Here is a 57,671-nt window from a genome sequence, read left to right as displayed (position 1 = left end):
ATCAGGGGCAAATAGCTGACTGACTTGGCGCAGTCTGCCATCAGGCACGATAACGCCATCAGGGCGATAAGGGCAGGGCAGTGAGCCTGCCAGCACATAGACACCGTAAGTACTGGCATAGTCTGCTATCGTCGCTGATAGCGCATCAAAGCGCTCTGCGGTGGCAAATTGCTCGCCCATGCTACAGCAGTTTTCAGGTAAGACAACAAGGTGAGCACCTTGATGACTGGCATCGCAGATGGCAGCTTTTATAGCCGTTACGTTTTTTTCGATGTTTTGCTGGCTATTCATTTGAATCGCAGCAGTGATAAGGTGCGGTTTGTTTGCTTGATTATTCATCGTATTATTCTCGGTTAATGTTAAGAGTGATTCAATTGGCTCGAAGGTTTTGTGTCATGTACCTTGTATTTTTTATACAGCCTTATTATTATCAACAAGATTTGGTTGTTTATTCTTTAGCAGTTCATGCTAAAACGGTCAAATTTATAGAGTTTTATAAGTAGAGAGCAATAAGCGTATTGGGCCGTCTATAAATTATCATAGCAAAATTGCCACGAAAAATGCTATCGTCATGTCCTGATAACGTTAAATCGCTACTTTAAGTGGCAACATATATAGACTATCACCAGTATCGGAGTGTAATAAGCCACCCATGAGTATGTCTTTCGGATTGGCGACCACGCTGAGCACCTCACAAAAACTGACCCCGCAAATGCAGCAAGCCATTAAATTGCTGCAACTCTCTAGTCTTGAGCTTGCGCAAGAAGTTCAGGCCAAGCTGGATAGTAATCCATTGCTTGAACGTATTGAGGATGATGAAGATGAATACGATTATGGCAGCGGCGATAGAGTAGATGAGTCATTGACACTTGATAGCTGGAACCAGAGCACTGATATTGACTCATTTAGTGCAACCTCTGAGAGTAATACCCACAACTCTGAACCAGATGAAGACTTTAGTGATAGCTTGGACAAATTACAGCAAGCCAGTATCGATGATGGTGCCATAGACAATAATACGATGGATAGTGACGACTATAGTAGCTTTGAAAGTAGTGTTGATAGCAGTAATTATGCATCTACGGCAAGCAGTTCGGGGAGCAAAAGTGACGAGGATTTTGACAGTTATCAAGGCGGCACTTCTGCCACCATACAAGATCACGTGCGCTGGCAGCTGAACTTTAAGCATCTCTCAGAAGCGGACATGTTGATTGCAACCTATCTGATAGACTCTATGGATGACATGGGTTTTGTGCGGCTTGATATCGATGAGCTGTTGCAAAGCTTCGATACTATGGCAAGTTTTTATCAATGGGATGAATCTGTTGAGCACGATGAAGTCATGGCTGTTTTACGTGTTATTCAGTCTTGCGATCCGCTGGGTGTCGGGGCGCGAAATCTCAGTGAGTGCCTAGCGATTCAATTGTCCAAGCTCGATGCAAATACTGACCATCTAAAAGAAGCGCAAGCATTATTGTCAGCCAGTGAGCATTTGGTGAGCAATAACATCAAAGCATTGACTGAGCGGACTGGACTCGCGCCTACACAGATTACCCCCGCGCTTAACTTGCTGCGTACCTTGAATCCGTCACCTGGCCTGCTATTTCAAAGTAGCCAACCAGACTATACTCAGTCGCCAGCCAGCTATGATATTCCTGATGTTTTGGTCACGCCTATACGTCACCATCAGAGTCAGACGAGTTCAGATAAATCGACGCAAGAGGACGGCTGGAATGTGCGCCTCAATCCTGACACCATGCCAAAGCTAAGAGTCAATCAAGAATATGCCAATTTGGTGAAGCGCGGTGATGACAGCCCCGACAATCAATATCTGCGTGAAAACCTCACCGATGCGCGCTTGTTTATTCGTAGTATTGAAGAGCGTAATCAAAACTTATTAAAAGTGGCAACCAGTATCGTGCGTTATCAGCAAGAGTTCTTGCAGCATGGCGCGACTGCCATGCAACCCCTTATTCTAAAAGCCATTGCCGAAGAAGTGGATTTGCACGAATCGACCGTTTCACGTCTAACCACCAGTAAAACAATTTTGACGCCGCAGGGATTGTTTTCACTCAAGCATTTCTTTTCATCTCATGTCAGCAGTACCGACGGCGATATTTCATCGACTGCCATTAGCGCCATGATTAAGCAATTGATAGCCAATGAAGATGCCAAAAAGCCATTATCTGACAGTCGCATAAAAGATTGTTTATTATCCGAAGGTATCGATATCGCCAGAAGAACCGTGGCCAAATATCGTGAAGCAATGAATATTGGCTCGTCTACTCAGCGTAAACAGAAATATTAAATGTCACAATTCAATGAGTTAAGAGAAAAATCGTGCTATCGCTAATATATTTCTTGATAAATATAAAAAATAAAATTTTATGATTATATAGAAACATTGAGGAAACAACCTTTTTTATTACATTTAATTACACTTTACTGTCTTGCTACTATTCGATATTCATGACAAATTAGAGTCATACCAGCAACGAAATCTAAGTGTCGATTTAGCGTATTTACTTATCTCATTAATCAAAATGACAACGAAAGGATACGTTCGATTTTTGCTAAAAGTATCGATTACTAAAGGCGCTGATAAATAAAGACACCCCATTCATTGTTGGTAAGGCAGGGTGAAAAAGCAGGAATGCTGGCTCATCTGTTGATTGTAAGTAACAACGCAAGCAACAACGTAGGCAACAATGTAAGTCATAATAAAAGGACAATAATATGAATGTTTCTATCAGTGGTCACCATATCAGTGTCACCGACGCTATGAACGCAGCTGTTCAAGAAAAACTTGATAAAATTGGTCGTCATTTTGATCAAATTCAAAGTATTCAAGTCATTTTATCATTAGATAACAGCGGTGCTATAAAGAGCCATAAGGCTGAAGCGATTATGCGAGTATCGGGTAAAGAGATGTTTGTCCAAGCGCTTGACGATGATATGTATAAAGCCATTAACGAGATGGCAGACAAACTTGATAGACAAGTACGCAAGTACAAAACTAAGTTGGAGAGTAAAAAGACTCAGGGTGCTGGGCGTGATGGACGCTATGAAGAGCTGATGACAGACGATGCTGCTCCAGCAGTTTAATGTTATAGAGTTTAGGGTATTTGAAGGTTACTGATTACTGGCTGATGAAATAATAAATAGTATAAATAGCCGCATTTTTAGATATCTCTAAATGACATTGCCTAAAACGGAAAAAGACCTCAAACGTTTGCTACGTTGAGGTCTTTTTTATGAGCAATTATTTTTTAAAAACTCACCTTTAAATATATTTCTTTAAGCACATTTATTTTCAAATCAATAGAGCATTATTTTGGCTAATTAGCCGCCACCAACCGCTTGTACCACTTCGATATTCATACCTTCAGCGATACTTAATTGAGCAAGCTCACTCTTTGGAATCAGTTCGCCATCGACTTCTACTGCATAACGACCTTGGCTAAGACCAAGCTCATTGATGACCAATTGCACGGTCTGATGGGTAGTCTGTAGTTTCTTACCATTAACGATAATGGTACTCATAAAATATACTCCTTAATGATTTTTTATCCTTTTGTGTGTACTAAGGCGTGTCCTCATTTTTATCTCTATTTTCAAAATGAAGACATGCTCTAAAATGCAATTTAATTATTCTTGTTTGACTGGCTATTTTGCAACCAATTTGTTCATCTTGAATGATGACACTGCTAACCATAGCCAACCTGCAATCATTAGTACGCCGCCGATAGGCGTAATCGCGCCAAACCAAAGTGGTGCGCCAAGTGTCATTGCATATAAGCTACCAGCAAATATTATAATGCCAATTTGTAGTAGCCATGCAGTGATTTGAGTGGCATATCTCAGGCGAATGAACAGACCAACCAGTAATAAACCCAGCGCATGTATAAACAAATACAGTGTTGCAGTATGCCACCATTCGAGTTGTTGCAAACTGGCGATATTTTTTAAGCCATGCGCTCCAAACGCTCCTAAAGCGACAGCAATGGCCATATTGATCGCCGCAATACCTATCCAATTTAACATGACAAACTCGTATTATCTAAAAACTACCGCTAGTGAAAGACAGGCACTACTGATAGGTAATAACTACTGAATATCGTCTGGCAAAATAACGCTATCAATGGTCATTGCCTCGCGGATTTTGTCCATGGCATTTTTTTCGATTTGGCGCACGCGTTCGGCTGAGATAGAGTAGACGGCTGCCAATTCGTGTAAGGTTGATTTTTGCTCAGAGAGCCAGCGTTGCTCCACGATATCGCGTGAGCGCTCATCAAGGGTATCCATTGCCGCAATCAATGCAGATGAGTTGCTTTCTTCCCAATCTGCTTCTTCTAACTGCTCGGCAGGATCGATACCATCTTCTAAAAATAGCTGCGGTGCATAACGTCCATCGTCGTCATCGCTAGATTGCGCTTCAAACGAGGCGTCATAAGAGGTAAGCCGCGATTCCATTTCTAACACCTGCTTGCGTGTGACATTTAAGTCCTTGGCAATGGCATCAGCCTCTTCTAGCGTTAGCTGGTTGTTGGTTTTTTTGAGACTACGTAAGTTAAAGAACAATTTACGGTGCGCTTTGGTGGTCGCAACTTTGACAATGCGCCAGTTACGAATCACAAATTCATGAATTTCTGCTTTAATCCAATGCACTGCAAATGACACCAAACGCACGCCCTTATTCGGGTCAAAGCGTTTTACAGCCTTCATTAGTCCCAGATTGCCCTCTTGGATTAAGTCTGCTTGCGGCAAACCATAACCCGAGTAGCTACGGGCAATATGAATCACAAAACGCAGGTGCGACATCACGAGCAGACGCGCTGCTTCTACATCGCCTTCGTCATAATAACGATGTGCCAGCTCTTGCTCTTGGATTGGTGTCAAAATTGGGATTTGGTGCACAGTGTTGATATAAGCGCCCAAATTGACCCCAGGCGCTGACAAATGAGTCGGCATCGCTGGCACTAAGTCACGGGTGCTAGTATCGCCTAAGGCGCTAGCATCATAAGGTGGACGTTGGGCGGCAGCTTTTAATGCGGCATCACGTGCTTCGTTTTTTATAGGAGCTGCCTCATCTTTTTTATTCGTTTTTGCAGTATCAGTAGAATTATTAGCCATATTCTTGACCTTGATTAAATAGTGACGCAAATAGTCAGATAAAAATCTTTATAGTTGTAATTGTAAAGGATAGCGACACTTAGTTGCTATCAGTTTTAGTAATGATGAAGTGATATATTGTATCGAAACGCTGTGCTGATAAGCTATCCGCTGATGGTTGATCCGTCATGCTATTAACGATTAATCGCAGTTGACTTGCGGCATTTGCTTGCTGGCTTTGTTGACAAAAAGCGGTGATATCAGCCTGTGAGTTGGCATCAGTTGCGACCACGTATAATGAACCGCCAGCTGTGACGTTACGTAGTGCCACTTTGGTTTTTAACAGCGGCATTGGACAAGCAAGTCCGCGACCATCGACGAAACGTTGGACATGAATGGACTGCGTTTCATTCGCCTCATGATCTGTAGTGACGGTAGGCGCTGGTAACAAGTCTAACAGGTTATTGATGTCTTGCTGCTCAGTATCAGACAAATCTGCTGATAAGTTTATAGAATAAGGCGAATATACGGTGGTTGACTGACGATCAGCAGACATAAAATAAACCTTATAAATATTTTGATTTGTACTAGGGCGTGTCCTCAATTCAATCGATTACTTTCTAAATGGGCTAAAAATAGCTAAATTTTGCTAAACATCGTCAAATAGCTTCTTAATATCTCGATATTATGTGCGCTATTTTCCTTGTTTGACGGCAATTTATCTCATTTTTAAAATGAGGACACGCCCTAGATTGTATTGAACATTCGCAAACACGCAATGACAGTGCTTGTTATTCTTAAATGACACTCGGCAGTGACCAGATCCTATAGTCGTGAAATGCCATTATATCAAATAGCCGATATGTAGTTGAAGTTGAATATAATCAACGTCACATTCAGTTCATTAGAATCACATATAGTCTGTCAAGATAATTTAGATAGAAGGAAGGCGAGCAAAAGTACTAAAAATAGTAGATTGAGCGCGCCTGACACCATATCCATTTTATATGGGATTGACTAAAGACATGTTGCACAATAGTGACGGACAGCTGAGTTATTGGTAGTCGAATGCAGACTAGAATTGACCTTATATCAGCAAGCTCGTATAGTCGAAAAACGTTTAGTCAAAAAATCAGTCGAAAACATCTTACTTCAAAAATATATTACTTCAAAAACAGTATCATTACTCACTTGCATAGGATACGCACTTGAACCATTTTAATAGACAATCGATACTTGGTAATGCGCCCATGACTCAGGGAAAAAAATGTAGAAGTGCTGCGCGTTCGATGGCATTATCGAGCGCTATTAAATTGGCGTTGTCGGCGGTACTAATGACGATGACCACTGCTGCCATGAGTGAGGATAGTCTTAATAATGCTAATACGAGCAGCAAAGCGATGGCATCCAGTTATAATTCATGGCAAACCACTGGCTCAGAAGAGATAAATCTGCCCAATTTGCGTGGACAAGGCTTGAGCTTCGCTGAGCAATATCAAAACAAATTGCTCGGCGAATGGTCGTTACGGAATGTCAATGGTCGTATCAAAATGGAGCATGATCCTTGGATTCAAGAAACGGTCAAAGACATGACTTGGCGTCTCAATGCGCAAGCAAGGCAGCAAGCGCCGATGGGTTTGGTTATCATTGATAACCCAAGTATCAATGCCTTTGCAGCACCAGGCGGTGTCATTGGACTCAATACAGGGACGATTCTGGCCGCTAGCAGTATGGATGAGCTTGCCAGTGTGGTGGCGCATGAAGTTGCTCACATCAGCCAGCGCCATTATGAAAGTGGTGCTGATGAGCGCAAAAAGGCTTTGCTGATGCAGATAGGCGGTATGCTGGCAGCGATTGCAGCATCGGCGGTCGATGGTGATGCAGCGGCGGCAGTGATGATGGGCAGCCAAACGGCGACGATGAACAGCACGATGGCATTTAGTCGAAATAATGAACGCGAGGCCGATCGGGTGGGGATGCAAATCATGACCCAAGCAGGCTACGACCCAAGGGCGATGCCGCGATTCTTTGCCACGATGAACCAACGCAGCCAGCTCAACCAAATTGAAAATCGATTTTTACCAAGCTTCGTACGCTCGCATCCACTGAGTAACGAGCGCTTAAGTGAAGCGCAAAGTCGTGCCCAGCATTATCCTTCACTGTCACTAAATCAGCAGCAGCGCCATCAGGCTTTATTTGATCTGCTCTACTGGCGTGTCCAAAGTACGGGTAAACACGCCTCAGAGACAGTGCTAATGACGGCTGCTAAAAATAGCGTAGGTGCCAAATTGGCTTTGATGAACTGGTATGGCGAACAGCAACGCTTTACAGAGGCAAGCGATGTACTGGCTGAAATCAATCGACTGCCGCCTACGCAGCGCCAAAATTTAGAGCCTTTACTATCAATTACTCATAGCCAAATTCTAACGGAGCAGAATAAATGGTCACAAGCGGCGGACGTATTAGCCAGCCAGCAGCGTGTTTATCCTGAGCGTCGTGATCTGCGTCTTTATTTGGCAGAAGCGCTCACCAATAGCAATCAGTCAATCAAAGCCCAAGCGTTGCTTAAACCACTGACCGAGCAGCAGCCAAGCGACCGTTATGCTTGGCAAAGCCTACAACTGGCCAATGAAAAACTGGCAAAAACGACCGACTCTGCGTCCCTGAAAAATATTGCCACCATTAACGCGCTACGCTATCGCAGTCATGACCAACTATGGAGTAGTCGTTACGAGAGTGCATTGACGTCACTCACCCAAGCCAAACAACTGGCGGAAAAACTACAAACCACGGCTCAAGCCAGTAGCGCTCGTCCATTACTTGCCAATATCAATGCAGAAATCAAAGCAGTAAAAACCGCCAAAGACTTTGAGCCTTAGGCGGTTATTTTTACGCTGTCGTCATTAGCTTTCGATGACACGAATTACTAGCCTTGCAGCGCATCTTTCACCAGCTTAGAGATAAGCGCAGGGTCTGCGCGTCCTGCGGTTTTGTTCTTTAATACACCCATCACACTGCCCATGTCACGCATAGATGTCGCGCCTTGTGCAGCGATTTCCGCATTGACCAAGGCCGCAAGTTCAGCATCATCCATTTGTTTTGGCATAAACTCATTGATGATATCAATCTCAAACTGCTCTTTGGTTGCCAAATCATCACGGTTGTTTTCGGTAAAAATAGTCAATGACTCATGGCGTTGTTTTAGCTGCTTTTGCAGTATATCTAAGACTTGCGCATCATCAAGCTCTATTTGACGGTCAATCTCAATTTGCTTGATAACCGCTTGCACGTTGCGTAAGACTTTAACGCGTTCAAGCTCACGTGCTTTCATAGACACTTTGACATTGTCTGATAAAGTTTGTTTAAGTTGGCTCATTGTTATTATCCTTATTTGTTAAGAGGTATTTATTCAAATTTTTAAGCAATAATAATAAAAATTGTAGCATAAAAAACGCCACTGATATCAATGGATAACAGTGGCGTTAATGTAGCACTTGTACTTAATTAATCGAATTATCGATTAGTACATACGAGTGGTACGAATAGTTTCGCGTTGTAATTTTTTCTTATAACGCTTTACGGCAGCAGCTTTTTTACGCTTACGTACTTGCGTTGGTTTTTCATAAAACTCACGCTTACGTACGTCTGATAATACGCCAGCTTTTTCGCAAGCACGCTTGAAACGACGGATAGCGATGTCAACTGGTTCGTTTTCTTTAACCTTAACTGCAGGCATGAAGACTCCTCGATTAGGATGAGATATAAGGGCATTAGTTTGGCTGTGTATTAGTATTTAGCCGTAATATCTCAAGATTACAGGCATCAGCTCAAACTAGGATAATCTTGCGCATGAGCACAAGGGCAAGCATTTTAATAAAAAATGTCAGTTAAGTCAATGATTTTAGCACATTAATCCATATTTATCATTAAGTTGCAAGGCGCAATGCGCAGAGACAATTAGAAAAGTAGTTAGAACGCAGGTTTTTGCTCCAGCTTTAATGAAACTATAAATGCAAAGTATAAAATTACTATGAATAAAAACCCTACTGTCTATAACGGTTTGGTTGGAGTTTATGCTATGATAATTTGCATATAATAGTCAGCATATTAACCATTTTATGTGTATTTTATTGAGGATGTTGGAATGAAAAAAACAGGACTAAATACAGCGCTAAGCACCGCATTTATCATTGCTCTTGGCTTTGGCATTAGCGCTTGTAGTGGTGAAAAAGAAGGCGAATCACACGAAGTATTGGCAAAAGATCGCGTTGATGAAGCCGCTGAGCTGGCTCGCAAAAACGCACCTGAAGCTGAAAAAATGGAGTTCCCAGAAACGGCTCCAGCGCCAGTAACTGAAGCTGATGGCACAGTAGATGGTGCTGCAACTGCTGAAGCAGGGACGACTGCTACTGATATGACAGATGCAACGGATAGCGATGTTGCTGTCGCTGACAGTGCAGATATGCCAGCTAGTAGTGCAGATATGCCAGCTACTGATACGGCGGCAACGCCTACTGCTGACGCTGAACCAGCTACGAACTAATCACGGTTTGTGTGTTGATAGGTTTTGAATTTATGCGCTGTCATAAACAGTCGCTAACATGAAATATCGAATAGAGGTGTGATCATGATAAGTAAACAGCAGCGTATGAATAAACTGGTCTTATCTGCTATCAGTTTAAGTGCGCTATTAGCAATCACTGCTTGTAGTGGTGACAATGCAGCGGTTGAAGAGCCTGCTGTTGTCAATGAACCTGCCGATACAACGGTAGTGGTAGAAGACGCGCCTATAGTCGAACCTGAAGTCGTTACACCTGAACCTGTGGCAGATACCGAGACGACGGTCATTGAAGATAAGCCAGTGCAGGAAGTCTCTGCGGAGCCAGAAGTGTTGGCTGCGGATGCTGGCGCCAAGCTTTATGAGACCAACTGCAAGGTTTGTCATGAAGGAGGGCTGCTGAACGCGCCGAAGTATGGTGATAAAGCCGCGTGGGAGCCGCGTCTGGCTAAAGGCACAGAGATGCTGCACATGCATTCGGCAAAAGGCTTTAATAAGATGCCAGCCCAAGCCACCGATAAGGTCAGTGAAGCCCAAGTTTACGCAGCTGTAGATTACATGATTGAAGCAGTTAGCTGATCCGGTATATTAAGAGATATTGACCATTGAAATTTGTTAAACTGACCGTCATTGTGACTGACAATGGCGGTTTTTTTATGCACGTTTTTTGGCAGATACTAGGGCGTGTCCTCAATTCAATCGATTAACCTCTAAATGGGTTAAAAATGGCTAAACTTTGTCAAACATCGCCAAACATTGTCAAATAGCTTATTAATATCTCGATAGTATTTACGCTGCTTTCCTTGTTTGACGGCAATTTATCTCATTTTTATCACCATTTTTAAAAAGACGACACGACCTAAAAGATAGCAGCGTTGTAAAAAATAATACGCAGACCAAAGTATGATAAAGGCAAAAATATGAAAGTATTGGGTTTAGAGACTTCTTGTGATGAGACAGGTCTGGCGATTTTTGACAGTGAGCAGATGAATAGTGACAATCAAGGGCTGGTTGGACAAGTCCTGTATTCACAAATAGAGCTGCACGCACTATATGGCGGCGTTGTGCCTGAGCTTGCCAGCCGCGATCATATTCGTAAGTTGGTGCCTTTGCTTAATGAGTTGTTAGAGCAGTGCAATGTAAAGAAAAGCGAGATTGATGCCATTGCTTATACTAAGGGACCTGGACTCATTGGCGCTCTGATGACGGGCGCATTATTTGGGCGCAGTTTGGCGTATGGTTTGGATATTCCTGCCATTGGTATCCATCATATGGAAGGGCATTTGCTCGCACCGCTGATGGGTGCTAGTCCACCCGCCTTTCCGTTTGTTTCATTACTAGTTTCGGGTGGACATACTTTGCTTATTGCTGCACGTGGGGTTGGGCAATATGAGATATTGGGTGAGTCGATCGATGATGCAGCAGGTGAATGCTTTGATAAAGCCGCCAAAATGCTAGGTTTGCCCTATCCGGGTGGTCCCAATATTGCCAGATTGGCTGAAACAGGCGACCCAACTGCTTACAATTTGCCAAGACCCATGCTACATCGCGGATTAGATTTTTCTTTTAGCGGTATGAAAACCGCCGTGCATAACCTGATTAAAGACACCGATGGTTCAGGTGGCTCAGGGAATAATGCGGATAGCGATCCGCAAGTTCGCGCCGATATCGCCGCCAGCTTTCAGCATGCAGTCGTCGATACGCTGGTGAGGAAGTGCGTGAAAGCACTGAAGCAAGTAGAGATGAGTCGATTGGTGATTGCGGGCGGTGTCAGTGCCAACACTCATTTGCGTGAAACTTTGGAGAGCGAGCTTGCTAAGATAAATGCCACTGTGCATTATGCGCCGCCTGCATTATGTACTGATAATGGGGCGATGATTGCTTATGCTGGTTATGAGCGCCTGCAGGCAGGGCAGTCTGATGATTTAGCGGTGAGCTGTGTGCCGCGTTGGCCGATGACTGAGCTACCAGCAGTGTAAAGACGGTTTTGCTCAATACTATCTCCGTTAACCTTGATTAAATCTAAGGACGAACTATGCAGTGGCTTGCTATTGGACTAGGGGCTGCCATTGGGGCTTGCCTGCGGGCATGGTTGGCTCGCTTTAATCTGCTACACCACTGGATACCCCTTGGGACGCTTGGTGCCAATGTATTGGGTGGACTATTAATAGGGTTGGCACTGGTGTGGTTTGAGCGCGTGGGCAGCAGTTTATCGCCCAATGTCCGACTATTTGTGATTACCGGTTTTTTGGGCGGATTGACCACCTTTAGTACTTTTAGTGCAGAAGTTTTTACCTTTATCAACGCTGGTAAATTATTAGCAGGTTTGGGATTGGTCGGACTACATCTGGGACTGACGTTGCTAGCAACGGCTATCGGATTTTACTTCTTTAAGCTGGTTTTATAAGCTTTGATAGATGTCATTCGCATAATGGTCTAATATAAGTGGTTCCATTATACCAGTCTGTTTTAAGTGGTCTATTAATAGGTTTTCGAGACTTTTTAGCTGGTTCCCTTGGGGTATACTTTTAGTTACCTTCGATCTTGTCCATATTATTAGTCCCAATCAATTCGATATTTGGTTTGGTCGCTATGCGGCAAAAATGGTACAAGTGAATTCCGTGTCGGTTATCGCCGTATTATTAGTATTATGTATGGTATATAAGTGCCATATTATGAAGCCGCATCCCTCTTTTATCATTACAAAACCAAACCCTCATTCACCTATTACCTATATTTAACGAGACATTATCAAACAGGTAATAAGTACGCGCTATTCAGCCACAGTCGTTACTCTTCTTTAACTTTCATAAATCTACGCAACACCATAATCCGTTATCATTTTCTTTGTCGACAGAACGAAGTTTGATCATAATGTTTGAGCGTCTTTCTCTCAAAAAAAGATGGATAACAAAAACTAAGATTTATAGCCAGTGTCAATTAAAAAGGAAATAACGATGAAAATTATTATGTTTAAAAAAATCGCCGTAGGCTCAGTATTAGCAATCTCTACCTGCCTAGCCATGGTTGGTCAGGCAAACGCGGCACCGTCTAACCCTACTCACTATGGAATGGATGTAAATAATGGTTCATTGTCTAAACTGAACCTAACCAAAAAACAAAAAAGCCAAATTCAAGCGATTCAAAAATCAAATCATAACAATGGTAAAAATGGTTATAAAAATAACCATGCGGCAATCTCAAAAGTACTGACCGTATCACAGCGTAATCAGTTAGAAAAAATGAGAGCTGGAAATAGAGCAAAACGTGGTAAATAAAATGGTCACAACCAAGGTAAATATAATCAAAATCAGAACCACAACCGTCATCGTTAATTAAAAAAGACAGGTTTGGCTTAAAATATTGTTTTATCAGCATTATGATGAGCAATGGTATATATAAAGGATCGCGCTCATGAAGAATAATTTGGTTCGTATAAAATCCCAAGTATTATTTAGCTTAACATTATTTATTTTAGCCATGGTGCCTGTCACCTCTACTTTTGCCATCCTGCCCATGGCATCGGAAATTTTTCAATCTGAGTCATCTTTCACTGCGTTTAATGATGAAAAAACCCTAACGGCTGATGATATTTTTTCTACCGAAAATAGTATAACAATTGAAAATCATAGGATTATTGCTTCCAGTGAGAGAGCAACATCCTCAAATTCCATTAATGAGTATAAGCATAAATCTGATCTTAAAAAGCAGTCAAATTTTATGAAGTATGATTGAGCTTGTAGAATAGTCGCAAGCGGTAATCACCCACGATAAATAAGAACACTTATAAAAGGTGTCTCTATCGCTGACTTGTGTTAATGCTTAAATGAAATTCCGAACACTCTTTATAATAAGTACTTTATTGTAGATACAGCCTTAAACTGTTCAGAAAGTACACTGCAACTATTTAGATAACTAAATTCGTTACCATCATTAGCCTACAGCCAAAGGTTCAAGTCATCACTAGGGTACCGTTATTTACCATAACGATCGTCATAGCGTAAGAGAGCGGATGATATTTCTCAACTGGAATAATTTAGTAGATAGTGAAATACTACACTGGCTTCACAATACCTTCTAATAAACTCGCAAAACCTTGCATATAAGCGGTATCTTGGCTTGATGTGCGCGTCGCTGCATATAGCTGACAATGCACACCCGTACCCAATGGACGCGAGACGACCCAGCCTTTTTTCTCATATTCAGCAACCACCCAATCAGGTAACGCCGCCACACCGCGTTCACTAGCAACCAACTGAATCAGCATCGCCGTCAATTCTGTGGTACGAATGCTATCAAAGCTTACCTGCGCTGGTGTCATAAAGTTGGCAATAATATCGAGGCGCTTGGCTTCCACTGGATACGCAATCAGGGTTTCATTGGTTAAATCATCTGGCTCAATAAATTTCTGCGCCGCCAAATCATGCGTTGGTGATAGCACCAAGCGACTTTCATACTCAAATAACGGCTGATAGCTGATACCGTCTATCGGTAAATCGCTGGTGGTAATGAGTAAATCAATATCACCTTCCATCAATAAGTGGTGCGGCTCTGGCTCAAAACCTGTCGCAAAATCTAGCTCTACATCTGACCATTCGCGGCGGTAATGATTGAGTATCGGCATCAGCCAATCAAAGCAGCTGTGACATTCAGAGGCTAGCCGTAATCTACCCGCTTGACCGTGAGCTAAGCGCTTAAGATTGGATTTGGTACGAGTGACCTGCGGCATGATGCTATCTGCCAATGCCAGTACCGTTTTACCTGCTGGCGTAAAAGTCAGCGGGCGTGTTCGGCGATTGACCAAGCTGATATCGTAATAATTCTCTAGCTCTTTTAACTGATGCGAGACCGCGGAAGCCGTGACGTGCAATTCATCGGCAGCCGCCGCCAATGAGCCATGTGCTCGTAGCGCGGTTAAGGTATTGAGATGACGAAGCTCTAACATAAGACAACCTAACCGCTAAAGTGAGAAAAATTCATTATAATCGATGTAGCGCTGATTTTCATTCAAAGTCCGATTTTTAATCAGCAATATTAAATGAGCAATGGCAAACTAGCGTCGACGTAATAATAGCTGCGAAATAATGACCAATATCAGCGAGGCAACCAATAAAATCGTCCCAATGGCATTGACCTCTGGTTTGAGTCCTACCCGTACCATCGAATAAATCCGCAGCGGTAAAATCTCATAACTGGGCCCCGTGACAAAGGTAGAAACCACTACATCATCGAGCGATAAGGTAAATGCCAGTAGCCAACCTGCCATCACTGCGGGCAGAATGACAGGAATGAGCACGGTACGCACCATCGTTGATTCACTAGCACCCAAGTCGCGTGCGGCTTCCATCAAGCGTTCATCCAGACTGCTCAATCGTGCAAACACCGTGATGACTACAAACGGTAAGCAAAAAGTAATATGCGCGAGTAACAGCGAGACGAACCCTAATTGCAACCCTATTAATAAGAATAATGCCAATAATGAAATAGCGAGTACAATTTCAGGCGACATCATTAATACAAATAACAGCCCATTTAATAAGCCTTTACCGCGAAAGTTATATCGATGTAGCGCGAGGGCGGTCAATGTTCCTATCAAAGTTGAGACGGTGGCTGCGACCAATCCTAATACAATAGAATGCCAAAAAGCATCGAGCATCGCTTGGTTATTCAACAGCGACTCATACCACTTTAAGCTAAAGCCGCCCCAGTTATAGCCGACTTTTGACTTATTAAAGGACATGACGACTAAGACGATAATTGGCAAATACAGCATGGTATAAATGAGGCTAAGATAGCCTTTAGCCGCGATACTGCCAATCTTAATAGACGATCTTTTTTTAGTTGCCGAGCTATTCAGTTGATGATTCAGTGAACTATCAGACATTAGGCCACCTCATTAAAGTCGGTCTTGCCAATGCGGCGACTACTGGCACGGTAGGCGAGTAATAGTACCGCCATTGCTAGTGTTAATAACACGCTGGCAGCTGCGCCAAATGGCCAGTCACGCGCATCCAAGAACTGGTTTTTGATGATATTGCCGACCAATAAATTGCGTGAACCACCCAAAATATCTGCCACATAAAACATACCCATTGCAGGCAGCAGCACCAATAATACCCCTGAGATAATGCCAGGCGTCGTCAATGGCAGTATGATATGCCAAAAAGTCTGCGTCTTTGATGCGCCCAAATCCTGTGAAGCGAGTAGCATGTCATTGCGCAAATCGGTAAATACTGCGTATAACGGCAACACCATAAATGGGAACAATAAGTACGTCAAACCAGCAATCACCGCCACTTGCGTGTATAAAATATCAATCGGGGCATCGATGATACCGATTGCCAGCAGCGATTTATTAATCAAACCATTATTGGCAAACAGTAATTTGAGTGCATAAGTACGCACAAGCGAGTTGGTCCAAAATGGTAGGATTAACAGCATCATGAGTAGCGGCTGCCAACGGGTTTTAGCTTTGGCTATCAGCCAAGCAAAAGGGTAGCCAAGTAACAAGCAGATGATGGTTGTGATGCTTGCCATCCATAACGAATGAATAAATACGCCAAAATATAGCGGATCAATCATGCGTATATAGCTGTCGATGCTGACAGGCAAGCTAATAAAAGCACTGCTATCGCGGGTCAAAAAACTGACAGCGATGACTAAGATATTTGGCAATAGCGCAAATATCAATAACCAACCCCAAATCAGCCAAAGCGTTACGGTACGAAAAGGACTTTTGCTGCCTAAGCTATGACCTGCCATCAGCTAATATCCTTTTGAGCAGCTAAACGGGTAGCTTGATGATTGGCTTCATCATCAAGCGTACCGTCTTCTGGTAGTACCCACTCCCAGCCATCGACCCATGATACTTTGACGCCTTCATTTAACTTGTAATCAAAGCTTGGATCATCCTCATCAAAGAATTCAGAAGCCTTAATAATGTGACCGTTTGCTAACTCAATAATCGAATCTAAGGTGCTACCTTTATAGTTGCTTTCAATCACTCGCCCGAGTAAGCCACCATGTTTTTTATCATTGGGGTCATAAATTCGCAAATCTTCAGGGCGTAGCAATAAATTAACGATATCGCCCACTTGTACATCGTTAGCAAAATCAGGGCGGCGTAAATTGCGTAAGGTGGTCGGGCCATCTTGTGCTTGTGCTTCACAAACTTCGACTTCGATACGGCCATTGGTCACACGACCGTCGCGATCTGGTTGGTTAGGATAAACGCCTCTGACTTCCGCTTTAAACAAGTTGGTCTCACCGATGAACTTGGCGGTAAATAAATTCGCGGGTGTTTCATAAATCTCAATAGGCGTGCCGATTTGCTGAAAAGTGCCATCTTTCATCACGGCGATACGATCCGACATCGATAGCGCTTCTTCTTGATCGTGGGTGACAAATACAAAAGTGATGCCAAGCTCTCGTTGCAGCCGTTTAAGCTCAGATTGCATTTGCAAACGCAGTTTATGATCGAGCGCAGATAGGGGCTCATCAAGTAGCAACAGTTTAGGACGATTGATGACGGCTCGTGCAATGGCGACACGCTGCTGCTGACCACCAGACAAGTCTTGTGGTCTGCGATTGGCTAAATGCTCCAGCTGTACCATGGCGAGCATCTCGCGCACGCGGGTTTGAATCTCATCTTTTGGTACTTTTTTGAGCTTAAGCCCGTAAGCAACGTTTTGCGCGACACTCATATGTGGAAACAAGGCGTACTGCTGAAACACTGTGTTCACGGGACGTTTATCCGCTGGCAAGCCTGCCATCTGTACGCCGTCTAGATAAATTGCCCCAGCATTTGGCTGCTCAAAACCAGCGATTAGGCGCAGTAAGGTTGTTTTACCGCAGCCTGATGGACCAAGCAGCGTCAAAAATTCACCGTGCTTGATATCAAGATTGATGTCTTTTAATACTTCAGTTTGATCATAGGTTTTTTTTAGACCAGTCAGTTGCAGTAGTACTTTGTCATCTTGAGCTGATGCAGAGGCTCTGTGCATATTTGGCGGTGAATTGGTCATAATATTTATTCCTACGTGTCCGACATCGCAGTACAGCTATTTATTTAGGACACTGTGGTCAAGGTGATTTGATATGGATATAAGCGATGGGTGTAAACCCGATTTGGTCGCCGCGTATTATAACAAACCCTTGATATAAATCAGTGCAAGTTCGTTATAAGTTCTGCGAGCAACACGGTTATGCTGTCAATGGCTGTTGATGCTTGATAGTTCGGTGTTGTCTGTTTGATGCTCGGTTTTGGCTAATGCATTTCTGTTTTTCAGTTTCACTTCCAACTTTATAATTCTGTATGATTGGCAATAACTGCCATTCTATGATGATATTTAAACAAAAATTTTTATCATTTTTTGGTTTTTATTCCTATACAATCACGGTATGGCAGACAAACACAATGCGCCTGATAGGTTAGTAGCCATTCGCAAATCTATGTTTGAATACATGTGTGGAAAGCTGTTTATAACGCTAATATTATTAATGATAAAGGATGTCTTATGCCTAACGATACACGCCCGAAAACCGGTCAAGAAGCTCTTGCGCTTTTAAAAGAAGGCAATATGCGCTACATAGATAGTTTGACCACTACTGATCCAACAATGCAAAGACGACCTGAATTGGTTAAAGATCAAGATCCCTTGGCCATTATTTTGGGTTGCTCGGATGCACGAGTACCAGTTGAGATTGTATTTGATCAAGGCTTGGGTGATTTGTTCGTTATTCGAGTCGCTGGTAATGTCGTCGCGCCTTCACAGATTGGCTCGATTGAGTTTGCGGCCGAAAAGTTCGGTACAAAATTGGTGGTCGTGCTTGGGCACTCACATTGCGGCGCTGTCACGGCTTGTGTTGAGACACTGATCAATCCTGAGAAAAACTATTCGCCCAACTTGCAGTCGATTGTCGATCGCATTCGCCCAAGCGTTTATAATTTGCATGAGCTGGCCACTGCCAATGGTCAAGATGTCGATGCAGACGAGTTGGTCGATCGCTCTATCCGCGCCAACGTCCGTATGTCAGTTAGCCAGCTCAAACATGGCTCGCGGGCATTAGAGGACTTAACCAATAGCGGTCAATTGCTGGTCGTGGGTGCAGAGTATGATTTGGAGACAGGAAAAGTACGTTTCTTAGACAGCTAATTAATCGGTTAAATGGGTAGCACCCAGTGTGCGCTCTTACAAAACCCACTCAATGCTTTCGCGATTTTTTATTATGATATAAAGGGTCAAGCGCGTAAAAAATATTCACGCGCTTGCTTTTAAACTCTCTATTTTGTCAATATTAGGATGACTATGTCTACAGCAAATACTGGCTCAGCCACTGATAATAATAAGGAAGCACTTATCGCCCAGCCAACGAGCAGCGTCAATACCGATGGTGTGCAGCCTATCTCAGTACAGACGACAGGTTTTACTTTTAACCACACCATGCTACGTGTCAAAGATCCTGCCAAGTCGTTGGCGTTTTATACTGGTGTCCTTGGTATGACTTTACTGGCGGTAAAAAAATTCCCTGATATGGGTTTTGATTTGTACTTTTTAGCCAAGTTAACCGAAAGCGAGCGCGACAATTTGCCCGCGGGTGATGATTTGGAAATCTTTGCCTTCCGTCAACGCGGCATCTTAGAATTGACCCATAATTATGGTACCGAAACGAAAGCTGACTTTAGTTATCATGATGGTAATGGTGAGCCACAAGGTTTTGGACATATCTGCTTTAGCGTACCTAGTCTCGATGAAGCGGTTGCTTGGTTTGATAAAAATAATGTCGAATTTAAAAAACGTCCAGAAGATGGCAGTATGAAAAACATTGCCTTTATCAAAGATGTTGATGGCTACTGGATTGAAATTGTACAAGCAGATTTAATGGGCTAGCTTGACAGGCTGGTACGTCAATACGTCAGTTAATCTAGGACATGCCCCAGTCAAACAATCAATTAATCGAGTGAATGGAAGCATAAAGCCAACCAACCAAAGGAGTGACGTCTAGATGCCTACCTCTGAGGCAGAAACGACAGTAAATACCAATATAGCGGCTGAACCAGTGACAACAGATATGCTGACATATCAAAGCATCATTGATTCAGCAAATGAGATAGTGGTTGGCTTTGTTGAACGCATTCCCTATTTTGTCGCATCAATTATTGTTATTCTGATTTTTTGGTTTCTATCGATTGTCTTCAAAAAAGTGGTATACAAACTTTTAGGCAGTCGCAGTCGGCATCAGAACTTGGTTAAAGTGTTTCAGCGAGTAGGCGGCGCACTCATCATTTTTATCGGTTTTATGATTGCTATGGTGATTGCCGTGCCAGGATTTACCCCTGCTAAGCTGATTGGTGCACTCGGTATTGGTTCCGTCGCTATTGGTTTTGCCTTTAAAGATATTTTTCAAAACTTGCTCTCTGGTATTTTGCTGCTGATCTCAGAGCCGTTTCGCATCGGTGATCAGATTGTCTCAGGCGACTATGAAGGGACGGTTGAGGATATTAAGATACGCGCCACGACTATTAAGACGTATGACGGTCGGCAAGTGGTTATTCCCAACTCTGATTTGTATACCTCAGCATTGACTGTTAATACCGCCTATAAGCAGCGCCGTTTGCAAGTGGCTGTCGGTATTGGCTATGAAGATGATATCGAAGCAGCAAAAGCTGAGATTCTACAGGCGTTAGATAAAGTCGAAAGCGTATCGAAGAAAGCGCAGCCAAGTGTGATTGCTACGGGTTTTGGTGATTCAACGATTGATTTGATGGTACGTTGGTTTATCGAAGATGGCACTCAAGCCAACAAAGTGACGTCGATTCATCAAGTGATCGTAGAGATTAAGAGCGCACTCGATGCAGCAGGCGTCAACATTCCATTCCCGATACGCACGATAGATTTGAGTGACCCATCAGTGACATCGATTGTGAATAAATTGCATGAGCAAAAGGCGATCGATGTTAATAACGATGTTAATAAAGCAGCGGCAGAGTAATTTATTTAGCGCGTTATTTTAAAGAACGGCCTTTTACACAATATCTTCGAAATAAAAATCCGCCCTATCAAATGACATGGCGGATTTTTTACGATATCAATTTATGAAAATTTAGTCAGTTTTGACTTTAAAATCGGTATGACATGATTTACAGCTAGCGCCGACTTCACCAAAGGCTGGTTTGACATCGTCGATGCTAGTGGCTGTTTGTGCAGCAGCGTTCAGCTCAGCAGTGACTTTTTGAAAGTTTTCTGCTTCTGCGCGAAAACCATCGGCATTTGACCAAACGGCATCAGTCGCATTGCCAACGGCTTCTTTATTTTCAAAATGACTCCAAGGCGTAGCAGCGTCTTCTGCTAAAAATGCGGCTTGCTCTTTGAATACGGCGGCATCAAAGGTGTCAGGTGCTTTCATCATATCACCCATGACACCCATCGCATCACCATAGCTTTTCATGCTATCTTGGCGGGCTTTTACATCAGGGTCAGTGGCAGTGCTACACGCTGTTAGACCTAGGGCGGCTGCCATCAATGTGATGCCAAAGATAGATTTTAATGATTGGTTGGTATGAACCTGTGCCATGTGAATTACTCCTGTAAAATTGGTTAGTAGTAGGCGCGCTTATAAACGCTGGCTTTACATACTGTTTTTAAATATATGCCCTTAAAGACTTCTTATAAAAAAACTTCTTCTAAATTAAAAGGTTTCTTCTAAATACTGCTTTTAAATAAAGCGTATTGTTATAAAAATCACCTCATCATCTTTTGGAAACGCATTCGCTTCTAAAGGATTTTTCCAACAATAGTTTTCATTGTAACGGTTATCTGTGCAGTGAACGTAAATTTAGTTGTTATATCATCGTAATTTTTGAGTCAGTGATTTTCGCTCATATAAGAAGGTCAGCATGGATAGCTGACCTTCTTGATACTCTCTAAAGACAAGCTAACAAGTACCTTAGCCTTTATTATATTCACACAAACTATAGAGTCAACCAATCGCGTGGTTTCAGATAAAAATCGGTCAATGCAAACTCAGGCGAGCCTTCAATCGGCTCAAAGCGATAATGCCAGCTGGCAAGCGGCGGCATACTGACTAAGATAGACTCGATACGACCATTGCTTTGTAGTCCAAATAAAGTGCCGCGGTCATAAACAAGGTTGTACTCAACATAGCGACCACGGCGATAAAGTTGAAATTCGCGCTGTGCCTCGGTATAAGGGGTATCTTTACGCTGCTCAAAGATGGGCATGATACCGTCAAGATAACCGTTGCCGACCGCCTTCATAAAATTAAAGCAGGTTTCAAAGTCCCAGCCGCGACTTTCTGTATTGACATCATCATAAAATAAGCCGCCAATACCGCGCTGCTCATCACGATGACGTAGGTGAAAATACTCATCACACCATTGCTTGAAATCAGGGTAGACGCTGTCACCAAAAGGCGCGCACAGGTCATGACAGACTTGATGCCAATGCACGCAATCAGCGAGTACGGGATAAAATGGCGTCAAATCAAAACCACCACCAAACCACCAGATAGGGTCTTCGCCTTCAGCTTCAGCAACGAATAAACGCACATTGGCATGGCTGGTTGGGACGTTCGGGTTTTTGGGATGGACAACCAATGAGACACCCATGGCTTGGGCTTTACGACCAGCGATATGGGGATGGCGTGCAGTAGCTGAAGCAGGCAAGTTATGCACGTGAATATGACTGAACATCACACCTGCTTTTTCAATTACCTCACCATCTGCTAGGACACACGAGCGACCGCCGCCGCCTTCAGGACGTTCCCAGTCATCAGGAATAAAGACCGCCGACGTTTGGCTATCACTGCTGCCATCGCGTTCTTGCGCTTCTAAGGCTTGACAGATACGAGCCTGCAAATCGACCAAAAACTCACGCACACGCATGATGTCGTTATTGGCTGGCACTGTTAAGTTTGCCGCTGATAGCTCTGTCTTATTATCTGTATTTGAAATACTCATAAAATATCTATTTATTTAGTGTATTGATGTCTATTTATTAAGATGTAACGCGGTATTGAAATCTTTATCTAACAAATGACCCATGCGGTCGCGCTTGGTCGCTAAATATTCAGCATTCATATCATTTACCCCAACCAATAAAGGCACGCGTTCCACGACATTAATACCGTGCTCGGTTAGATAAGCCACTTTGTCTGGATTGTTGGTGATGAGTCTGACGGCGTCAACACCGATATGAGCGAGCATCGGGCCGCACATATCATAAATGCGCGCATCAGCGGGTAAGCCCAACATGAGGTTGGCATCTAAAGTATCATGACCTTGGTCTTGCAGGGCGTAAGCGCGAATCTTATTGGTCAGACCAATACCGCGACCTTCTTGGCGCAAGTATAATATAGCCCCGCAGCCAGTCTCTTGTATTGCTTGCATCGCCGTGTTGAGCTGCGGCCCACAGTCACATTTTAATGAGCTAAAAGCATCGCCCGTCAAGCATTCTGAATGAATACGAATCAATGGAATGGTTTTTTCTGCTCGCGTGGCGTCCGTTTGACTCGGTGAGTTGTCCGCCGTATGTTGATCGACGACAGGCAGACCAACAGTCAGCATCACATGCTCTTGACCTTCGTTGTTTTCAAAGATATGAATATCAAACTCGCCGTGACGAGTAGGTAGTTTGGCACTGGTAATAAATTGATATGACATTAACGTCCTGCATAAGCCGATAAGCGTGGCGGTAGAGGGTCTTTTTTAACCATATTAAAACAGCGATGACATCCTAGCTGCATGATGAAAGTAGGATAATGCCAGTATAATTCATTCGTAAAGAGTGCATGCTGATTGTCTTTATTATAAAAACACACAAAGTTCACAAACGACGCACGATGATTAAAGCGACAATTAAAAATAAATGCTATTATGCCATACTATTTTGACGGATACAGTGACAAGTCTTTGCCCTTACATTACTATGTCGTCACTAACATCCGATATTGATGCAGAATAATAAGGCATAATATTATCCCTTGTTATAAAAGCGTCAAAGCAAAGCTCCATCGCTGTCTATGACGGCAGCGTATGTGCTATTCGGCGAAGCTTCTATATGTTTATATAAAGACATAGAGGCTGCCTGAATAAATTTATGAACAGTTATATGGTCGATTACACCAATAATGGTGTAGATATTATTGACGTCACTTAGGTAGCATTATGCACTAAGAGGCTGTCTTGTCAGCAGATTGGTAGGTATCGTACGGTTTATGCAGCAGTCACCTCATTCCCCACAGTCTCAGTCCGTATCTATGCCAGCTGTCGATTCTGCTGCCCAGCTGTCGAATTTACAGCAGACTTATACTGTGATTCCACGCGTCCGTCCTGATACGCCTTTGCTGGATAGCATTGCAGCGCCAGCTGATCTTAATGCCCTGACAACCGCTCAACTTATCACCTTGGCTGATGAGCTGCGGCTATTTCTATTGTATTCAGTAGGTCAAAGCGGTGGGCATTTTGGTGCTAATTTGGGCGTGGTTGAATTGACCATCGCGCTGCATTACCTACTAGATACGCCGCAAGATCAAATCGTTTGGGACGTGGGTCATCAAGCCTATGCTCATAAAGTCTTGACGGGTCGCCGTGACCAGTTGGCGACGATTCGCTCAAAAGATGGTTTGACTGCTTTTCCTGAGCGTGCAGAATCCGTTTACGATACCTTTGGCGTTGGTCATTCATCGACGTCAATCTCAGCTGGTCTAGGCATGAGCTTAGCACTGCGTTATCAAGGTCGCGCGCAAACCGTTGCTTGTATCATTGGTGATGGTGCAATGACCGGTGGTATGGCGTTTGAAGCGATGAATGATGCGGTGCAACAAGATGCGGATTTATTGGTCATTTTAAATGACAATGACATGTCGATCTCTTGTTCTATCGGTGGTTTTTCACGGCATTTAGCGATGCTGTGGGAGTCAGGGTATCAGGTTGATATCTCTGATGCAGGCGAGCCAGTACTATGCCAGCGCCCTGATATGCAAGGCTTTGATCGCCGTAAGCGTCACAAAGAGATGCGCGATGTGCCGCAGTTAGAAGACAATTTATTTAAAGCGATTGGTTTTACCTACTTTGGTCCGTTTGATGGTCATAATATCCCTGAGCTACTGCGAGTATTGTCACTTGCCAAGCAGATAAAAGGGCCTGTTTTAGTCCATATTTATACCACCAAAGGAAAAGGTTTTGCCCCAGCTGAGTTAGATCCCGTCGGCTATCATGCTATCAGCAAGCTCCCTGTCGAAATCAAGAATGATACTCAGGCTGTCGCCACAGAAAAATCATTGCCCAACACCAAACCTGCATTAAAATACTCGCAAGTATTTGGGCAATTCTTATGTGACAAAGCAGTCGCAGACGATAAGCTGCTTGCCGTCACACCTGCTATGGAAGAAGGCTCGGGGATGATTGATTTTGCCCGTCAATTTCCGGAGCGTTTTTTTGATGTAGCCATTGCCGAGCAACACGCAGTCACACTGGCTGCTGGTATGGCAACCCAAGGCGTCAAACCTATCGTCGCGATTTATTCAACCTTTTTGCAGCGTGGCTACGATCAACTTATCCATGATGTGGCTTTGCAAAACCTTGATGTGATGTTTGCTATTGATCGTGCTGGCCTAGTCGGTGAAGACGGCGCAACGCATGCAGGCGTATTCGATTTTGCCTTTTTACGCTGCGTGCCCAATATGCTGATTGCCGCGCCAAAAGACGAAAACGAATGTTACCATCTGCTTAATACGTGTTATGAATACCAAGGCTGTACGGCAGTACGCTATCCGCGCGGTGTCGGTACTGGCGCAGTTATTGCATTGCCAGCACAGACTTATAACGTTGGCGAGGCAGTGGTAGAGTCGGTATTAGGTAGTGAGGATGCGCCTAAAAAGCTGGCGCTACTCGCATTTGGCACCATGGTTGCGACGGCTCAGCAAGCGGCAGAAAGCCTAATTGACAATAATATAGAATCAGACTGTCAGGTACATGTCATTAATATGCGCTGGGTAAAACCTTTAGACACGGCATTATTAGAAAAGTTGTTAGAGCAAGGTATTACACACATTGCGACTTTGGAAGAGCACATGATTATGGGCGGCGCGGGCAGTGCGGTAAATGAGTATTTGCTTAACGAATCGCCAGCCTTTAAAAACAACCATCCTGCCGTTATTAATATCGGCATTCCAGATCGCTTTGTCGCCCATGGCTCACAAGCAGAGCAAATGGCTGATTGTGGTTTAGATGTTAATGGTGTGGTAAAGCAGCTTGAAAAGCTTCTGTCGTAAGTTATACCTTTGAACGTTTTTAAGTTTTTAAACTGTCATTTGGACAGAATATTGGTTAAATAGATAAAAGCTCGATCGATAGAGCGAACGCCTACTTAGTCGTAGGTGCTGACTTTTTTACAACTTACGCAGTTTGTGATGACCACCAAAATTTGGGTTGGTTTGGCGAACGTCATGGTTTTTTTCGTTTTTTATCGAACAATTTTAGTATAATGCGATCATCGCTTTTAAATGGCGCATTTTTTTAATCGTATAAATACAGTGTGATGCAGCGGCTGATTGGCATGTTGTGGGCACAGAGTTCGTCTTATTTTTGACATTCATTCATCAAGCAAATAGGTTATTTATGGAACCCATGGTCGTCATCGCAGCACGTACTGCTGAAAAAGTTGGTAAAGAGATTTTATATGCGCATCAAAACCGCCATAAAATCGAGTTGGATATTGAGTCAAAAGGGCTTGATGGATTGGTTACCCGTATTGATCGCTTTAGCGAAGAGCTGACGATTGAAACCCTAAAAGCCAGCTATCCAAATCACTCGTACTTGGGTGAAGAGTTTGGTATGCAAGAAGGTCGCGGTGAAGATGCGGACTGGTGCTGGATTATTGATCCGCTAGATGGCACCAAAAACTTCGTCCATGGTGTGCCGCAGTTTTGTGTGTCTATCGCCGTACAGCATAAAGGCGTAACCCAACATGGCGTGATCTATGATCCTGTCCGTGATGAGATGTTCTCTGCTAGCCGTGGTAAAGGCGCGCGCTTGAACAATCGCCGTATGCAAGTGAGCGAGCGCAAAACGATTGATGGCGGTCTATTTACCACTGGTCATCCGCTTGAGCGTAAGCGCAATGGCGAAATCATTTCTTATGCCAAGCAGCATTTTGAAAGCTTACAGAAAATCTCTGAAGCAGGCGGTCAAGTTCGTCGTTTAGGCTCAGCTGCGCTTGATTTATGTTATGTCGCTGCTGGTCGTTTTGATGGTTATTTTGAGATGTCAATTAAGCCTTGGGATATCGCGGCAGGTGAGCTTATCGTGACCGAAGCACGTGGCGTGGTGGTTGACCATACAGGCGCACACAACTCAATGACTTCAGGCTCTATTTTCGCCTGTAACATTAAGTTATTGAAGCCATTGATGCAAGTGGTTGTCCCAACGTGGGGTGATGCATTTTAAGCACCACTTAAGCATAATTATTAAGACAACTTAACACTAAAAAGCTGGTTCCATTATGGAGCCAGCTTTTTTGTTTTACCATTATTCTTATAGCCACTTTTATCTTCAACCGTAATGCCTTGGAACTTAAGCGCTTTACTAATAGTTTCCAACAGTTGCAACTCTTCTTCAATAAGCGTCAGCATTTCTTGTACATGTGGTAGTGCCTTACTACAAGCCGTAATCCCAAATTCAATCTTATCTAGATAACTAGCAAGGGTGATATTCATTGCTTGACCATTGAAGACAATAGAAGCAGGGTACAACGATTGTAAACGTGCACCATTCCAATATAGCGGTTTTTCAGAACCAGGTACATTAGAGATAATCAGGTTAAACGCCTGCTTTTTGGGAAATAGACTGGTCGCTAAATTGATACCTTCCCAAGCATAGGCAATCACGCTGTAGTTAATCACTTGGGCTTGATTCATGCGTCGAAAGCGGCGTTTGCCGTTATTCATACTGCGATGAATCAGTTTGATTCGGCTCAAAGGATCATCTAAATGCGTGCCCAAATTGGCCAGTACAAAGGATAATTGATTGCCTGCCACACTGTCATCCGTACGTAGCGACATCGGTACAAAAGCAATGAGTGGCTTGCTAGGCAGCGCATCCATGGATATGAGGTAACGACGAATGGCACCCGCACATACCGCCAGAACCACATCGTTTTTACTGATATTTAGTCGCTCAGCAATATCATTAAAACGCTGAATATCATAAGACTGTGCGGCTATGCGCCGTGATGCTGAGATGCGTTTATTAAGCACACTCATCGGCGCATCAAAAGTACCGACATAGCTGTCATCACCGTAATTTTTCAAATTATCCAGTAATTCGGTAAATACAGGCTTAATGGTAGATATTTGCTCTTTAATGATGCGTAATGCGGAGCGCTCTTTGGGTAAAATCGCATCGACTTGATTGCGATGACGTGCCATTAATGACCAAATCGGTAGCGTTACTGGCTCAGTGGGCGATTGTGATAATGATTTTTTGACAAGGCGCATGGCAGCAATGCCATCAACCAACGAATGGTGAATTTTGAAATATAGGGCAAAACGCTCAGGGTCGCCTTCGTTTTCTGGTTGAATACCCTCAATCACATGACATTCCCACAATGGCATGGCACGATCCAACAGCCGACCATGTTCTCTTGAAACATACATCAATAACTCGCGAACCCGTGCAGGCTTTGGTAAGGCAACATGATGCAGGTGATGCTCAACATCAAAATGCTTGTCCTTTTTCCAAAAAGCCAAATGCTCAAGCACTTGGTTAAAAGGAAAGGTAGGTGACACATCAGAATCTTGCATTTGTTTGACCAATTGGCAAACAAAACCGCTACCCGCATTCTCTGGCAATTCGAATAGGAATAGACCTCCAACATGCATGGGCTGTTTACGCGACTCAAGAAGTAAAAACAACTGGTCGACTGCTGTGAGAAGCCGCATAATAAATCCTTTTATGACGATAAGTTGAGTAAGAGTTACTTCTTTTATTATTATTTTATAGCTGACTTTTTATTAAATACTATGAATTTAATAATAGTCATTAAATTTAAAAGCTATTGAAAAAAGTATCCTGTTTGCGGTGAGCTGGCAGTCGCCATTTTGCGCATTGGCATACGACCCGCCAAAAACGCCGCGCGCCCTGCCCAGATGGCATGCTTCATGGCATGGGCCATCATGACTGGGTTTTGCGCATTGGCAATCGCCGAATTCATCAGGACGCCATCACAGCCAAGCTCCATGGCCAGCGCTGCATCAGAGGCCGTGCCAACGCCTGCATCGACCAATACCGGTACTTTGGCATTCTCGATAATAAGACTGAGGGTGTGACGATTCAGCAAACCAAGACCTGAACCAATCAAGCTACCAAGTGGCATAATTGCCACACAGCCCATACTTTCTAATTCTTGAGCGACGATAGGGTCATCTGAGGTATAAACCATCACTTCAAAGCCATCATCAATCAATACTTTGGCAGCTTTTAGCGTTTCCATCACATTCGGGTAGAGGGTTTTTTCATCGCCCAATACTTCAAGCTTAACCAAATTATGCCCGCCTAACAGCTCGCGAGCAAGCTTACAGGTACGAATGGCAGTCTCGGCATCGAAACAACCAGCAGTGTTGGGTAAAATGGTGTATTTATCGGGGGAAATCACATCAAGTAGATTGGGCTCATTGCTGTTTTGACCAATATTGGTACGACGAATAGCAACAGTGACAATCTCTGCTGCCGACGCGCCAATGGCGGCGCCCGTTTCAGTCATATCCTTATACTTGCCCGTACCGACCAACAGGCGAGAAGAAAAAGTACGACTCCCGACCGTAAAAGTGTCTTGTAAAAGGGGCGTCGGATGAGTAGCAGTGCTTGTGTTCTCTGACATAACTGAAAATCCTAATGGCGAGTAAAACAAAATGCTATTATAACAAAATCATGCAATCTTACTTGCAGTCTTTTTTGGTTTAGCCAGTTAAGCATAATACGTTTGCCACGCTTTGACACGAGTTTCTTTCTTAGTTTATTTTTATCTATCAGGTCGCTTTTATGATGCAACTGCCGTACAGTTTTGCGAAACGCCATCAAATTTTGGCCATACTTGCCATTGATCCTGAGCTGCCAGCGACTTTGGTGCTGACCAAAGCCACGCCATTATCGGCGATTAATGAGGCAGTGCGGTTTTTGCAGCAGCAGGGCGTGCGCGGTGTGCCTAATTATGAAAGCATCAGCGCCGATGACTTTGAAAAGCGCATGAACGCCGCTTATGCAGGCAATACTGGTGAGTCGCAACATATTGCCGCTGGGCTCGAAGACCATCCTGATCTTGATAGTTTGGCAGATAGTGTCCCTGAAACTGAAGATCTGATGGATCAGCAAGATGATGCACCTATCATTCGTCTCATCAATGCATTGTTGTCCGAAGCGATACGTTTAAGCGCCTCAGACATCCATATTGAAACCTTTGAAAAACGCTTGGTCGTTCGCTTTCGTGTTGACGGTGAATTAAAAGAAATCATTACGCCAAAACGCCAATTAGCGCCATTATTGGTGTCACGTATCAAGGTCATGGCCAAGCTCGATATTGCCGAGAAGCGTGTGCCACAAGATGGACGTATCAGCTTACGGCTGGCAGGGCGTGAGGTTGATGTGCGGGTATCGACATTGCCATCGAGCTTTGGTGAACGCGTGGTCATGCGTCTATTAGATAAGCAAGCAGGTCGCCTGAATATGACGTATTTAGGGCTGTCTGATAATGATTATAGCGAGCTAAAACGCTTGATCCATCGCCCACACGGCATTATTTTGGTGACAGGGCCGACAGGTTCAGGGAAAACCACGACGCTATATTCAGCACTGACCGATCTCAATGACCAAACCCGTAATATCTTGACCGCTGAAGATCCGATTGAGTTTCAGCTCGATGGCATTGGGCAAACGCAGGTTAATAATAAAGTCGATATGACTTTTGCCAAAAGTTTACGTGCAATGTTACGCCAAGATCCAGACGTAGTCATGGTTGGTGAGATTCGCGATTTAGAAACGGCAGAGATTGCTGTACAAGCATCTTTGACAGGACATTTGGTTTTATCAACTTTGCACACCAACACCGCTATTGGTGCCGTCACGCGTCTGCAAGATATGGGTGTTGAGCCATTTTTATTATCGTCATCGCTAATTGGTGTCGTCGCCCAGCGCTTGGTGCGTACGTTATGCCCGCATTGTCATGGTTGGCAGGCTGCTGATAGTGAGCAAGCCAAATTATTTACTGAAATTGGTATTGTGCCAGTCTCAGAGAATGGTGCTGAAAATTTAACAACTACACCTATCAATCTACCCAGACCAGTTGGCTGCGACAAATGCAATCAATCAGGGTTTAAAGGACGGACGGCGATATACGAAGTGGTGCCGGTTGATGATACCTTGCGCCGTATGATTCATAGTAATACCGCCGAGTATGAGCTAGAAGAGTACGCACGTCAGCAGACACCGTCGATTCGTGCGGATGGGTTGCATAAAGTCATTGCAGGTCGTACGACGTTAGAGGAAGTGCTACGAGTGACGAAAGAGAGTGCCTTAGCTGATGACACGATACTTGTATAAAGTGCCTAGAGTGCATTGGTGATTGTTTAATCTACCTCAGCCAAAGGGTTTGTATAGCAGATAAAAGATAACTGGCTATGGTAGCCAGTTATTTGATGGTCATTCTTTACTGCTTTGAATACTTTAGTGCTTTGAATACTTCAGTGCTTTGAATACTTCAGTGCTTTGAATAGTTTAACGTGTGACATCGCTATTATTTTGCAGCGATACATTCAACTTCAACGCTGGCACCCGCCGCCAATTCAGCGACGCCAAAGGCTGAACGTACCGGATAAGGTTTGGCCAATTCCGCTTTATAGACTTTATTAAAATCGTCAAAGTCGTCCATGTCTGTCAGCATCGCCATACATTTGACGATGTCTGATTTTTGATAGCCGTATTTTAACAAGGTTTCATTAATATTATCCAATGCTTGCTTGGCTTCGGCTTTGACGCCACCTTTGACCAATTTGCCATCTTTAAAACCAATTTGTCCAGACATGTATAGCGTATCGCCCACCCGTACTGCTTCTGAAAAAGGATAATTACCACCATCACCAAGAAACACAGGGCTAGATTTAGTCACACTTGCGGTATTTGCCATTGGCGCCGCTTTCGCTGTCATAGCAAGGCCTAGTGAGCACGCGCCCACGAGCAACGCCTTAGTTAAATGGGCAGTCAATTTATGGGTAATCTTGGACATCGCTGTCTCCTTATTATACGTTTTTTTCACAATTTTTTTAAATTCACTATACAAGTTTAACAAACATAATGTCTCATCACACTAGATGACACATTATGTCTTACTTATGCTTAACCAGTTATTGGTCGTTTTGCTCAGCTTCGACTTCTGTTTTAGATTCAGTGTCAGCTTCTAGCGGCTTTTCGCTACTTTTGCCTTGACGGCGGGCTTCTAATTCAGACTTAGGAATCCAAGCCCATGTCATCTCAACCACGATAGGGTCACGATCACTGTCAGACTCACGGTCATGAATGACGCACGGAATCACCATTTCACCTTTTGGTGTATTTAGGATATCTAAGCGCTGCTCATCCGATAAAGATGCCACTGCTGCAATTTGGCCTTTTTTAATCGGGCGATAAAAATTAACCGAGTATGATTTAATTAATAGTACGCGGTCAGAGGGTAGGTTTAAACCCAGAATAAAACCGGTTGCTGTTTCGGCAAGTAAGGTAATGGCGACCGCATGAATAGAGCCAATATGATTTTGCACTGCTTTGGTGTTGTTTAAGCTCACCACGACTTGGTTGGGTTCGACCGTTTCATAATAGACGCCCGTTGTGCCCACATATGGCACCACTTTACCAAAGGCTTTGGATAAGATGCTCGAGCGTGCGCTGGCAGGTAAATACTTGGTAACAGATAACAGTTTGGTGAATTGATTGCTGATGGGCTTGAGCGAGCTGTTGGGTTTTTCGACGGGCGATCTTGTGCTGTCAGAGGTTTTGGCTGGCAATTTATTGGTTAGCTTGCTAGGGAGTTTTTTTAATAATCCTGACATACAAAATTCCTTAATGTAGATAGATTAAATGACGCTTTGAGTGTTATATATTTCATCATAGCAGCTGATAGGATGCCTATTGTGCAAGCTGCCATGCTTACTATGGTACATTAACCGCCGTCTGCCTACTATTATTAGCATGAACTGCTGCGCTTATAAAATAGGGCTAACGTCATGATACCCTAGATGCTAGGAATGCTATCGCTCAACGCAATATCGTATCACTCAGATGCTTTCATAAACAGTGCTGCTAGATGCCATAAAGACAGCCACGCTATAATGATGACAGTTTAGCGTATCTTATTGATTATTTTTCTTATTTCCTTTTTTCTATGCTGGATGAAGCTATGCCTGACACGTCAATTCATGCGCCGACCAATATCATTTATACAGGCGTTGCTGGTACGGGAAAAACCTATCGACTGTTACAAATTGCTAAGCGATATACCGACTATCTGCCGAGAGCCGATGAGGCAGATTTGTTGGGGCAGCTATTGCAAGAGCTTAGCTGGCGTGAAATCGTATGCTTGGTACTTTTGGATTTTCAATCTAAACACCAAGACTTGGTAAAAGTGCCTGAAATCGTCAATCATGCATTTTTTGTCGCGAAAGCGGCACAGAATGCACGCGAAAAAAACTTAAGCAATACGGCTTGGTCTGTTCTTCAAATGCATAGCCCTACCAATTCAAAAACTGTGACTTATAAAAACCGTGCCAGCCAAGCCTATTTTGATAAAGATGAGGGTGGTGCGTGGTATTTGCTGCCAGAAAGCTTTGAGTTATTAACAGAGCTATCGCAGCAACTTGCCGAATTTCAGCAAGCGCAGCGCGATAACAGTGTCAACCAAAGCCAAGCAAACCCAAATCAAGGTTTTAGCCAGCAGCGTTTTACCATGGTCAGCTTCCATCAAGCGTATGGCTATGAAGAGTTTGTCGAAGGCATTCGTCCTGTCATGGTAGCGTCTAATCATGCAACGAGTAGCTCATCTCAAATGAGTTACGCCATTCAAGATGGTGCATTCTTAAAATTGTGTCAACGGGCAGCAAATGATCCAGAGCAGTGTTATGCCATCTTAATTGATGAGATCAATCGCGCCAACGTGTCACGAGTATTTGGCGAGCTACTCAGTCTAATTGAGCCAGACAAACGGGCTGGCATGACAAATGCGATGACTGTTCATTTGGCCTATTCTGGACGGGCTTTTAGCATCCCTGCCAACATCGATATTTATGCCACGATGAACACCCAAGATCACTCGTTAGCACCACTTGATATGGCATTACGTCGGCGCTTTCGTTTTATCGAATGTCCACCGCAACCAGAATTATTACCCATCATTCATGTGCCCCAAAAATCAGAAACTGACAGTCCAGCAGCGACGGTAGATTTGGCAAAGCTATTAGCCGGTTTGAATAATCGCATTACGCAAACAGTGGGAATGGAAGCGCAATTGGGTCATGCTTTTTTATGGTCAGTGACGGATCTTGGACAATTGCAAGCGGCGTTGGTTGAACAAATCATTCCGCAGTTAATGCAAGCGACGGGTGGGCAAGAGGGTACTTTGCAATATATCTTTAGAGACGAGCAGCAGCCACTGCGCGCGCAGTTTATTCATGATAGTCATACATCCATTAATGACAGTGTGAATGACCAAGTAAATGCTAGTAGTCAAAATCCGCTGTTTACTGGTCAAAATGCATTTTTCGGTCAGTCTATGAGCACAGCTGGCTATAGGATAAATACCGACCTCATCGCGAGGGTAGGTGAATTTGCCAAACCGACTGTCTATCAACGTTTATATCCATAAAGGTGCTCAGCGTTGATAAATAATAGCTTCAGTCATGAAGTCATAGCCAATAATATTGACAGTGCCAACGTTAATGCGCTTGATGTAAATACCATCACTGTGTTTGAACACCAGCGTCTAACAGCGCATGACTTCTTACGGGTATCTGATTTCCATTGGTTGATGGCGCAGGAGTTTGCGGTCTTTAGCATTAAGCACAGACAGGGACAATGGCAGTTAAAAGTCGGACATTATATAGGGGTTATTTTACTGCCTAGCGGCATGACGCTTGAGATATTACCCAAACTTGCGGCAAAAACTTCTAGCGATCAAGTCGCGCAGCAATCATACCTTTCACAGAATGCCAGTCGTCGTCATGCTAGTCATCGCCCCGATATCAGGCAAGCTCGCCAATGGGTGCAGGGCATGCTATCGGATTTGACCAATAGCAGTCATGCCAAAAACAAGTTACCCAATACGAAAAATCTAGGTCAATTTAGCAGTCAATTGTCGCTGCTATCGATAGACGTACTGCCATTATCAGATTGGCTTATCACGCAGTTTTTGCAGCGGCTGGCTCATTATCGACCAAGCAAACACTATCAGACGCAGGTCGACAATCAAGCATCGCTACAAGGTCGACTGCTCATCAAAGAACAATTGCGCCACAATAGCATGCAGCCGCATAAGTTTGTCTGTGAGAGCAGTATACTGAGCCAAGACATGCTAGGTAATCGCCTGATTAAGAGCACATTGGTTTTGATGACGCCTTTATTTTTTCAATCAACGCTATCGAAAGCAGATGCGCCTAAATTTTTGCAGGCTTGGCAGCGAGTAGCGGCGTTGAGTTATCAAGAGCTGACACAGTTAGAGTCGATATACACGCAAGCAAAGCGTCAGTTAGCCGTGCAACCGCTTCGAGCACCGCAACTACAGGCTGCTCAGCAGTTGTTAGATATGGCTTATTGGTTACTAATGCAGTCCAATGTGGCAACAGGTAATGGTATTGCGCCAAATAAACCATCTAGGCAAAATCTGTCCTCTCCGCGTTTATGCTTGCTGATAGATATGAATCAAGCCTTTGAGCAATGGGCAAGCCTGCGCATTGCCTCGATGTTTCAGCAAGTGAGTCAACAATATCAGCCGTTATATCAAACGCAAAGTATCTGGCTAACGGATGCAGAAGGGCGCGCATGTCTGTCTATACGACCTGATTTGCTCATATATAAAACTAATGCTAATGATAATTGTCACAATCAGAATGGCACTGCGGTTATTGAAGCTAGAGAAAAAGGTCACTATAGCCATGTCATCGATATTAAATGGAAGCATTTATCGCAGACAGCCAGCATTAGTGCCAGCGATGCTTATCAATTGATGAGTTACGCTCAGGCCTATCAAGCAGGGCAGGTGTGGCTGGTTTATCCAGTACAAGATAATGAGCGGTTACCAGTTGCGCTCAGCCAACAAGTGCATGATTATAAAAATACTGATGGCCCCAACAACCATGATAATAACCATAATGTTGCTGGTGAAAAAGTAATTCCTGCGCCATTGTGGCTCGTACCATTCAATGTTCTTACTGGTACGATAAACGGCAGCTTGCTTCCTGATTGGAATAGAGTATAATGAGCGCTGTCGATGAGTAAGTAGCACTTAGCATCGTGGAGAAAAGGATTTGTCATAGTGGTTTTTATGATAAATGAGCGTTTTTTAAGTAATTTAGCAGTTTTTTTAAATTAATTAAAAATAGGTGTTGACACCATCGGCTTTTCCCCTTAATATGTGCACCTCGATAGCAAGGAACGTTAACAAGTTGGTGGCATTGCCAACAACGAGTTAATCAACAAACTATCGTGATAATAGAAATTTCGGAGTGTGGCGCAGTTTGGTAGCGCATCTGGTTTGGGACCAGAGGGTCGTAGGTTCGAATCCTATCACTCCGACCATCTATTTTTAAGAGCCTTACAGGCTTTTTTTTATGTATAATGGTTTAGTTTCTGATATATTTAAAACTTGCTTTAGTATATAAAAGTCCTCTAAGAGCGCCTGTAGCTCAGCTGGATAGAGCATCTCCCTTCTAAGGAGGTGGCCGCAGGTTCGAATCCTGCCAGGCGCACCATTTAGCCTGCAAATCTTGCCTCATCAGGCAATAGTTATGGCGGTTGTAGCTCAGTTGGTAGAGCCCCGGGTTGTGATCTCGGTTGTCGTGGGTTCGAGTCCCATCAGTCGCCCCATATTTTATTCTGCATTATCCTCTTCTTGTTCTACCTCATTATAAAAACCTTATTCTAGATAATAATACTTGCCATGTTTGGCTTTTTTTTGTGCCTGTATGATTGGTTTTAACTTATCTTACCCCCTGCGATTAAAATTTGTAGACTCATCAGCCCTTTGATTCTGTATTGGTTTACTGGCCTTTTGTCTTATTTATTTTTATTATAGGTTCTCTTTTTAGACGCTCGCTATCTCTGTACGTGCCTTAAACCTGCTTTGTTATTCTTTAACAGCCTTTATATAGAATAACAAAGGCAACGCTTTTAGTGATGCATCATGATAAGGTTTTAGAGCCCGTTGATATATTAGGTCATCCATTAAGAATTGATCCATTGCAGATGATACGAGTGTTAAGAAAGTCAGTTAAAAAATATATTTAATAGATTAAGTAAGCCTAAGACCGTAGTAGGGATGTGAGTGCTTGTCTGAGATGCGCTGCTATGGATCTTATATTATTGAGGAAGTGATTAATGGACGCATTGAGCGTATTGCTACAAAACGTGCATTTGTTTGAAACCAAGTATTATCGTTTGAATGGGACTGGTAATTGGTCCTATTCCATCACTAGACAAGATACGATTTTGTTTTATTTAGTGATGTCTGGAAGCTTTTGTATCGACGTCGGCAATGGTTTGCGACAGGCGCACGCCGGCGATATGATTATGATTCCCAGTGCTCATAAGCATGTGAGCTATGCCTTAGATCATAATGGTGACGATGCGCTACCGCTAGATGAGTTGCTGACTCATTGTAAGGAAAACACCCTTGATATCGATGGTAATGGTGATCCTAACTCGTCTTTGATATTGATTGAATGCAAGTATGACAAAGAAATGATACGCCCTTTGTTGTCTGTGCTGCCTGCGATTTTGCCTGAAATCAACGATGAGTCTGACGGTAGGTTTGAGGTCATTGATGTCGAGATTAAGCTGCTGACCTTAGAAGCTGAGCGTGAGCGCATGGGCAAGACCGCGATCATCAATCATTGGGCAAGTATTATGATGATTGAATGTTTGCGGGTTTATATTGAAAGTTTGCCTGAGGCCACAGAAAACTGGCTAAAAGCCATGAAAGACCCGTTTTTGACCAAGGCGTTAGCAGCGATGCATCAAGCGCCCAATCAAAACTGGACCATTCATAAGCTGGCTGAAGTCGCAGGAATGTCACGCTCAAGCTTTGCGCAGCGCTTTAAAGATACAGTTGGTATGCCGCCGTTGACCTATCTCATTGATTATCGCTTGCGCTTGGCGGCCCGTTATCTACGCTTGCAGCAAAACAGTATTGGCCGTATCAGTGAGTTGGTTGGCTATGCCTCAGACTCGACCTTCAGTCAAGCATTCAAGCGCGTTTATGGGGTATCACCAAAAGCCTATCGCCAACAATATCAACAAGAAAACATCGCATAACGTATCGTTAATACACCAAAAAAGCGTTAAGGTTGCCATTAGGCCCTTAACGCTTTTTTGTTTACTCATAGTGAAGTATGAGACTTTTATGAAGATATTTCGTCTATGGTTGACAGGTGTTGATAGAGAGTATTTTGACGATGGACAGCTGACAATGTGCTTGTGTTCAGGTACTATGGAATAATGAGTCATTTAGGCGCAAACGCTTGTTTTTAGCGTAAGATATGTCACTGTATGGTGGTCAGATCGTTTGTTCTAAATGATATTTATTTTTGCTGCTGATGGTATGTTATGACTGAACCGACCGCAAAGCCACGCGCAGGAGCCAATAGCCAACAAGGCTCAGCTGTGTCCGCTAAAAAACAAAGCGATATGAATCTAAGCAACGTCAAGCATGGTCAAAAAGACAAGGCGGGTGCCACACCTGACAAAGCGATGTTATTGGCACTGTTTACGCTGCCAGATATTGAAGAGGCAGTTGTTAAAGAGATAGTCGTTAAAGAGGTCGTTAAAGCCGCAGCTGATGAGTTATCTAACACCTATAGCGCGATGCAGCAGCCTGCTGCTAGCGAGATGAATATTGCCGAGCAGCGTGTGGCACTGTATCGTACTCAGCATGAGCGTACGCGATTATTATATATGGCATCCGCTGCCACGCGACCTACTTATTTGGTACAAACGCTCAAATCACAATTCGCAGAACATCAGCAATACTTGCTGGCACAGCAGCTTGATAAACGCGGCTTGATGGATACCGATGGATTAGAGCGTCTTTGGCAGCAGCTGCATGTGGTCGATGACATCATCGCTGATATTGTCCGTCATATGCCAGCTCAGCAGCCAGCAGGTTGGCAACTGACTACTCAAGATGGGCGAAATCCGCTATGCTTTGCCACCGTTGGCAAATTAAAGAGCAGTAAGCCTATTCGTGATCAAGGCAGTCTAAATAGCTATGTACTTGGGCACTTCGGCGTGAGTAGTTTTACCTATGACCGCGGCTATTATATTGGACATGTCGTTGGCTACTTATTCAGCTGTTATTTTTGTGCCCATCTATCTATTAGCTATGGTGTTACGGCACTTGGTTCGCAGGTTATAGCTGATTACGATTACGCCAGTCTTGAGACGCCATACATGGTTAGACTGCTACAAGGGCTGGATGGCTACTGTAAAAAACGTATTTATCAATTGGCAGTTATCTGTGCACGATTGAGTGTCTTTGCCAGTGACAAGCGTATCGAGAGAATGCTCATTGCTGAGGTCAACGACTTCGATAAAAAACTGCAGCAGCAGCACTTAGATGTTTTGTTATTGCAAGGTTTGATGCCAGACAGTAGCGATTCTACGCCGCTTTTTTAAGCCATTAAATCTCGATAGACCTCCTTTATAAGTCCTTGTTTATTACCTTTTATTATTGACCACTTTAGGATATTCGCTGCTATGCCCGCTTATCATTATAAAGCGTTAGATGACCATGGCAGTGTGCAAAAAGGCTTGCTCGAAGGTGATTCTGCGCGACAAGTTCGCCAGCAGCTGCGTGATAAACAATGGACGCCCGTTGAAGTCAGTGCCGTCAATGATAGACAAAACCAGAATAAAAACCGCTATAAAAAACCGTCTGCTTACGAGTTAGCATTGCTGACCCGTCAATTATCGGTATTATTGGCAGCGGGTATTCCGTTAGAGGAAACGCTTGCCGCCGTCGCCAAACAATCACCAAAAACCCATATCAAATCACTTATGCTTGCCGTGCGCTCGCATGTATTAGAAGGTTTGAGCTTGGCGCGAGCATTGCAGCAAGCCGCCAGTTTTCCACCACTATATATCGCGACCATTGCGGCAGGTGAAAAGTCAGGTCACTTGGATTTAATCTTGAACCAGTTGGCAGATTACACCGAAAACCGCTTTGCATTGCAAAAGAAAATCCAAGGCGCGATGGTTTATCCGATTGTGCTGATGGTGATGGCAATTGGCGTGATTATGGGCTTGATGAGTTTTGTGGTGCCCAAAATTGTCAAAGTGTTTGAGCAGTCTGAACAGGCATTGCCGCTCATTACCCAAATTGTTCTTAGCCTATCTAATCTTATTACGCAGTGGTGGTGGCTGATGCTGCTAGTATTGGCCGGAACAGCGTTTTTGTTTTATCGTTTTGCGCAGATGCAAGCGGGTAAGTTAGCGATAGACAGCATCGTGCTAAGACTACCGATATTGGCGCGGTTATCAAAAGGGCTGAATGCAGCACGTTTTGCCAGTACATTGTCGATATTGGTACGCTCAGGGGTGCCGTTGATTGAGGCATTGCATATTGGTGCGGCGGTGACGACCAATTTACACATTCAAAAAACCATCATCACTGCGGCTGATAGGGTGACGGAAGGCTCAAGCTTATCGAGTCAATTAGAAAAGTCCAGTTACTTTCCGCCGATGATGGTGCAAATGATTAAAAGTGGTGAAAACTCAGGCGAGCTCGAAAATATGCTCAGCCGCGCCGCCAATATGCAGGAAGCGGAAGCCACTAACTTTATCAGTACCCTATTATCGCTACTTGAGCCGTTGATGCTAGTGCTGATGGGCGTGGTAGTCATGATTATCGTGATGGCAGTGATGCTGCCGATTGTCAATATGAATGATCTGGCAGGATAATGAGCACTCAAATCTTCTGAGCTTGTGTGCCTCCCGCTCACATTTCTATTGTAGCCATCTTACTAAATATTACGCTAGCTTTCTTAAGATTTGCTTACTGTTGTAGATTGTTGACTGAGCCAGGTTTTTACTAGGGTAAAGCCAGCCATCAAGCTATAGTAAGCGTCAGTTAAAAGTTATCCTTATAAATATCACTCCTCATGCTGTGGTTCAGTCTTGATGCTTATAAAAATCAAGGTTCATAACAATCTACTTGCGGTGCTAGGGCGTGTCCTCATTTTAAAAATGGTGATAAAAATGAGATAAATTACCGTCAAACAAGGAAAGTAGCGCAAATAATATCGAGATATTGATAAGCTATTTGACGATGTTTGGCAAAATTTAGCTATTTTTAGGCCATTTAGAAAGTAAACGATTGAATTGAGGACACGCCCTAGATAAAAATAAAATCATGGTTTATAGTGATAATCGTTTCAGTGCTCATTAATACGCCGATCATTGCCGATTATTAATGTTACTTGAACGCCACTTTTCCTATTTACATCACCCTGATGCCAAAAGCGATGACAAAAGCGATGACTATAATTGACAAAACTCAAGTAACTACTATGCCAATAAGTGCCATGAGTGCCATGAGTGCCATGAGTGCCATGAGTGCCATGAGTGCCATGAGTGCCATGAGTGCCATGAGTGCCAGCAAGCCAGCTCCTACGAGAGCCCGTCAGCCACTACCTATGCGTAATAACCAGTCTGGATTTACTCTGATCGAGATCATGGTCGTGATTGTAATCTTGGCAATTCTTGCAGGCTTAGTTGTCCCAAAAGTGGTGGGACAAAGTGATAAAGCTCGTGTCAAGACCACTGAAACAGCGCTTGCTACAGTATCCAACGCCCTTGATATGTATAAGGTTGATAATTCGCGCTATCCGACTACCGCACAAGGTTTAGAAGCATTAACCACACCGCCAGCAGAGGCCAAAAACTACCCAGATGGTGGTTATATCAAAGGCGGCTATCCAACAGATGGCTGGGAAAATGAGATGCAATATGTCGCCCCAGGCAGTGAAGGTCGTCCTTATGATTTATTCTCGCTGGGTGCAGATGGTCAGCAAGGCGGCGAAGGTCAAGATGCTGATCTTTATGCCCAATTATAAGCACTAGCTTGACGAGCAGTTAAAATATGGGTAGCTAACAATCCCTGACTCCATAGTATGTTTATTGGTGACGGTCGTTCTAATGCTCTTAAATATCAACCAATAAGACCTTATTGGTTGATATTTTTATATCAGTAAATAAGTGGCGTGGCATCCCATAGATAATGTCAAACCATCCATTTTTCCAACAAGCTATACGTTTGATACCAGTCATATCGCCCCGCTCATTTGTCATTAAAATCAGCCAGTAGAGGTTATTACTCATGTTTACCAACAAACTCAACTCACAAGCCGTCATTACAAATAAACGAGTCTCTAAGTTGCCTCACGCACTTGCAATTATGAGTACTTCATTGATGATAGGGTTGTCGATGGCATCTATGAGCGCTCAAGCTGCAGGTTTGGGCGAGTTATTTGCTAATAATGGTGCCGCAAAATCGAAGTTTTTGCCTGTCGATAAAGCGTTTCAAGTTATCAGCAGCACTAAGGCCACGTCTAAGGGCACGCGCTTATCTATTAATTTTGATATTACGCCAGGTCATTATGTCTATAAAGATCAGCTTACTCTCAGTTTTCCTAAGGGCGTGAGTGCAACCCCCTTTACTTTTAGTCAGTCGCCAGTCTCTATTGACGACCCAACCTTTGGTGAGGTTCCCGTTTTTACCCAAAAAAACATGGTAGCAACCACGACTCTGACTACTAACAATGGTAAAGGCGCAAAAAATGCACCGATTATAATTGGGTGGCAAGGCTGTGCGAAAGCTGGGCTGTGCTATCCGCCAGAGAAAATCAAAACCACGGTTGATATCGCCGTGACACGCAAATAGACCACAAGCCGATCGACTCAAATATTGGTAATAAATAGCATATTAGGTAATAAATAGGTAGCTCTTCATGTCCATCAAGACAATAGAAAAAAAACCATCGCTAACGGTACATCGCTCGTCCAAAAAATCTTATCTACTAGCATTTGCGGTCTCTAGTAGCTCGTTGTTTACAGGACTGGCTGCGATGCCCATGATGACTCATGCGGCAGGGCTGGGTGATTTATTTAGCAGTGATAAAAATGCAGCACAGACGAAGTTTTTACCAGTGGACAAAGCTTTCCAAGTCAGTGATAGCAGTAAAACTACCAATAATGGCACGCGCTTAGCCATTAATTTTGACATTACGCCTGAGCATTATGTTTATAAAGACCAAATCAAACTGACGTTGCCAGCTGGCGTGACCGCCGTGCCTTTTATCTTTAGTCAAAAGCCAGTGTCAATCGATGATCCAACATTCGGAAAAGTACTGGTGTTTGACCAAGCGAATATGGTGGCTACGACGACCTTGAGCAGTAGTAATGGTAAAAGCGTCAACGATGCCGCCGTGGTGATTGGCTGGCAAGGCTGTGCCAAAGCAGGGCTATGCTATCCACCTGAAAAAATTAAAACGACGATTGATATCGCTGCTACAACGCCACAAATTGCAGGAAATAGCGCTAGTACTTCTACTCAAGAAGCTGCTAACAACAGTCTGACAGATAATGACAACACCGCTGAGTCAAGTGCAACGGTTGCCGATAGTCTTGCAGCAGAGCAAGCGCTGACTGATGATGGGGTGATTGATTATGCTTTGTTGGATGATGAGGCTTTAGAGGGAGAGCTTGGCGCTACCAATACGATTTCTGGCGCAGATGAACAAGGCGTCGATGGCACTGCGACAAGTGAAGTTCCTGCGACAATCAACAATACTGTTGCTGGAGATAATGCCACTGATAGCGATCCTTTTGGTCTGGCTTCTCACCCTTGGTTGGCATTGGTATTATTGTTTTTAGCAGGGCTGGGTTTGGCATTGACACCATGCGTACTACCAATGTTGCCAATCGTTGCCAATATCGTTGCCCGTGAGGAAAACCCAACGGTGAAACGCGGTGTTATTCTCACCACCAGTTACGCTATTGGCGTGGCAACGGCTTATGGTATTTTGGGCGCAGTTATCGCCGTGTTTGGTGAATCATTAGGCATTATCGGCTGGCTACAAAACCCCATTATCCTGATTGGTTTTGCGATTGTATTTGTCCTACTTGCACTATATATGCTGGGTGTGTTTAGTATCCGCTTACCGAGATTTATTAGTAATAAAATGCAAGGCTTGAGTCAAGCAGGGGATAGCAAGCTGGGTAGTACGGGTGGTAGCTTAATCGCGGGTTTCTTATCTGCGCTCGTCGTATCGCCTTGTGTTTCTGCGCCATTGTTTGGGGCACTGCTTGCCGTATCGACGATTGGTAGTCCACTACTGGGTTTTGCAGCTTTATTTATGTTGGGTTTTGGTTTATCCGCACCGCTTATCTTAATTGGTGCCACCCAAGGTAAAATTATGCCGAAAGCGGGCGCGTGGATGAACTGGGTCAAGCAAGGTTTTGCCTTATTGCTCTTTGCCGTTGCTTTATTATTAATTGAGCGCGTCTTTATCTCACCCGTGATGCTAATGGTATGGGCGTTATGGTTTATGGTTGTAGCGATGTGGGCGTGGAGTTGGTTGGGTAAAGGTCGTATGCTGACCCAAGCATTAGGGTTAATCGCCGGTATTTGGGCAACCTGTTTAGTTATCGGCGCGGCGTTGGGTAACGATGATAGCTTGCATCCGCTGGCATCTTTGAGTGCTGCTCCGCTGATGCAGACGACGACTGGTCAGCCAGCCATGAGTAATACAACAGATAAAACCGTCACGACGCTGACTGAGTTAGATGCCATTATCGCCGCCAACCCTAAAGTGCTTGTCGATGTCACTGCTGAATGGTGTATTGAGTGCCGTATTATGGATAAAAACTTATTTCATAATCGTCCAGCGCAGATGCAGGATTGGCAGTTGGTGAGACTGGATATAACAGAAACTACTGATGATTCTAAAGCTATCTTAGCGCGCTATAAATTGTTTGGCCCGCCAGCATTGCTGTATTATCAAGACGGTCAGTTGACCAATCAACAAGTAGGTGAGATTGATCGTCCAGAATTTGAGCAAACGTTGACGATGCTTAATAACTGATATCTTAATAACTGATACTTAATAAAACGAATAAGTCTTTTCTAAAGGCTTAACAATACAAAAGAGCCAATGTACTATTCATACAGTACGTTGGCTCTTTTATTTTTACCAATGGTTACCTGACATCCTGATGCTAAGCATTTGGTTTAGCGTTGATTATTGATATTTACATTGGTATAGGGCAGCGATAAGGCTAGTATAGTACACACATTTTCATTACAATAAAGCAACAATGCTGAAGGCGCATTACTCGTTGTAATTGCTGACTTCTATGTCTGAATGTCATTGGGTTTATTTTAGCGATGACGCTAATGGTCATACTCATTATCTTATATACTCTGCTGGCGATAATGTCAGTTAGATAAAGGACACTTATGTTTTCCCATATCACCGCACAGCGCTGCCCTATGCCTCTTATTACAGCGCGCAAAAACACGTTATTTCAGACAAGAAAGCATTATTTGAATATTGCTGTTGGTCTAGCGCTAACCTGCTTTACCGTGCAAGTCCAAGCTGCCGATAAAACTCAGATCGATAATGAGTTACCAGTACCGGAGGCAGCGTTTGAGTTTGAAGATTATCAGGTGTCACAGGATGCCAATACAGCTGCGCAAGATCGCCAAGTAGTCAGTAAAGAATTTATCGCTCAGCAAGCAAAATTGTTTTTTGAATGTACCCAAGTGCAGACCAGTGCCGCACGTTTGGCTTGCTTTGACAAAGTGGCCGAAGAAGGTAAAACACCCAGCTACACCACAACTAAGCAGCCAGTAGATTTGGCAAAAACCTTTCAAAGTACGCTTTCAGGTAATCCGCAAGTTGTCTTTGTAGAAGAAAAATCTACCATTGCTGGTGCTAATAATGGCGCTACTGACTCAGTTGCGCGCGCGCCTGCTACTAATGAAGGTTTAGACACCGTTGGGCTAACGCAAAGAGAAGCACAAGTTTTAGAAAATGTTGGGGTCACTCAAAAAGATATCGAAAAATATACACCGCTTAGTTTATCCTATGATCTTGATAAAAACAGTGAGCGTGGGACTTGGACGGTAAGGCCATACCGACCAACCTATGTATTGCCAGTATTTTATACCTTTGACCCTAACCTAGATCCAAGCACGCCGTCACAGGAAACGGAGTCCTTTACTTCTAATGACATACGCAATACTGAACTAAAATTTCAGTTGTCTTTGAAGACCAAAGTTGCCGAAGACTTATTCGATACCAGTGCTGATTTGTGGTTTGGTTATACCCAAGAGTCACATTGGCAAGTTTATAACGAAGATAACTCGCGACCATTCCGTGCCACCGACTATCAGCCTGAAATATTTTTGACTCAGCCAGTGACCGCAGATTTACCTTTTGGTGGTCGTCTTCGTATGCTTGGTGCTGGTGCCATTCATCATTCTAATGGACAAGATGATCCGTTATCACGCTCATGGAACCGTGCTTATCTCATGGCAGGGGCAGAGTGGGGTAAGCTATCAATCGTACCGCGCCTGTGGGCTCGAGTGAATAGTGAAAGCAGCAGCAGTGAAGACAATCCAGATATCGAAGACTACATGGGTTACGGTGATATCAAATTCTTATATGACTTGCCTGATCAACAGAGTCTGAGCGGTACATTCCGCTACAATCCAAGCACCAATAAAGGGGCGGCGCAAGTCGATTATATTTATCCATTATCAGAGAATGTTAATGGCTTTGTTCAGGTTTTCCAAGGCTATGGCGAATCCATCATCGATTATAACCACGAAAATACCTCTATTGGCTTTGGTATCGTACTGAATGATTGGAAAGGTTTCTAATATCATCGCACATTTTGATAATCGTCCATGCGACTTTTAGCGCCTTATCAAACTGGACTATGGCTGGCAGAGTATCTAGATATACGCTGCCAGTTGTGCCGTGTTTATCGCAGCACGCCACAATCTCAGCTATCTCAAAATTACCTCTCATCAAATTTTAGTAGCTTGCCAACGGCTGATTCTATACCACACTCTCTAAAACCCTTGCCAAATAATCCTTCGTTTTTCGCTAATTTGCGCCAGCAATTCAACCACCGTTTTAACAGCGGACTACTTTGCTCGCATTGTCATGACAGTATCGCGTGGTTGCCGAAACCCTTCAATGTTGATATTGCTGCTGGTACGGTTTTATCTATCCAAACGGCGACTTATTATGAGTATCCGCTGCGTCAAGTGATCAGAGCTTTTAAGCACCATGAAGACATGACCAAATTGCCGTTATTGTTGCATGCTATACGTCAGCTACCACGTCCTCATGGTTGTCATCATGATAATAGCGTGATTGTCGCTATGCCAACAACCGAGCAACGACTGGTCAAACGTGGCTTCGATCCTGTCAGTATTTTATCCGCGCAATTGTCTAAGCATTGGCAGATACCTTTATGGCATGGTGTAAAGCGTATTGACGACACTGTCAGTCAACAAGGGCTTACACGTGCTGAGCGCCTAAGTAATCTAGACAATGCTTTTGTTTTAATCGAAAAGCCTCCTGTGAAACGCTTATTATTGTTTGATGATGTTGCGACCACGGGTGCCAGTTTACAAGCATTGGGGCGTACACTGCTTACCCCGTCTAAAACAGTCACCATGTCAGATATTCAAACCAATTATAAATACCATCTTTCTGCCTATGCTTTAGCGCATGGAAATCAGTCTTAAAATCTGTTCCTCTCTATTGCTAACTACTAATATGTTGCTAATATGTTGCCTTAACGCTATATTATTAAAATAATATATGTTTATTTGTTATTAATATTCCAAAATACTGTGCTTATCACTCAATAGCATTGCTTATAAAATGATATTTTCTAAATAGCTTGCATAACTGCTATGGCTATTGTTATTTCTATGCAAAACTTTTGTTAAATATTATGGAACATAAATTGCATAATTTTGATTGAATAACAATAAAAAGACGGGCAAAAATGATATGACAATATGAATTCATTGTTGATGTTTTTGGTTCAGTATTGGTATTAGACAAACAATAGTTATTATAAAATTGCCGTTATAAATAGGGATTTGATGTGAACGCATCTACAAATAATCTACCACTTACGCTACGAACAACCAACTCAGGATTTACCCTGATTGAACTAATGGTAACGATTGCTGTGCTTGCCATTATTGTCGGTATAGCAGCGCCGAGTATTAGTACTCAGCTTGCCAATCAGCGAGTCAAATCGACAACGGCTACACTTGCTAATGCGTTAAAAGAAGCAAAAAACGAAAGTTTGATTCGTCGTCAAGAAGTTGAAGTATCGTATGATAACGTCTCTAGTACTATTAAACTCAAGGTCAATACTAGCAGTGGTTCACAAGATGAAATCACTGCTTATCATTACAATCCAAAGACTACTATTAATGGCGATGATGATGTTGATGTTGATTTTAAACCTAATAAAACGGCCGACGCCGAGACTTTAGTTATCTGTGATATCGGTGATGCCGCCGATCCGCGACAGATTTTGGTCAGTAAATTAGGACAGATTAGTATCCAGCTTGGAGGATCATGTTAATGAGTCAGCTTAACCAACAACAAGGTGTCGGACTAATAGAGGTTTTAGTCGCTGTCTTATTGCTATCTGTTGCCGTATTAGGATTTAGTGCATTGCAGATGCGTGCTATAAGTGCAACTGATGAGAGCTTAGTACGTACTCAAGCTTTAAGCATCATTCGGGGGCTAGCAGAAAATATGCGCGCCAACTCACAACAAATTGCTACCTATCAAGTTACCATTAATGATGCTTCTAAAACTCGTGAAAGCTGTATAGATTGTTCCGCTGAGCAAATAGCCATTAATGAGTCTAAAGACGCATACGATAAGCTATACAGCTATGGTATTAATGTGAAAATGGTAACTTGTCCTGGAACAGCTAATTTCTCTGAAGTGAAATGTATCATAGCAGCTTGGGGCGACACTACCGCTGCGATGGATGCTACTAATGCAAATGCTTGTGCTGATGCATCTGGTATCTATAAAAGCGGCAGTAACTGTATTATTGTGGAGACGTATTAATGAAACACATAATGATACAAGATATCAAATATCAGCGAGGCTTTACACTTATTGAACTAATGATATCGCTGGTTTTAGGGTTATTGATATCGGCTGCTATCATTCAAGTATTTATTACCAGCCAACGTGTGGATCGTGTACAGAGTGCTGGTTCTGAGATTCAGGATTCAGCAGTATTTGGCATTCAATCTATTGAACAACAATTAAGGCTTGCCAATCTTGGCAATGATGGCGTGCCTCTTAATGATAAAACTGTGATGGGCGGAGTTGTGCTGACGGCAAGCGCAACCAATGCTGATGCAGTAAATGTTGTAACAAGTACTCAATTAGAAGAAGGTTACTTGACGCGCAGTCATGACATGGATTCTGCAGGTGGGATTCATAAATGGGATGGTTCTTTATCTAACACTGGTGAGAAAAGTGATCAGCTTACATTCCAGTATACCAACACAACGGGTCAAATATTGTATGACTGTGAAGGTGAGAAAATTGAGTTAAACGAACGTGTCATTACCCGTTATTTTTTAACCGAAGACAGTGTAAAAACCAACAAAGATAGAAAAAATCTCAATCTCAACTGTGATGCTGGGCGTATAGCAAGTAATGGAGTGCTTACTAACTTTATGGAAGCAGGGCAAACTATTATAAAAAATGTCGATCAATTTAATATTCGTTTAGGTGTCAAACATTCAGTAGTTAATAGTGGTATAGCAAGTTATAGCTATACTGAAATGAGTGTAAAAGATTACATGAAACTTACGACAGAAAAGCCCTATATTACCAATATCAAAGTCGCATTATTAACCCGCAGTACCTCTAATAGTCCTGATGATAGTGCAAGTGCCTTCAGTATACTTGGCACGACACAGACACTAAAATCAGAAACCAATGCACCAAAATATTTACGCCGTGTTTATGAAACCAATACCCTGTTACGTAATGCTAGAATTGTGAATGTGATTAACAGTGTTAGTTAAGTAAGGTTGATAATCTCTCTGTCCTGTACGTATGAATAAAGGTGAAAATTTGCCATGAATATCAGTCATTCTAATACTTATCCTTCATTAGATTCCAGCCAGCGCGGGGCAGTATTGATTGTGGTTTTACTGTTTTTAATACTGATTATGCTCGTTGGAGTCATAGCGGTACGCAACAGTAATACCGATTTAAAACTTGCAACCAGCGATCAGATAAACACTTTGCTTTTGCAGTCTGCGGACAGTGTCAATAATAAGATTGAAATATCGGTTAATGGTTCTCCAGCCAGTGAGCAATATAAGCAAATTATGGGTATTACAGGGATATTTGGCTACTATATCTTAGAAGATAACAACGATGATATTATCGATTTTTGTTACCGTCCACGTTCTTCTTTTTTCAATATTGATGATGCCGTTATACGTCGTAATACGGGTAAGTTGGTCGACAATACAACAGGTTATTGTGACCCTACCAAAGCTACTGACTATACCAGTAATCGTAATACGACAATGACGCAAGTTATGATAAAGAACGTTAGTGCTACTGCAAATAGTGGTAATTTTGAGCATATGAATCTCGGTACAGATTCTGATGAGAAAACCGCAAAAATGTTTACGTTCGATATTTATTCGACTTCAGTGCTACCTGCGTATGGAAAGGCGAAGGATGATAAAGTCAAAGAATGTTTTGCAAAAAATGCTTCAGACCAAACAGATGGTGTGATGAAATGTATGAAAGACAATAATATTCCTAACAAGATGTTGGTAGAGCAAGTTGATTTGGCCAATATTCAAAGTAGTGAGCTATGTGACTACTTTGGTAGTGGGGGTAAAACAGACAGCACTAACCCTTTATGTAGAGATATTTGATAGGGACATATAAGAAAGTAGCGGTTATATAGTTGAATCGCTGCTATAGATCTATAACTGATTTAAAAGCTACTATATTTATATCGTCACGTCTATCGTAGCCGTGCTCAGGAGATAACATTATGAAACTCAAACACCTCAATCGTTATCGCGCGCCCAAAGTGACGGCTATCGAATCCGCTGCTCAAAAACATATTAACTCTTGGTGGCGCGTCTCTAGCTTAAGTGCTGCTGTACTCGGCATGATGTGTATGAGCATGTCTCAAGCCGCTGTCAATCAAGATGGCAAAGTAAGCAGTATCGGTGACCTAAGTATTTATCAGCCAGCTTCTGCTGCGCGTACTAACTTGATGATGATGATCGATACTTCAGGCTCGATGGGGATCAGCTCGTTGGTTCTTCCTAAAAACAATAAATATGGAAGCCCTGGTGATGTAGATGTACCATTATGCGATCGTGTTGTAGTAGGTGAATATGATAGGGATAGAAATACTAATAGTATTTTTGAGTGGGCTTATAACCTAAAAGATGCATCAACTAAAGGTCTAACGTCTAAAAAGAAAACGGTTACTATCGGTTCTGAAACGATTGATTATTATGTGCGTGGCTGTACAAAGACATTTGGACAGGGAGCGAGTGCCAAAACGGTTACAGAACTAGATCGGCTATCGCGATTAAAAGACGCATTAATACCATTGTTAGTAAGCGATCAAATTAGTAATAAAGTCTATATGGGTCTTGGACACTTTTCGTCCAAAGCTGAGTATCAAGACGGAAACGAGAGGAAGACTATTACCATTGGTACAGCAACTAACGTATTAGTTGATGGTCACTCTGGACGTATACTAGTACCTTCGGCACCTCTGACTATTGAACAACGCAAAAAAATTATTAAGGCATTGGCAGGTTTTAAATCGCTTGATACCACTACGAATGAGGACGGTACGGCAAACTCTAATCTTAAGCTCTCTAGTAACAGCTATCCAGACGTTACCAAATCTTCGAGTGGTACACCTACTGCCCATGCTTATGCAGAAGCTGGCGCTTATATGATGGGTACAGGAACTGGTGTAGATAATAATACCGTCAAAAATGTAGGAATCATTTATGATGGTTATATGGTTAAGCAAAATGGTGGGGCCGACAAGCAGATTTATTTTGTCTGCGTTGAGCTAGGTACAGATAAAACGTCAGCGATTGGAGCGGTCGTTGAGCAGTGTGTAAATAACTGGCCAGGACGCGATGGCAGCAATATCTCCCAAGGAACAGTAGATAAAGGCATTTACTACCCAAATCCTGATGTTGCAGGCGCATGGTTAAAAATCGCTAGCAAAGCTGATTTTAAAACGAAGATAAAAAGTTTAACTGGTAAAGATATTTCTATAAACAATCTTTGGGACACTTATGAAGCTCTACCTGTTGGATGGCGCTATGGTGGTTGGTTAAAGGTAGATCAAGAACCCCTTGATATCGAGCCTATCGTCGGTACTGTATGGGGTTATGGCGAAAGTATAAGAGGTCTAGTATCTTATCGAACCAGTCCATTTTCCCTAAGCCCCGGTACAGAAAATGAAGTAGGTGGTCTGAGATATTCAGCAGCAGACACTAAAAATGCTAATGGTACCGCTTATATTAAAGGCAGTAGTACAGATTCCTGTGACAGTAATGGTATCTACTTCTTAACCGATGGCGCGCCAAACTCGACCAAGCCTGGTATGGCGCGTAAGATTATGAACAAATCATTATCAACCAATTTGTATGAAATTAATGGTGTGCCGTCTGGATTAGTGTCACCAAAATTGCAATCTAATCTATTTGCTGGTGAAACAGGGGGCTGGGAATATATCGGTGAATATGCCAAAAAACTGCATGACAAAACTAAAAATCCATCTGGGGCAAGTATTAGAACAGCAGTAGCAGGATTTGGTTCATCATTTGCTGGTATCCCTAAAAAATCCGATGGTACTTATAATTGTGATGCAACAACTAATGTAGATGCAAAAAATGCTTGTAAATGGGGCGGCCCTGACTATGGCAATGGCGGCTTCTTTTACGCAGAAACCTCACTTGATATTGCTAATAGTGTGCAGAAATTTATCACGGATTTAAATCAAACTATTAATACCACACCAGCTGGTACGATTACTGTCCCAGATGACCCTTATCAAACCAGTACGACGTTGCCCTATGCCTATCTGCCTATGTTAGAGCCTAAAGTAGGAGATACGTTTAAAGTATGGCCAGGCAACCTTAAAAAGTATGAAACTAAAAACGGTACATTGTATGGTCAGGGCAACAGACGACTGTATAGTGATGCAGGTGGGACGCTAAATGATGCCGCAGCTGATCTATGGGCCCAGTCACCTATAAGTGCAGCAGGTAATTCTGCTGTGAATAGTGGGGGTTTTTATGCTCGCTTAGTAGCTCCAGACTTTAGTTCCCCTGCTAGCACACGCAATGTATTTTTCGAAAACTATAAAGGAATTGATAATACAAAAATTCCTGAGGGTGTGGTAAAAATTGGCGTTGGTGACAATGGAGTGCCGACCGGTTTTCCTCAGATAAATGACGGCGTGTATAGTTCTGGAGGCAAAACGCTTCTACAATCCAAGCGTATCATGCTTAACTTCTTAGGCTACAACGTTGATTACTTAACTGACTATAGAGATAAAGATGACCCTACTAAGCCGTTATATATTGATAAAATGAATATGAAGGAAGCAATATACTTCCCAACTCAACCAGTTCGTCAAGTTGGTGGAGTCGTGCACTCGAAGCCTGCATTAGTTTCTTATAGTGCCGAAGTGAATGAGTCAGGTAACATCACTGCAAATAACCGAGAAGATTATTTATTATTTGGCTCGATGGATGGTGCCTTGCATTTAGTAGATGCCAATACAGGCGAAGAAGAATGGGCACTGGTATTACATGAGATGTTCCGTAAACAACCAGAAGCTTTAGTAAAAGAAGCGATGGGCGATTTAAGCTTTGGGATTGATGCTCCATGGTTAGTCAGTGCCAAATATCGTTATAGCAGTACAACATCAGGCGATCAAAAAACTCGCAAAGTTTCCTTATATAAACCTGATAGCAGTAATGTAAATGACGTCACCAATACGAGCAATTTCTTGTCAATGGCGGCTTATGGTGGTTTCCGAATGGGCGGAGAAGGATTATATGCTCTAGACTTAGCTGACAAAAATACGCCAAAAATCCTATTTAGTATTACGCCAGATATTACTAGTACAACAGCAAAACTGCATAGAAATGACACTGGTACTCAGGTCACTGTTAATAACAGTGATTATAATAATGTTGGGCAGATATGGAATACAGTCACCACGGCTCGAGTAAAAGAAGGCGCTAGTGACACTAAGTACAAAGACGTCATCGTATTTGGTGGGGGTTATGACATGCAGTACGAAGATCCACAATTCGTACCGACTACGGCAGCCAAAGGCAGTTCTATCTATGTGACCGATGCAAAAACAGGCGAGAAGCTGTGGTCGTGGGACAATCCGTACAATCACAGTATCGTCGCTGGCGTTACGCCACTAGATCGCAATAATGATGGTTTATTTGACCATTTATACTTTGCCGATTTAGGTGGCAATGTATTCCGTGCAGACTTCGTTAACGAAAAGAAAAAAGCGTTTAAAGAAGTACGCGTGGTTCGAGTGCTTAATGCTTCCGAAAATGTCACTGCATTACCATATCGCTTCTATGCTCGTCCAGTAGTGAGCTTTTATAGAGATAAGCAAAGCAAGATATTTGCCCTTGTCAATATTGCTTCTGGCGATCGCAGTTCACCATTAGCTAAGCGCCGCGATGTAACTAGTAGTGATAAAAGCAAAGCCAATCGTTTATATGGGATTATTGATACTGATGTAACTCGTAATGATCTTTTAGACAGTAGTGCTACGTCAACACTCACTATCAAAGAATTAAACGAAAAAGATGATTTGATAGAGTTAGGCGGTAGTCACCTGTCTGAAAACACCAAAACGGCAAAAGCAGCAATGGTCGAAGAGCTTTCAGTGATAGATAGCTCAGAAGACAAAAGAGGTTGGTACTATCCGCTAACGCGTTTTGCAGGATTTGAGAACGTCTCGCATGTAAAAGCCATGGGCGACTATCGTGTCATGAACAATTATTTATTTATGTCCGTATATGACCCTAACATGTCTTATGGCAACAATAGTATTTGTGAGGCACAAACGCTTGGCGGCTCAGAGCAACAAATGTATTGCCTGCCTTATGGCGTCTGTATGGATAACAGCTCTAAAACAGGTACAGGCGGCTTTACACCTGCCGGTAAAGGTATTCAAGAGCTGACACTTGGTGCGGTGAATGCCAATAACTTAGACACGACCGTGCTAATAGGTACGCAAAGCCTGACAGATCGTGCTAATGATCTTATCGATTATGGTGATGATAGTAAAAAAGGTAAGGGTCCAAAAGAGCCACCAGTAGGCGGCTATGTAGATGGTAATGACCCGTATGCTGGTATCACAAAAGATAAAGGTGATGGTTCTATGGCAAGCATATTATTCAAAGAGCGTTATGTGCTAAAACCAACGCAATGGTATGAGAGTAACTAATGCTTAATCATACTGATAAGAAACTTAGTGGCAAGAGCCGCGGTTTTACGCTCATCGAACTGATGGTTGTCGTTATGATTATCGCGATTCTTGCGGCAGTTGCGATACCGAGCTATCGACAGTACGTCATTAGAAACGCTGAAAATGAGGTGCAGTCGAAGATGCTCCAATTAGAGCTTCAGCTCGAGCGTTGGCGCTCATCTGCGTTGACTTATAAAGGTTTTCAACCGCAGATTGTCGATAGTAATAATAGTGTGAGTCATGGTTACGATGTCAATAATAAGACTATTTATGTGCCGCAAGGTAGCGATGCGACCAACTATCGTTATCAAATTACCCTTGTCGATGGTGCGACACCGACCAAGTCACTCATCAGTGCAGGACTCGATAACAGCACGGGTCGGACGTGGAAGATGCTTGCTGTCCCTAATAGTACGGGTACTTTCAAGAGTGCGAACAACATGCTGATGACCAGCTCAGGTTTGCGCTGTAAAAATACCACTACACTTGCGGTTACAGCGACCTCTTGTGGTACAGGTCAGGAGAACTGGTAATGATAGCAATAATAAATCAGAAGTTGGATAATTTAGTAATGTCGCAACGAGGCTTTACGCTCATTGAGATGATGATTGTCGTCGCTATTATCGCCTTGCTTGCATCTATCGCGTATCCAAGTTATCAGAGCTACATTATTAAGTCTAAACGTGCTGATATGATGAGCGAGATGCACAATGTAGCCTCCGAGATTCAAAGTCGCAAATTAGCTCAAGGTGCTTATAGCAATGCTTTAATTACTGGTCTTGGCGGCGACTATCCTAAACAAGGTATCGCTCTCTATACGCTTGCTTTTACACCTGATCCTCTGACTTCTGAATGGACAATGACTGCCACCCCGAAAACTGGCACCCAAATGGCTGGCGATGGTGCACTCAGTCTTAACTATCAGAATATCAAATGTCGAGCAGCCGTTTGTGGCTCAGATAATAGATGGAACGAGTAAAGAGAGCCTAGAAGTTAAATGTCGCTGACAAAAATTGTCATTATTAGTTACGTATTACTGTCATAGAGTATGTGAACTGACAATTTTCAGTAGGCTAAGCGTAACATTTAGCGTCATTTAATATTATTATGATGGTTCATTACGTATAGATAGTAGTCATAATCACGTACTTAAGGTAAATAGCTAGTATAAATAATTATTTTGGCATGCTATATGCAATAACTATAATAAGACAAACATATTATATTACTAAAGATAAAACGCGGCTGTAAAAACAATAGCCATTTATCTTTATATACCCCAAAAGGAGTTCTTATGAACACTGCTCAAAAAGGTTTTACCTTAATCGAACTAATGATCGTTATCGCGATTATCGGTATCTTAGCTGCGATCGCTCTACCTGCATATCAGGATTATACTGCTCGTGCAAAAGTAGCTGAAGTTGTATTAGCTGCTTCAACATGTCGAACGGCAGTCACAGAGGCATCTCAAACTGGTTTCAAAACGACTCCAAAAGGCGGTGACTTTGGCTGTGGAGAAGGTGGTACTAAGGCAAAACCTATTTCTAAATATGTACAAACAGTAGCCACTAGTAAAGACGGTGTAATAACGGTAACTGCACAGAATATCAATCAATTAGGTACTAACGTGAATTTTGATTTAGTGCCATATACGGATGCAGATACTACGAAGACTGGTAATAAGGCTAAAGCTGTTGATTTCAATCGTGCAAGTGTTAAACCTATTGTTGCTTGGGAATGTGCTGCAGGTAGTACTAAAGGTATAGATGCTAAATATCTACCAGCATCTTGCCGTTAGCAAGCGTAGGCTGGGCTTTTAGCCCAGCTCAAATTACGCAAGGTTGTGATGATGGGCAAAATTTCCAGCCTACAAAAAGTCTCGTTTAATATCTAAAAACCAAACATCTCGTTTGGTTTTTTTGTGTTTAAAATTATTCAAAATTTTTTTCTTCAAATATTTGCAAGGTTAATATGCTGGGCAAAATGCTCATCCTACACAGATTAAACGATTAAACGATTAAACGATTAAACGATTAAACGATTAAACGATTAAACGATTAAACGATTAAACGATTA

51 protein-coding genes and 3 tRNA genes (1 of these 54 running past the window's edge) are annotated in these 57,671 nt (G+C 43.0%); 36 read left to right on the top strand and 18 right to left on the bottom strand.

The genetic code is table 11. The features are described 5' to 3' along the window. On the bottom strand, positions 1-339 hold the 5' portion of the coding sequence (locus JMX82_RS11150) for a nitrilase-related carbon-nitrogen hydrolase (RefSeq protein ID WP_201540592.1). It extends 558 nt beyond the left edge of the window; the window shows 339 of its 897 coding nt (coding positions 1-339); its start codon is at positions 337-339; the stop codon falls past the left edge of the window. A 313-nt stretch (positions 340-652) separates the two neighbouring features. On the opposite strand from JMX82_RS11150, the gene JMX82_RS11145 reads away from it, so the two are divergent. Beyond that, positions 653-2,308, top strand: a complete 1,656-nt coding sequence (locus JMX82_RS11145) for an RNA polymerase factor sigma-54 (RefSeq protein WP_201540591.1) — start codon at positions 653-655, stop codon at positions 2,306-2,308. A gap of 428 nt (positions 2,309-2,736) precedes the next feature. After that, positions 2,737-3,105, top strand: coding sequence for a ribosome hibernation-promoting factor, HPF/YfiA family (gene hpf / locus JMX82_RS11140; protein ID WP_045443369.1), 369 nt, complete (start codon positions 2,737-2,739; stop codon positions 3,103-3,105). A 237-nt stretch (positions 3,106-3,342) separates the two neighbouring features. Here hpf and thiS read toward each other — a convergent pair whose 3' ends face one another. The 4 genes from thiS to JMX82_RS11120 all read right to left on the bottom strand — a co-directional run bounded on the left by thiS (position 3,343) and on the right by JMX82_RS11120 (position 5,668). Continuing rightward, positions 3,343-3,543: a sulfur carrier protein ThiS gene (gene thiS, locus JMX82_RS11135; RefSeq protein ID WP_045443372.1), complete on the bottom strand. Its 201-nt coding sequence runs from the start codon at positions 3,541-3,543 to the stop codon at positions 3,343-3,345. A gap of 123 nt (positions 3,544-3,666) precedes the next feature. Then, entirely contained in the window at positions 3,667-4,044 is a 378-nt protein-coding gene (locus tag JMX82_RS11130; protein WP_201540590.1) for a DUF423 domain-containing protein, read from the bottom strand. A 63-nt stretch (positions 4,045-4,107) separates the two neighbouring features. After that, positions 4,108-4,971, bottom strand: coding sequence for an RNA polymerase sigma factor RpoH (gene rpoH / locus JMX82_RS11125; protein WP_198329691.1), 864 nt, complete (start codon positions 4,969-4,971; stop codon positions 4,108-4,110). Positions 4,972-5,212: 241 nt separating this feature from the next. Then, complete coding sequence (locus tag JMX82_RS11120) at positions 5,213-5,668, bottom strand: sulfurtransferase TusA family protein (protein WP_201540589.1); 456 nt, start codon at positions 5,666-5,668, stop codon at positions 5,213-5,215. 652 nt (positions 5,669-6,320) lie between these two features. Here JMX82_RS11120 and JMX82_RS11115 point away from each other — a divergent pair. Further along, positions 6,321-7,991, top strand: coding sequence for a M48 family metalloprotease (locus tag JMX82_RS11115; protein WP_227676668.1), 1,671 nt, complete (start codon positions 6,321-6,323; stop codon positions 7,989-7,991). A gap of 47 nt (positions 7,992-8,038) precedes the next feature. On the opposite strand, the gene JMX82_RS11110 is transcribed toward JMX82_RS11115, so the two are convergent. Together JMX82_RS11110 and rpsU are read right to left on the bottom strand one after the other, a co-directional pair. After that, positions 8,039-8,488 (bottom strand): GatB/YqeY domain-containing protein, encoded by a 450-nt coding sequence (locus JMX82_RS11110; protein WP_045443381.1) that lies wholly within the window; start codon positions 8,486-8,488, stop codon positions 8,039-8,041. 144 nt (positions 8,489-8,632) lie between these two features. Then, the gene (rpsU, locus tag JMX82_RS11105) at positions 8,633-8,848 is read right to left on the bottom strand and encodes a 30S ribosomal protein S21 (protein ID WP_010195908.1); all 216 of its coding nucleotides are present in this window, start codon (positions 8,846-8,848) and stop codon (positions 8,633-8,635) included. 408 nt (positions 8,849-9,256) lie between these two features. Between rpsU and JMX82_RS11100 the strand changes: the two genes are divergently transcribed. From JMX82_RS11100 to JMX82_RS11075, 6 genes are all read left to right on the top strand, one after another. Next, complete coding sequence (locus JMX82_RS11100; protein WP_201540588.1) at positions 9,257-9,655, top strand: hypothetical protein; 399 nt, start codon at positions 9,257-9,259, stop codon at positions 9,653-9,655. Between the two features lie 84 nt (positions 9,656-9,739). Next, positions 9,740-10,249, top strand: a complete 510-nt coding sequence (locus tag JMX82_RS11095; protein WP_201540587.1) for a c-type cytochrome — start codon at positions 9,740-9,742, stop codon at positions 10,247-10,249. Between the two features lie 341 nt (positions 10,250-10,590). Continuing rightward, entirely contained in the window at positions 10,591-11,649 is a 1,059-nt protein-coding gene (gene tsaD, locus JMX82_RS11090) for a tRNA (adenosine(37)-N6)-threonylcarbamoyltransferase complex transferase subunit TsaD (RefSeq protein ID WP_201540586.1), read from the top strand. Between the two features lie 56 nt (positions 11,650-11,705). After that, the gene (locus tag JMX82_RS11085) at positions 11,706-12,077 is read left to right on the top strand and encodes a CrcB family protein (RefSeq protein WP_201540585.1); all 372 of its coding nucleotides are present in this window, start codon (positions 11,706-11,708) and stop codon (positions 12,075-12,077) included. A 550-nt stretch (positions 12,078-12,627) separates the two neighbouring features. Next, entirely contained in the window at positions 12,628-12,948 is a 321-nt protein-coding gene (locus tag JMX82_RS11080; RefSeq protein WP_201540584.1) for a hypothetical protein, read from the top strand. 136 nt (positions 12,949-13,084) lie between these two features. Further along, positions 13,085-13,405, top strand: a complete 321-nt coding sequence (locus tag JMX82_RS11075; RefSeq protein ID WP_201540583.1) for a hypothetical protein — start codon at positions 13,085-13,087, stop codon at positions 13,403-13,405. Between the two features lie 319 nt (positions 13,406-13,724). Here the strand turns inward: JMX82_RS11075 and JMX82_RS11070 are convergent, their stop codons facing one another. The 4 genes from JMX82_RS11070 to potA form a co-directional block, all read right to left on the bottom strand. Further along, positions 13,725-14,615, bottom strand: a complete 891-nt coding sequence (locus tag JMX82_RS11070) for a LysR family transcriptional regulator (protein WP_201540582.1) — start codon at positions 14,613-14,615, stop codon at positions 13,725-13,727. Positions 14,616-14,723: 108 nt separating this feature from the next. Then, a complete protein-coding gene (gene potC, locus JMX82_RS11065) occupies positions 14,724-15,554 on the bottom strand; it encodes a spermidine/putrescine ABC transporter permease PotC (RefSeq protein ID WP_201540581.1) in 831 nt (276 codons plus the stop codon). Beyond that, on the bottom strand, positions 15,554-16,432 hold the full coding sequence (potB, locus tag JMX82_RS11060) for a spermidine/putrescine ABC transporter permease PotB (RefSeq protein ID WP_201540580.1): 879 nt from the start codon (positions 16,430-16,432) through the stop codon (positions 15,554-15,556). The genes potC and potB overlap by 1 nt, the downstream gene beginning before the upstream one ends. After that, positions 16,432-17,694 carry a spermidine/putrescine ABC transporter ATP-binding protein PotA gene (potA, locus tag JMX82_RS11055; RefSeq protein ID WP_201540579.1) on the bottom strand — a complete coding sequence of 421 codons (1,263 nt, stop codon included), beginning with the start codon at positions 17,692-17,694 and terminating at the stop codon, positions 16,432-16,434. The genes potB and potA overlap by 1 nt, the downstream gene beginning before the upstream one ends. A gap of 492 nt (positions 17,695-18,186) precedes the next feature. Here potA and JMX82_RS11050 point away from each other — a divergent pair, with 492 nt between their 5' ends. From JMX82_RS11050 to JMX82_RS11040, 3 genes are all read left to right on the top strand, one after another. Beyond that, positions 18,187-18,825, top strand: coding sequence for a carbonic anhydrase (locus JMX82_RS11050; protein WP_045443399.1), 639 nt, complete (start codon positions 18,187-18,189; stop codon positions 18,823-18,825). A 153-nt stretch (positions 18,826-18,978) separates the two neighbouring features. After that, entirely contained in the window at positions 18,979-19,560 is a 582-nt protein-coding gene (gene gloA / locus JMX82_RS11045) for a lactoylglutathione lyase (RefSeq protein ID WP_201540578.1), read from the top strand. Positions 19,561-19,675: 115 nt separating this feature from the next. After that, complete coding sequence (locus JMX82_RS11040; RefSeq protein WP_227676661.1) at positions 19,676-20,662, top strand: mechanosensitive ion channel family protein; 987 nt, start codon at positions 19,676-19,678, stop codon at positions 20,660-20,662. 111 nt (positions 20,663-20,773) lie between these two features. Here the strand turns inward: JMX82_RS11040 and JMX82_RS11035 are convergent, their stop codons facing one another. The 3 genes from JMX82_RS11035 to ribA all read right to left on the bottom strand — a co-directional run bounded on the left by JMX82_RS11035 (position 20,774) and on the right by ribA (position 23,351). Then, on the bottom strand, positions 20,774-21,244 hold the full coding sequence (locus JMX82_RS11035; protein WP_045443409.1) for a c-type cytochrome: 471 nt from the start codon (positions 21,242-21,244) through the stop codon (positions 20,774-20,776). A 397-nt stretch (positions 21,245-21,641) separates the two neighbouring features. Continuing rightward, positions 21,642-22,649 carry an oxygen-dependent coproporphyrinogen oxidase gene (gene hemF, locus JMX82_RS11030; protein WP_201540577.1) on the bottom strand — a complete coding sequence of 336 codons (1,008 nt, stop codon included), beginning with the start codon at positions 22,647-22,649 and terminating at the stop codon, positions 21,642-21,644. A gap of 30 nt (positions 22,650-22,679) precedes the next feature. Then, the gene (gene ribA, locus JMX82_RS11025; RefSeq protein ID WP_201540576.1) at positions 22,680-23,351 is read right to left on the bottom strand and encodes a GTP cyclohydrolase II; all 672 of its coding nucleotides are present in this window, start codon (positions 23,349-23,351) and stop codon (positions 22,680-22,682) included. A gap of 554 nt (positions 23,352-23,905) precedes the next feature. On the opposite strand from ribA, the gene dxs reads away from it, so the two are divergent. Together dxs and JMX82_RS11015 are read left to right on the top strand one after the other, a co-directional pair. After that, the gene (dxs, locus tag JMX82_RS11020; protein WP_201540575.1) at positions 23,906-25,963 is read left to right on the top strand and encodes a 1-deoxy-D-xylulose-5-phosphate synthase; all 2,058 of its coding nucleotides are present in this window, start codon (positions 23,906-23,908) and stop codon (positions 25,961-25,963) included. A gap of 346 nt (positions 25,964-26,309) precedes the next feature. Next, a complete protein-coding gene (locus JMX82_RS11015; protein ID WP_045443417.1) occupies positions 26,310-27,137 on the top strand; it encodes an inositol monophosphatase family protein in 828 nt (275 codons plus the stop codon). Between the two features lie 53 nt (positions 27,138-27,190). On the opposite strand, the gene JMX82_RS11010 is transcribed toward JMX82_RS11015, so the two are convergent. After that, positions 27,191-28,630 (bottom strand): WS/DGAT/MGAT family O-acyltransferase, encoded by a 1,440-nt coding sequence (locus tag JMX82_RS11010; protein WP_201540574.1) that lies wholly within the window; start codon positions 28,628-28,630, stop codon positions 27,191-27,193. Positions 28,631-28,743: 113 nt separating this feature from the next. Then, positions 28,744-29,568 (bottom strand): thiazole synthase, encoded by an 825-nt coding sequence (locus JMX82_RS11005; RefSeq protein ID WP_087814573.1) that lies wholly within the window; start codon positions 29,566-29,568, stop codon positions 28,744-28,746. 161 nt (positions 29,569-29,729) lie between these two features. Here JMX82_RS11005 and gspE point away from each other — a divergent pair, with 161 nt between their 5' ends. Further along, a complete protein-coding gene (gspE, locus tag JMX82_RS11000) occupies positions 29,730-31,283 on the top strand; it encodes a type II secretion system ATPase GspE (RefSeq protein WP_201540573.1) in 1,554 nt (517 codons plus the stop codon). 193 nt (positions 31,284-31,476) lie between these two features. Here gspE and JMX82_RS10995 read toward each other — a convergent pair whose 3' ends face one another. After that, on the bottom strand, positions 31,477-31,965 hold the full coding sequence (locus JMX82_RS10995) for a RidA family protein (RefSeq protein WP_201540572.1): 489 nt from the start codon (positions 31,963-31,965) through the stop codon (positions 31,477-31,479). A 118-nt stretch (positions 31,966-32,083) separates the two neighbouring features. Further along, positions 32,084-32,785 carry a DUF4442 domain-containing protein gene (locus JMX82_RS10990; protein WP_201540571.1) on the bottom strand — a complete coding sequence of 234 codons (702 nt, stop codon included), beginning with the start codon at positions 32,783-32,785 and terminating at the stop codon, positions 32,084-32,086. Positions 32,786-33,132: 347 nt separating this feature from the next. Between JMX82_RS10990 and JMX82_RS10985 the strand changes: the two genes are divergently transcribed. The 21 genes from JMX82_RS10985 (at position 33,133) to JMX82_RS10885 (ending at position 57,393) form a co-directional block, all read left to right on the top strand. After that, complete coding sequence (locus tag JMX82_RS10985; protein ID WP_201540570.1) at positions 33,133-34,593, top strand: McrB family protein; 1,461 nt, start codon at positions 33,133-33,135, stop codon at positions 34,591-34,593. A 12-nt stretch (positions 34,594-34,605) separates the two neighbouring features. After that, the gene (locus JMX82_RS10980) at positions 34,606-36,201 is read left to right on the top strand and encodes an McrC family protein (protein WP_227676654.1); all 1,596 of its coding nucleotides are present in this window, start codon (positions 34,606-34,608) and stop codon (positions 36,199-36,201) included. A gap of 243 nt (positions 36,202-36,444) precedes the next feature. Beyond that, positions 36,445-36,521: transfer RNA gene (locus tag JMX82_RS10975), tRNA-Pro, on the top strand. 96 nt (positions 36,522-36,617) lie between these two features. Next, positions 36,618-36,694 (top strand) — tRNA-Arg (locus JMX82_RS10970). 39 nt (positions 36,695-36,733) lie between these two features. Next, positions 36,734-36,809: transfer RNA gene (locus JMX82_RS10965), tRNA-His, on the top strand. A gap of 510 nt (positions 36,810-37,319) precedes the next feature. Then, a complete protein-coding gene (locus JMX82_RS10960) occupies positions 37,320-38,255 on the top strand; it encodes an AraC family transcriptional regulator (protein WP_045452534.1) in 936 nt (311 codons plus the stop codon). Between the two features lie 291 nt (positions 38,256-38,546). Then, positions 38,547-39,614, top strand: a complete 1,068-nt coding sequence (locus tag JMX82_RS10955) for a hypothetical protein (protein WP_201540569.1) — start codon at positions 38,547-38,549, stop codon at positions 39,612-39,614. A gap of 81 nt (positions 39,615-39,695) precedes the next feature. Next, complete coding sequence (gene gspF, locus JMX82_RS10950; protein WP_201540568.1) at positions 39,696-40,898, top strand: type II secretion system inner membrane protein GspF; 1,203 nt, start codon at positions 39,696-39,698, stop codon at positions 40,896-40,898. A gap of 686 nt (positions 40,899-41,584) precedes the next feature. Beyond that, positions 41,585-42,052 (top strand): type II secretion system major pseudopilin GspG, encoded by a 468-nt coding sequence (gene gspG, locus JMX82_RS10945; RefSeq protein WP_413786777.1) that lies wholly within the window; start codon positions 41,585-41,587, stop codon positions 42,050-42,052. Between the two features lie 263 nt (positions 42,053-42,315). Further along, entirely contained in the window at positions 42,316-42,879 is a 564-nt protein-coding gene (locus JMX82_RS10940; protein ID WP_201540567.1) for a protein-disulfide reductase DsbD domain-containing protein, read from the top strand. A 67-nt stretch (positions 42,880-42,946) separates the two neighbouring features. After that, positions 42,947-45,082: a protein-disulfide reductase DsbD domain-containing protein gene (locus JMX82_RS10935; protein ID WP_201540566.1), complete on the top strand. Its 2,136-nt coding sequence runs from the start codon at positions 42,947-42,949 to the stop codon at positions 45,080-45,082. 374 nt (positions 45,083-45,456) lie between these two features. Beyond that, entirely contained in the window at positions 45,457-46,884 is a 1,428-nt protein-coding gene (locus JMX82_RS10930) for a phospholipase A (protein ID WP_201540565.1), read from the top strand. A gap of 27 nt (positions 46,885-46,911) precedes the next feature. Next, positions 46,912-47,763: a ComF family protein gene (locus tag JMX82_RS10925; RefSeq protein ID WP_201540564.1), complete on the top strand. Its 852-nt coding sequence runs from the start codon at positions 46,912-46,914 to the stop codon at positions 47,761-47,763. 368 nt (positions 47,764-48,131) lie between these two features. Then, a complete protein-coding gene (locus JMX82_RS10920) occupies positions 48,132-48,623 on the top strand; it encodes a Tfp pilus assembly protein FimT/FimU (protein WP_227676651.1) in 492 nt (163 codons plus the stop codon). Beyond that, positions 48,623-49,123, top strand: coding sequence for a type IV pilus modification protein PilV (gene pilV, locus JMX82_RS10915; protein ID WP_201540563.1), 501 nt, complete (start codon positions 48,623-48,625; stop codon positions 49,121-49,123). Before JMX82_RS10920 ends, pilV begins: the two co-directional genes overlap by 1 nt. An 11-nt stretch (positions 49,124-49,134) precedes the next feature. Continuing rightward, positions 49,135-50,100, top strand: a complete 966-nt coding sequence (locus JMX82_RS10910; RefSeq protein WP_201540562.1) for a PilW family protein — start codon at positions 49,135-49,137, stop codon at positions 50,098-50,100. Positions 50,101-50,154: 54 nt separating this feature from the next. After that, a complete protein-coding gene (locus JMX82_RS10905) occupies positions 50,155-50,973 on the top strand; it encodes a PilX N-terminal domain-containing pilus assembly protein (protein WP_087814584.1) in 819 nt (272 codons plus the stop codon). A 122-nt stretch (positions 50,974-51,095) separates the two neighbouring features. Continuing rightward, entirely contained in the window at positions 51,096-55,574 is a 4,479-nt protein-coding gene (locus JMX82_RS10900) for a pilus assembly protein PilC (RefSeq protein WP_201540561.1), read from the top strand. Then, the gene (locus JMX82_RS10895) at positions 55,574-56,128 is read left to right on the top strand and encodes a type IV pilin protein (protein ID WP_201540560.1); all 555 of its coding nucleotides are present in this window, start codon (positions 55,574-55,576) and stop codon (positions 56,126-56,128) included. Before JMX82_RS10900 ends, JMX82_RS10895 begins: the two co-directional genes overlap by 1 nt. Next, the gene (locus tag JMX82_RS10890) at positions 56,128-56,574 is read left to right on the top strand and encodes a type IV pilin protein (RefSeq protein ID WP_201540559.1); all 447 of its coding nucleotides are present in this window, start codon (positions 56,128-56,130) and stop codon (positions 56,572-56,574) included. Before JMX82_RS10895 ends, JMX82_RS10890 begins: the two co-directional genes overlap by 1 nt. A 315-nt stretch (positions 56,575-56,889) precedes the next feature. Further along, positions 56,890-57,393 (top strand): pilin, encoded by a 504-nt coding sequence (locus JMX82_RS10885; RefSeq protein ID WP_201540558.1) that lies wholly within the window; start codon positions 56,890-56,892, stop codon positions 57,391-57,393. The last annotated feature ends 278 nt before the right edge of the window (positions 57,394-57,671 follow it).

Source organism: Psychrobacter sp. 1044 (assembly GCF_904846525.1).
Classification (GTDB): domain Bacteria; phylum Pseudomonadota; class Gammaproteobacteria; order Pseudomonadales; family Moraxellaceae; genus Psychrobacter.
The sequence above is the reverse complement of the archived record's forward strand: the minus strand, read 5'-3'. Positions and strand labels throughout refer to the sequence as shown.

Excerpts from the sequence above, each read along its gene's own strand:
- JMX82_RS11095 (WP_201540587.1), top strand. The coding sequence starts at position 9,740 with ATGATAAGTAAACAGCAGCGTATGAATAAACTGGTCTTATCTGCTATC.
- JMX82_RS11080 (WP_201540584.1), top strand. The coding sequence starts at position 12,628 with ATGAAAATTATTATGTTTAAAAAAATCGCCGTAGGCTCAGTATTAGCA.
- JMX82_RS10905 (WP_087814584.1), top strand. The coding sequence starts at position 50,155 with ATGAATATCAGTCATTCTAATACTTATCCTTCATTAGATTCCAGCCAG.
- gloA (WP_201540578.1), top strand. The coding sequence starts at position 18,979 with ATGTCTACAGCAAATACTGGCTCAGCCACTGATAATAATAAGGAAGCA.
- potC (WP_201540581.1), bottom strand. The coding sequence starts at position 15,554 with ATGTCTGATAGTTCACTGAATCATCAACTGAATAGCTCGGCAACTAAA.
- rpoH (WP_198329691.1), bottom strand. The coding sequence starts at position 4,971 with ATGCCGACTCATTTGTCAGCGCCTGGGGTCAATTTGGGCGCTTATATC.
- hpf (WP_045443369.1), top strand. The coding sequence starts at position 2,737 with ATGAATGTTTCTATCAGTGGTCACCATATCAGTGTCACCGACGCTATG.
- JMX82_RS11075 (WP_201540583.1), top strand. The coding sequence starts at position 13,085 with ATGAAGAATAATTTGGTTCGTATAAAATCCCAAGTATTATTTAGCTTA.
- JMX82_RS11010 (WP_201540574.1), bottom strand. The coding sequence starts at position 28,630 with ATGCGGCTTCTCACAGCAGTCGACCAGTTGTTTTTACTTCTTGAGTCG.
- ribA (WP_201540576.1), bottom strand. The coding sequence starts at position 23,351 with ATGTCATATCAATTTATTACCAGTGCCAAACTACCTACTCGTCACGGC.
- JMX82_RS10955 (WP_201540569.1), top strand. The coding sequence starts at position 38,547 with ATGACTGAACCGACCGCAAAGCCACGCGCAGGAGCCAATAGCCAACAA.
- hemF (WP_201540577.1), bottom strand. The coding sequence starts at position 22,649 with ATGAGTATTTCAAATACAGATAATAAGACAGAGCTATCAGCGGCAAAC.
- JMX82_RS11050 (WP_045443399.1), top strand. The coding sequence starts at position 18,187 with ATGCCTAACGATACACGCCCGAAAACCGGTCAAGAAGCTCTTGCGCTT.
- JMX82_RS10995 (WP_201540572.1), bottom strand. The coding sequence starts at position 31,965 with ATGTCCAAGATTACCCATAAATTGACTGCCCATTTAACTAAGGCGTTG.
- dxs (WP_201540575.1), top strand. The coding sequence starts at position 23,906 with ATGCAGCAGTCACCTCATTCCCCACAGTCTCAGTCCGTATCTATGCCA.
- JMX82_RS10890 (WP_201540559.1), top strand. The coding sequence starts at position 56,128 with ATGATAGCAATAATAAATCAGAAGTTGGATAATTTAGTAATGTCGCAA.
- pilV (WP_201540563.1), top strand. The coding sequence starts at position 48,623 with ATGAGTCAGCTTAACCAACAACAAGGTGTCGGACTAATAGAGGTTTTA.
- JMX82_RS10900 (WP_201540561.1), top strand. The coding sequence starts at position 51,096 with ATGAAACTCAAACACCTCAATCGTTATCGCGCGCCCAAAGTGACGGCT.
- gspE (WP_201540573.1), top strand. The coding sequence starts at position 29,730 with ATGATGCAACTGCCGTACAGTTTTGCGAAACGCCATCAAATTTTGGCC.
- gspF (WP_201540568.1), top strand. The coding sequence starts at position 39,696 with ATGCCCGCTTATCATTATAAAGCGTTAGATGACCATGGCAGTGTGCAA.
- JMX82_RS11110 (WP_045443381.1), bottom strand. The coding sequence starts at position 8,488 with ATGAGCCAACTTAAACAAACTTTATCAGACAATGTCAAAGTGTCTATG.
- JMX82_RS10985 (WP_201540570.1), top strand. The coding sequence starts at position 33,133 with ATGCCTGACACGTCAATTCATGCGCCGACCAATATCATTTATACAGGC.
- JMX82_RS11005 (WP_087814573.1), bottom strand. The coding sequence starts at position 29,568 with ATGTCAGAGAACACAAGCACTGCTACTCATCCGACGCCCCTTTTACAA.
- rpsU (WP_010195908.1), bottom strand. The coding sequence starts at position 8,848 with ATGCCTGCAGTTAAGGTTAAAGAAAACGAACCAGTTGACATCGCTATC.
- JMX82_RS10885 (WP_201540558.1), top strand. The coding sequence starts at position 56,890 with ATGAACACTGCTCAAAAAGGTTTTACCTTAATCGAACTAATGATCGTT.
- JMX82_RS10935 (WP_201540566.1), top strand. The coding sequence starts at position 42,947 with ATGTCCATCAAGACAATAGAAAAAAAACCATCGCTAACGGTACATCGC.
- JMX82_RS10910 (WP_201540562.1), top strand. The coding sequence starts at position 49,135 with ATGATACAAGATATCAAATATCAGCGAGGCTTTACACTTATTGAACTA.
- thiS (WP_045443372.1), bottom strand. The coding sequence starts at position 3,543 with ATGAGTACCATTATCGTTAATGGTAAGAAACTACAGACTACCCATCAG.
- tsaD (WP_201540586.1), top strand. The coding sequence starts at position 10,591 with ATGAAAGTATTGGGTTTAGAGACTTCTTGTGATGAGACAGGTCTGGCG.
- JMX82_RS10930 (WP_201540565.1), top strand. The coding sequence starts at position 45,457 with ATGTTTTCCCATATCACCGCACAGCGCTGCCCTATGCCTCTTATTACA.
- JMX82_RS11070 (WP_201540582.1), bottom strand. The coding sequence starts at position 14,615 with ATGTTAGAGCTTCGTCATCTCAATACCTTAACCGCGCTACGAGCACAT.
- JMX82_RS11035 (WP_045443409.1), bottom strand. The coding sequence starts at position 21,244 with ATGGCACAGGTTCATACCAACCAATCATTAAAATCTATCTTTGGCATC.
- JMX82_RS11040 (WP_227676661.1), top strand. The coding sequence starts at position 19,676 with ATGCCTACCTCTGAGGCAGAAACGACAGTAAATACCAATATAGCGGCT.
- JMX82_RS11100 (WP_201540588.1), top strand. The coding sequence starts at position 9,257 with ATGAAAAAAACAGGACTAAATACAGCGCTAAGCACCGCATTTATCATT.
- JMX82_RS11130 (WP_201540590.1), bottom strand. The coding sequence starts at position 4,044 with ATGTTAAATTGGATAGGTATTGCGGCGATCAATATGGCCATTGCTGTC.
- JMX82_RS10960 (WP_045452534.1), top strand. The coding sequence starts at position 37,320 with ATGGACGCATTGAGCGTATTGCTACAAAACGTGCATTTGTTTGAAACC.
- potA (WP_201540579.1), bottom strand. The coding sequence starts at position 17,694 with ATGACCAATTCACCGCCAAATATGCACAGAGCCTCTGCATCAGCTCAA.
- JMX82_RS10925 (WP_201540564.1), top strand. The coding sequence starts at position 46,912 with ATGCGACTTTTAGCGCCTTATCAAACTGGACTATGGCTGGCAGAGTAT.
- JMX82_RS11145 (WP_201540591.1), top strand. The coding sequence starts at position 653 with ATGAGTATGTCTTTCGGATTGGCGACCACGCTGAGCACCTCACAAAAA.
- gspG (WP_413786777.1), top strand. The coding sequence starts at position 41,585 with ATGAGTGCCAGCAAGCCAGCTCCTACGAGAGCCCGTCAGCCACTACCT.
- JMX82_RS10990 (WP_201540571.1), bottom strand. The coding sequence starts at position 32,785 with ATGTCAGGATTATTAAAAAAACTCCCTAGCAAGCTAACCAATAAATTG.
- JMX82_RS11085 (WP_201540585.1), top strand. The coding sequence starts at position 11,706 with ATGCAGTGGCTTGCTATTGGACTAGGGGCTGCCATTGGGGCTTGCCTG.
- JMX82_RS11120 (WP_201540589.1), bottom strand. The coding sequence starts at position 5,668 with ATGTCTGCTGATCGTCAGTCAACCACCGTATATTCGCCTTATTCTATA.
- JMX82_RS10895 (WP_201540560.1), top strand. The coding sequence starts at position 55,574 with ATGCTTAATCATACTGATAAGAAACTTAGTGGCAAGAGCCGCGGTTTT.
- potB (WP_201540580.1), bottom strand. The coding sequence starts at position 16,432 with ATGGCAGGTCATAGCTTAGGCAGCAAAAGTCCTTTTCGTACCGTAACG.
- JMX82_RS10940 (WP_201540567.1), top strand. The coding sequence starts at position 42,316 with ATGTTTACCAACAAACTCAACTCACAAGCCGTCATTACAAATAAACGA.
- JMX82_RS11015 (WP_045443417.1), top strand. The coding sequence starts at position 26,310 with ATGGAACCCATGGTCGTCATCGCAGCACGTACTGCTGAAAAAGTTGGT.